At 72.0% G+C, this 53,373-nt stretch carries 61 protein-coding genes (2 of these 61 running past the window's edge); 25 read left to right on the top strand and 36 right to left on the bottom strand.

From position 1 onward, the window contains the following. Both ACZ7M7_RS18280 and ACZ7M7_RS18285 read right to left on the bottom strand, forming a co-directional pair. Positions 1-645, bottom strand: partial view of an LLM class F420-dependent oxidoreductase gene (locus ACZ7M7_RS18280; protein ID WP_472117819.1) — the 5' portion only. 237 nt of this gene lie to the left of the window's left edge; only the first 645 of its 882 coding nucleotides appear in the window; the start codon lies at positions 643-645; its stop codon lies off the left edge, out of view. Between the two features lie 92 nt (positions 646-737). Continuing rightward, positions 738-1,718: an ArsR/SmtB family transcription factor gene (locus tag ACZ7M7_RS18285; RefSeq protein WP_472117822.1), complete on the bottom strand. Its 981-nt coding sequence runs from the start codon at positions 1,716-1,718 to the stop codon at positions 738-740. A gap of 56 nt (positions 1,719-1,774) precedes the next feature. Here ACZ7M7_RS18285 and ACZ7M7_RS18290 point away from each other — a divergent pair, with 56 nt between their 5' ends. Further along, the gene (locus ACZ7M7_RS18290; protein ID WP_472117825.1) at positions 1,775-3,031 is read left to right on the top strand and encodes an MFS transporter; all 1,257 of its coding nucleotides are present in this window, start codon (positions 1,775-1,777) and stop codon (positions 3,029-3,031) included. Here the strand turns inward: ACZ7M7_RS18290 and ACZ7M7_RS18295 are convergent. Beyond that, the gene (locus ACZ7M7_RS18295) at positions 2,955-3,932 is read right to left on the bottom strand and encodes a TerC/Alx family metal homeostasis membrane protein (RefSeq protein ID WP_472117827.1); all 978 of its coding nucleotides are present in this window, start codon (positions 3,930-3,932) and stop codon (positions 2,955-2,957) included. The genes ACZ7M7_RS18290 and ACZ7M7_RS18295 overlap by 77 nt on opposite strands. Before the next feature lie 236 nt (positions 3,933-4,168). On the opposite strand from ACZ7M7_RS18295, the gene ACZ7M7_RS18300 reads away from it, so the two are divergent. Continuing rightward, positions 4,169-5,149, top strand: coding sequence for an alpha/beta hydrolase (locus ACZ7M7_RS18300; protein ID WP_472117830.1), 981 nt, complete (start codon positions 4,169-4,171; stop codon positions 5,147-5,149). 87 nt (positions 5,150-5,236) lie between these two features. Further along, on the top strand, positions 5,237-6,229 hold the full coding sequence (locus tag ACZ7M7_RS18305) for a helix-turn-helix domain-containing protein (protein WP_472117833.1): 993 nt from the start codon (positions 5,237-5,239) through the stop codon (positions 6,227-6,229). 54 nt (positions 6,230-6,283) lie between these two features. Here the strand turns inward: ACZ7M7_RS18305 and ACZ7M7_RS18310 are convergent, their stop codons facing one another. Then, entirely contained in the window at positions 6,284-6,637 is a 354-nt protein-coding gene (locus ACZ7M7_RS18310) for a hypothetical protein (RefSeq protein WP_383632574.1), read from the bottom strand. A gap of 157 nt (positions 6,638-6,794) precedes the next feature. Here ACZ7M7_RS18310 and ACZ7M7_RS18315 point away from each other — a divergent pair, with 157 nt between their 5' ends. Then, positions 6,795-7,253 (top strand): MarR family winged helix-turn-helix transcriptional regulator, encoded by a 459-nt coding sequence (locus ACZ7M7_RS18315; RefSeq protein WP_472117836.1) that lies wholly within the window; start codon positions 6,795-6,797, stop codon positions 7,251-7,253. 17 nt (positions 7,254-7,270) lie between these two features. Here the strand turns inward: ACZ7M7_RS18315 and ACZ7M7_RS18320 are convergent, their stop codons facing one another. Further along, positions 7,271-8,203, bottom strand: a complete 933-nt coding sequence (locus ACZ7M7_RS18320; RefSeq protein ID WP_472117840.1) for an NADP-dependent oxidoreductase — start codon at positions 8,201-8,203, stop codon at positions 7,271-7,273. Between the two features lie 111 nt (positions 8,204-8,314). Between ACZ7M7_RS18320 and ACZ7M7_RS18325 the strand changes: the two genes are divergently transcribed. Together ACZ7M7_RS18325 and ACZ7M7_RS18330 are read left to right on the top strand one after the other, a co-directional pair. Next, positions 8,315-9,508, top strand: coding sequence for a CaiB/BaiF CoA transferase family protein (locus ACZ7M7_RS18325; RefSeq protein ID WP_472117844.1), 1,194 nt, complete (start codon positions 8,315-8,317; stop codon positions 9,506-9,508). Positions 9,509-9,617: 109 nt separating this feature from the next. Then, positions 9,618-10,508: a hypothetical protein gene (locus tag ACZ7M7_RS18330; RefSeq protein WP_472117847.1), complete on the top strand. Its 891-nt coding sequence runs from the start codon at positions 9,618-9,620 to the stop codon at positions 10,506-10,508. Between the two features lie 39 nt (positions 10,509-10,547). Here ACZ7M7_RS18330 and ACZ7M7_RS18335 read toward each other — a convergent pair whose 3' ends face one another. The 4 genes from ACZ7M7_RS18335 to ACZ7M7_RS18350 form a co-directional block, all read right to left on the bottom strand. Beyond that, the gene (locus ACZ7M7_RS18335) at positions 10,548-11,414 is read right to left on the bottom strand and encodes a fructosamine kinase family protein (RefSeq protein ID WP_472117850.1); all 867 of its coding nucleotides are present in this window, start codon (positions 11,412-11,414) and stop codon (positions 10,548-10,550) included. A gap of 49 nt (positions 11,415-11,463) precedes the next feature. Next, positions 11,464-11,919 (bottom strand): (2Fe-2S)-binding protein, encoded by a 456-nt coding sequence (locus ACZ7M7_RS18340; protein ID WP_383612753.1) that lies wholly within the window; start codon positions 11,917-11,919, stop codon positions 11,464-11,466. Between the two features lie 19 nt (positions 11,920-11,938). Then, the gene (locus tag ACZ7M7_RS18345; RefSeq protein ID WP_472118046.1) at positions 11,939-14,050 is read right to left on the bottom strand and encodes a xanthine dehydrogenase family protein molybdopterin-binding subunit; all 2,112 of its coding nucleotides are present in this window, start codon (positions 14,048-14,050) and stop codon (positions 11,939-11,941) included. A gap of 119 nt (positions 14,051-14,169) precedes the next feature. Then, positions 14,170-15,336, bottom strand: a complete 1,167-nt coding sequence (locus tag ACZ7M7_RS18350) for an FAD-dependent oxidoreductase (protein WP_472117853.1) — start codon at positions 15,334-15,336, stop codon at positions 14,170-14,172. A gap of 52 nt (positions 15,337-15,388) precedes the next feature. Here ACZ7M7_RS18350 and ACZ7M7_RS18355 point away from each other — a divergent pair, with 52 nt between their 5' ends. Both ACZ7M7_RS18355 and ACZ7M7_RS18360 read left to right on the top strand, forming a co-directional pair. After that, positions 15,389-15,550, top strand: a complete 162-nt coding sequence (locus tag ACZ7M7_RS18355) for a hypothetical protein (protein ID WP_451168765.1) — start codon at positions 15,389-15,391, stop codon at positions 15,548-15,550. 54 nt (positions 15,551-15,604) lie between these two features. Then, positions 15,605-16,189, top strand: coding sequence for an AMIN-like domain-containing (lipo)protein (locus ACZ7M7_RS18360; RefSeq protein ID WP_451168766.1), 585 nt, complete (start codon positions 15,605-15,607; stop codon positions 16,187-16,189). A gap of 23 nt (positions 16,190-16,212) precedes the next feature. Here ACZ7M7_RS18360 and ACZ7M7_RS18365 read toward each other — a convergent pair whose 3' ends face one another. Next, on the bottom strand, positions 16,213-18,000 hold the full coding sequence (locus tag ACZ7M7_RS18365) for a helix-turn-helix domain-containing protein (protein WP_472117857.1): 1,788 nt from the start codon (positions 17,998-18,000) through the stop codon (positions 16,213-16,215). A 216-nt stretch (positions 18,001-18,216) separates the two neighbouring features. On the opposite strand from ACZ7M7_RS18365, the gene ACZ7M7_RS18370 reads away from it, so the two are divergent. The 5 genes from ACZ7M7_RS18370 to ACZ7M7_RS18390 all read left to right on the top strand — a co-directional run bounded on the left by ACZ7M7_RS18370 (position 18,217) and on the right by ACZ7M7_RS18390 (position 23,434). Continuing rightward, complete coding sequence (locus tag ACZ7M7_RS18370; RefSeq protein WP_472117859.1) at positions 18,217-19,956, top strand: FAD-dependent oxidoreductase; 1,740 nt, start codon at positions 18,217-18,219, stop codon at positions 19,954-19,956. 82 nt (positions 19,957-20,038) lie between these two features. Further along, the gene (locus ACZ7M7_RS18375) at positions 20,039-20,902 is read left to right on the top strand and encodes a dioxygenase family protein (protein ID WP_472117862.1); all 864 of its coding nucleotides are present in this window, start codon (positions 20,039-20,041) and stop codon (positions 20,900-20,902) included. Next, a complete protein-coding gene (locus tag ACZ7M7_RS18380) occupies positions 20,899-21,981 on the top strand; it encodes a maleylacetate reductase (RefSeq protein WP_472117865.1) in 1,083 nt (360 codons plus the stop codon). The genes ACZ7M7_RS18375 and ACZ7M7_RS18380 overlap by 4 nt, the downstream gene beginning before the upstream one ends. A 58-nt stretch (positions 21,982-22,039) precedes the next feature. Further along, positions 22,040-22,960 (top strand): YceI family protein, encoded by a 921-nt coding sequence (locus ACZ7M7_RS18385; protein WP_472117868.1) that lies wholly within the window; start codon positions 22,040-22,042, stop codon positions 22,958-22,960. Between the two features lie 87 nt (positions 22,961-23,047). Further along, entirely contained in the window at positions 23,048-23,434 is a 387-nt protein-coding gene (locus ACZ7M7_RS18390; protein WP_383612731.1) for a luciferase domain-containing protein, read from the top strand. A gap of 15 nt (positions 23,435-23,449) precedes the next feature. Here ACZ7M7_RS18390 and ppk2 read toward each other — a convergent pair whose 3' ends face one another. From ppk2 to ACZ7M7_RS18405, 3 genes are all read right to left on the bottom strand, one after another. Continuing rightward, positions 23,450-24,331: a polyphosphate kinase 2 gene (gene ppk2 / locus ACZ7M7_RS18395; protein ID WP_451168772.1), complete on the bottom strand. Its 882-nt coding sequence runs from the start codon at positions 24,329-24,331 to the stop codon at positions 23,450-23,452. A 74-nt stretch (positions 24,332-24,405) separates the two neighbouring features. After that, positions 24,406-24,870, bottom strand: a complete 465-nt coding sequence (locus tag ACZ7M7_RS18400) for an SRPBCC domain-containing protein (protein ID WP_383632606.1) — start codon at positions 24,868-24,870, stop codon at positions 24,406-24,408. Positions 24,871-24,874: 4 nt separating this feature from the next. Then, a complete protein-coding gene (locus tag ACZ7M7_RS18405; RefSeq protein WP_472117871.1) occupies positions 24,875-25,327 on the bottom strand; it encodes a MarR family winged helix-turn-helix transcriptional regulator in 453 nt (150 codons plus the stop codon). Positions 25,328-25,412: 85 nt separating this feature from the next. Between ACZ7M7_RS18405 and ACZ7M7_RS18410 the strand changes: the two genes are divergently transcribed. Then, positions 25,413-25,856, top strand: a complete 444-nt coding sequence (locus tag ACZ7M7_RS18410) for a PaaI family thioesterase (protein ID WP_472117874.1) — start codon at positions 25,413-25,415, stop codon at positions 25,854-25,856. 14 nt (positions 25,857-25,870) lie between these two features. On the opposite strand, the gene ACZ7M7_RS18415 is transcribed toward ACZ7M7_RS18410, so the two are convergent. From ACZ7M7_RS18415 to ACZ7M7_RS18425, 3 genes are all read right to left on the bottom strand, one after another. Then, on the bottom strand, positions 25,871-27,199 hold the full coding sequence (locus tag ACZ7M7_RS18415; protein WP_472117877.1) for an enolase C-terminal domain-like protein: 1,329 nt from the start codon (positions 27,197-27,199) through the stop codon (positions 25,871-25,873). Between the two features lie 34 nt (positions 27,200-27,233). Continuing rightward, positions 27,234-28,571, bottom strand: a complete 1,338-nt coding sequence (locus ACZ7M7_RS18420) for a gluconate:H+ symporter (protein WP_472117880.1) — start codon at positions 28,569-28,571, stop codon at positions 27,234-27,236. Between the two features lie 137 nt (positions 28,572-28,708). After that, the gene (locus ACZ7M7_RS18425) at positions 28,709-29,164 is read right to left on the bottom strand and encodes a TIGR03668 family PPOX class F420-dependent oxidoreductase (protein ID WP_472117883.1); all 456 of its coding nucleotides are present in this window, start codon (positions 29,162-29,164) and stop codon (positions 28,709-28,711) included. Positions 29,165-29,267: 103 nt separating this feature from the next. On the opposite strand from ACZ7M7_RS18425, the gene ACZ7M7_RS18430 reads away from it, so the two are divergent. Then, entirely contained in the window at positions 29,268-29,723 is a 456-nt protein-coding gene (locus ACZ7M7_RS18430; RefSeq protein WP_472117886.1) for an archease, read from the top strand. Between the two features lie 58 nt (positions 29,724-29,781). After that, positions 29,782-30,948 (top strand): CapA family protein, encoded by a 1,167-nt coding sequence (locus ACZ7M7_RS18435; RefSeq protein ID WP_472117889.1) that lies wholly within the window; start codon positions 29,782-29,784, stop codon positions 30,946-30,948. Here ACZ7M7_RS18435 and ACZ7M7_RS18440 read toward each other — a convergent pair. From ACZ7M7_RS18440 to ACZ7M7_RS18465, 6 genes are all read right to left on the bottom strand, one after another. After that, entirely contained in the window at positions 30,869-31,510 is a 642-nt protein-coding gene (locus tag ACZ7M7_RS18440; RefSeq protein ID WP_472117892.1) for a phosphoribosyltransferase, read from the bottom strand. The genes ACZ7M7_RS18435 and ACZ7M7_RS18440 overlap by 80 nt on opposite strands. 53 nt (positions 31,511-31,563) lie before the next feature. Next, complete coding sequence (locus tag ACZ7M7_RS18445; RefSeq protein WP_383612699.1) at positions 31,564-31,812, bottom strand: hypothetical protein; 249 nt, start codon at positions 31,810-31,812, stop codon at positions 31,564-31,566. A 43-nt stretch (positions 31,813-31,855) separates the two neighbouring features. Continuing rightward, positions 31,856-32,308, bottom strand: a complete 453-nt coding sequence (locus ACZ7M7_RS18450; RefSeq protein WP_383612696.1) for a YbhB/YbcL family Raf kinase inhibitor-like protein — start codon at positions 32,306-32,308, stop codon at positions 31,856-31,858. Between the two features lie 88 nt (positions 32,309-32,396). After that, on the bottom strand, positions 32,397-33,473 hold the full coding sequence (locus ACZ7M7_RS18455) for a glycosyltransferase family 2 protein (RefSeq protein WP_472117896.1): 1,077 nt from the start codon (positions 33,471-33,473) through the stop codon (positions 32,397-32,399). A gap of 39 nt (positions 33,474-33,512) precedes the next feature. Next, entirely contained in the window at positions 33,513-33,983 is a 471-nt protein-coding gene (locus tag ACZ7M7_RS18460) for a Rossmann-fold NAD(P)-binding domain-containing protein (protein ID WP_472117899.1), read from the bottom strand. Positions 33,984-34,063: 80 nt separating this feature from the next. Beyond that, positions 34,064-34,462, bottom strand: coding sequence for an SseB family protein (locus ACZ7M7_RS18465; RefSeq protein WP_383612687.1), 399 nt, complete (start codon positions 34,460-34,462; stop codon positions 34,064-34,066). A 226-nt stretch (positions 34,463-34,688) separates the two neighbouring features. On the opposite strand from ACZ7M7_RS18465, the gene ACZ7M7_RS18470 reads away from it, so the two are divergent. Continuing rightward, complete coding sequence (locus ACZ7M7_RS18470; RefSeq protein ID WP_472117902.1) at positions 34,689-35,342, top strand: phosphoribosyltransferase; 654 nt, start codon at positions 34,689-34,691, stop codon at positions 35,340-35,342. 95 nt (positions 35,343-35,437) lie between these two features. On the opposite strand, the gene ACZ7M7_RS18475 is transcribed toward ACZ7M7_RS18470, so the two are convergent. Beyond that, positions 35,438-35,794 carry a PPC domain-containing DNA-binding protein gene (locus tag ACZ7M7_RS18475; protein WP_472117905.1) on the bottom strand — a complete coding sequence of 119 codons (357 nt, stop codon included), beginning with the start codon at positions 35,792-35,794 and terminating at the stop codon, positions 35,438-35,440. A gap of 71 nt (positions 35,795-35,865) precedes the next feature. Here ACZ7M7_RS18475 and ACZ7M7_RS18480 point away from each other — a divergent pair, with 71 nt between their 5' ends. Beyond that, on the top strand, positions 35,866-36,438 hold the full coding sequence (locus tag ACZ7M7_RS18480) for a GNAT family N-acetyltransferase (RefSeq protein ID WP_472117907.1): 573 nt from the start codon (positions 35,866-35,868) through the stop codon (positions 36,436-36,438). An 18-nt stretch (positions 36,439-36,456) separates the two neighbouring features. Here ACZ7M7_RS18480 and ACZ7M7_RS18485 read toward each other — a convergent pair whose 3' ends face one another. Then, complete coding sequence (locus ACZ7M7_RS18485) at positions 36,457-37,236, bottom strand: SDR family NAD(P)-dependent oxidoreductase (protein ID WP_472117910.1); 780 nt, start codon at positions 37,234-37,236, stop codon at positions 36,457-36,459. A gap of 359 nt (positions 37,237-37,595) precedes the next feature. Here ACZ7M7_RS18485 and ACZ7M7_RS18490 point away from each other — a divergent pair, with 359 nt between their 5' ends. Next, positions 37,596-38,159, top strand: a complete 564-nt coding sequence (locus tag ACZ7M7_RS18490; protein WP_383612668.1) for a hemerythrin domain-containing protein — start codon at positions 37,596-37,598, stop codon at positions 38,157-38,159. Positions 38,160-38,261: 102 nt separating this feature from the next. On the opposite strand, the gene ACZ7M7_RS18495 is transcribed toward ACZ7M7_RS18490, so the two are convergent. The 7 genes from ACZ7M7_RS18495 to ACZ7M7_RS18525 all read right to left on the bottom strand — a co-directional run bounded on the left by ACZ7M7_RS18495 (position 38,262) and on the right by ACZ7M7_RS18525 (position 44,734). Beyond that, positions 38,262-38,789: a hypothetical protein gene (locus tag ACZ7M7_RS18495; RefSeq protein WP_472117913.1), complete on the bottom strand. Its 528-nt coding sequence runs from the start codon at positions 38,787-38,789 to the stop codon at positions 38,262-38,264. A gap of 145 nt (positions 38,790-38,934) precedes the next feature. Continuing rightward, the gene (locus tag ACZ7M7_RS18500; protein ID WP_383632645.1) at positions 38,935-39,699 is read right to left on the bottom strand and encodes a metallophosphoesterase family protein; all 765 of its coding nucleotides are present in this window, start codon (positions 39,697-39,699) and stop codon (positions 38,935-38,937) included. Next, on the bottom strand, positions 39,696-39,983 hold the full coding sequence (locus ACZ7M7_RS18505) for a hypothetical protein (protein WP_451168786.1): 288 nt from the start codon (positions 39,981-39,983) through the stop codon (positions 39,696-39,698). Before ACZ7M7_RS18505 ends, ACZ7M7_RS18500 begins: the two co-directional genes overlap by 4 nt. Continuing rightward, complete coding sequence (locus ACZ7M7_RS18510; protein ID WP_472117916.1) at positions 39,980-40,678, bottom strand: hypothetical protein; 699 nt, start codon at positions 40,676-40,678, stop codon at positions 39,980-39,982. Before ACZ7M7_RS18510 ends, ACZ7M7_RS18505 begins: the two co-directional genes overlap by 4 nt. A gap of 96 nt (positions 40,679-40,774) precedes the next feature. After that, positions 40,775-41,881: an NAD(P)/FAD-dependent oxidoreductase gene (locus ACZ7M7_RS18515; protein WP_383632651.1), complete on the bottom strand. Its 1,107-nt coding sequence runs from the start codon at positions 41,879-41,881 to the stop codon at positions 40,775-40,777. Between the two features lie 165 nt (positions 41,882-42,046). Further along, entirely contained in the window at positions 42,047-44,260 is a 2,214-nt protein-coding gene (katG, locus tag ACZ7M7_RS18520; RefSeq protein ID WP_472117919.1) for a catalase/peroxidase HPI, read from the bottom strand. 24 nt (positions 44,261-44,284) lie between these two features. Next, a complete protein-coding gene (locus tag ACZ7M7_RS18525) occupies positions 44,285-44,734 on the bottom strand; it encodes a Fur family transcriptional regulator (protein ID WP_472117922.1) in 450 nt (149 codons plus the stop codon). Between the two features lie 200 nt (positions 44,735-44,934). On the opposite strand from ACZ7M7_RS18525, the gene ACZ7M7_RS18530 reads away from it, so the two are divergent. Next, the gene (locus ACZ7M7_RS18530; protein ID WP_451168789.1) at positions 44,935-46,308 is read left to right on the top strand and encodes an alpha-lytic protease prodomain-containing protein; all 1,374 of its coding nucleotides are present in this window, start codon (positions 44,935-44,937) and stop codon (positions 46,306-46,308) included. A gap of 100 nt (positions 46,309-46,408) precedes the next feature. Here ACZ7M7_RS18530 and ACZ7M7_RS18535 read toward each other — a convergent pair whose 3' ends face one another. The 5 genes from ACZ7M7_RS18535 to ACZ7M7_RS18555 are packed head-to-tail and all read right to left on the bottom strand — an operon-like array spanning position 46,409 to position 50,312. Then, positions 46,409-47,488, bottom strand: coding sequence for a serine hydrolase domain-containing protein (locus tag ACZ7M7_RS18535; RefSeq protein WP_472117924.1), 1,080 nt, complete (start codon positions 47,486-47,488; stop codon positions 46,409-46,411). Next, positions 47,485-48,405: a DUF6895 family protein gene (locus tag ACZ7M7_RS18540; protein WP_383612641.1), complete on the bottom strand. Its 921-nt coding sequence runs from the start codon at positions 48,403-48,405 to the stop codon at positions 47,485-47,487. The genes ACZ7M7_RS18535 and ACZ7M7_RS18540 overlap by 4 nt, the downstream gene beginning before the upstream one ends. After that, positions 48,402-49,397, bottom strand: a complete 996-nt coding sequence (locus ACZ7M7_RS18545; RefSeq protein WP_472117927.1) for a DUF6895 family protein — start codon at positions 49,395-49,397, stop codon at positions 48,402-48,404. Before ACZ7M7_RS18545 ends, ACZ7M7_RS18540 begins: the two co-directional genes overlap by 4 nt. Then, entirely contained in the window at positions 49,394-50,104 is a 711-nt protein-coding gene (locus ACZ7M7_RS18550) for a hypothetical protein (protein ID WP_383612635.1), read from the bottom strand. Before ACZ7M7_RS18550 ends, ACZ7M7_RS18545 begins: the two co-directional genes overlap by 4 nt. A gap of 22 nt (positions 50,105-50,126) precedes the next feature. Further along, a complete protein-coding gene (locus tag ACZ7M7_RS18555; RefSeq protein WP_328877672.1) occupies positions 50,127-50,312 on the bottom strand; it encodes a hypothetical protein in 186 nt (61 codons plus the stop codon). A gap of 34 nt (positions 50,313-50,346) precedes the next feature. Here ACZ7M7_RS18555 and ACZ7M7_RS18560 point away from each other — a divergent pair, with 34 nt between their 5' ends. From ACZ7M7_RS18560 to ACZ7M7_RS18580, 5 genes are all read left to right on the top strand, one after another. Continuing rightward, positions 50,347-50,475 (top strand): hypothetical protein, encoded by a 129-nt coding sequence (locus ACZ7M7_RS18560; protein ID WP_472117930.1) that lies wholly within the window; start codon positions 50,347-50,349, stop codon positions 50,473-50,475. 102 nt (positions 50,476-50,577) lie between these two features. Further along, a complete protein-coding gene (locus ACZ7M7_RS18565) occupies positions 50,578-51,051 on the top strand; it encodes a carboxymuconolactone decarboxylase family protein (RefSeq protein ID WP_383632674.1) in 474 nt (157 codons plus the stop codon). A gap of 116 nt (positions 51,052-51,167) precedes the next feature. Beyond that, a complete protein-coding gene (locus tag ACZ7M7_RS18570; protein WP_383612629.1) occupies positions 51,168-52,391 on the top strand; it encodes a macrolide family glycosyltransferase in 1,224 nt (407 codons plus the stop codon). A gap of 3 nt (positions 52,392-52,394) precedes the next feature. Next, positions 52,395-52,880, top strand: a complete 486-nt coding sequence (locus ACZ7M7_RS18575) for a hypothetical protein (RefSeq protein ID WP_472117933.1) — start codon at positions 52,395-52,397, stop codon at positions 52,878-52,880. Continuing rightward, positions 52,877-53,373, top strand: the 5' portion of a protein-coding gene (locus ACZ7M7_RS18580) for a hypothetical protein (RefSeq protein WP_472117936.1). Its footprint extends 442 nt past the window's final position; the window shows 497 of its 939 coding nt (coding positions 1-497); the start codon lies at positions 52,877-52,879; its stop codon lies beyond the right edge, outside the window. Before ACZ7M7_RS18575 ends, ACZ7M7_RS18580 begins: the two co-directional genes overlap by 4 nt.

A 53,373-nucleotide genomic window follows, 5' to 3' on the forward strand; every position in this document is an offset into this window, starting at 1 on the left:
GTCGAGCTTGTGCCGGACCTCCTCCGGCGAGGAGGCGAACAGGTTGCACGCGTCGCCGTACCGGGCGACCAGCCGGAGCGTCTTCTTCTCGCCGCCCCCGCCGATCATGATCTCGGGGTGCGGGGAGCTGAGGGGCGCCGGGACGCAGAGGGTCTCGGCGAGCCGGTAGTGCTTGCCCTCGAACGGGCCGTTGGCCTGCGGGTCCCACATCTGGAGGCAGATCCGAAGGGTCTCCTCCAGCCGCTCGAAGCGCTCGGCGACCGGCGGGAACGGCACGCCGAGGCCCTCGTGCTCGCGGCCGTACCAGGCGGCGCCGATCCCGAGGGTGGCCCGGCCGCCGGAGAGCACGTCGAGCGAGGTGGCGATCTTGGCGAGCAGGCCGGGGGGACGGTAGGTCACGCCGGTCACCAGGGCGCCGAGGCGGGCCGTGGAGGTGTGGGCGGCGAGGTAGCCGAGGGTCGTGTAGGCCTCCAGCATGGGATCCTCGGCGCGGTCGTTGATCTCCATCTGGAAGTAGTGGTCCATCACCGACAGCCAGCTCAGGCCCGCCGCCTCGGCCGCGGCGCCCGCGGCGGCGAGTTCGGCTCCGAGCGCGGGCCCTGCGCCGGGATGGTCGAACCGGTTGATGTGCACACCGACGCGCATGACCTGTCTCTCCGTTCACCCGGATGTCCAGCGACCCTGACGACGCTAGATCTTCGAGTGCGCTCGAAGTCAAGCGCGCCGTGTGACCGCCGTCAGGCCGCGCCGGCGAGTTGGTCGCCGAGTGCGGTACGCCGGTACAGCACACGCCGTCCGTCACGGGCCCGGGTGACGAGTCCCGTCGCGTGCAGCACCTTCAGGTGCTGGGAGATGGCGCTGGGCGTCACGCCGAGGCGCCGGGCGAGCTCGACCGTGGGGAGCGGTTCGGCGAGCAGCCGCAGGACCGTGGTGCGGGGTGCGCCGAGCAGTGCGGTGAGGGCGGAGGCGTCGGGCTCGGGCCGCGGTTCCCACAAGGTCGCGGCGCCCCTGCTGGGATACGCCAGCATCGGCGCTTCGTCGGCGCTGAGCGGCGGGGCGGGTTTGTGTGAGAACAGCGACGGGACCAGGCGCAGTCCCCGCCCGGAGCCGTCCACCTCGTGCCGGCCGATCATCCGGTCGACGCGCAGGACACCGTCGCGCCAGCGGACGTTGCGGTGCAGGTCGGAGAAGAGGAGGTGGGCTCCGCCCGTGGCCAGCTGCCGGGCGCGGTGCGTGATGTCGGCCTCCAGGACGAGCCGCATCCGTGGCCAGTCGGGAAGTATCGCCAACTCCCAGTACCGCTGCAGGAGTTCGCACAGCTCCTCCAGCAGCTGAGTCACAGGCGCGGCGCCGGGCGCGGTGATCTGCCGCAGCGCGTCCGGGAGGGGGTGCGGGGCATGGGTCGCGAGCAGGTCGCGCCGTACGAGATCCGGAGGCGTCGCCCCTACGACGGTGAGCTGGTCGGCCAGCGTGGGCGCGAAGGTCGTCGGTCGCGGGGTAAGGAAGTCGGGCAGGGTCAGGGTCCGGCCGACCAGGGCCCGCAGCAGCCCGGCATCGGCGGGGCCGAGGCGTTCGAGGACCGAGCGGCGCCACGGGGTGTGCAGGGGGTAGAGGCCCGGGGCGCGCAGGGCCCGCAGGCTGCCCATGACCTCCCGCAACGGCGAGATCGCGAACCGGGTGTCCGCGAGGTCGTCGACGTCGAGCAGGAAGCTGATCATTAAGCCTCCGGCTACATCCTTTGGCAACCGTCCGCCGCTGCCGTGGACTTCGGCGTATGACGGATCACAACTCCCGGCAGGCTACCCCGGCGATCGCGCTGCTCGCCTTCGCCTGCGGAGTCGCGGTGGGCAATGTCTACTTCCCGCAGGCGATCGGCCCGTTGGTGGCCTCGGGCCTCGGCGTCTCCCCCGACGCGGCCGCCACGGTGGTGACCGCGACCCAGTTCGGCTACGCGGCCGGTATCTACCTGCTCGTGCCGCTCGGCGACCGGCTGCGCCCCCGCCGGCTGCTCGTCACCCTGCTCGCACTGACCGGCCTCGGTCTGCTCGCCGCGAGTTCGGCCCGGGCGCTGCTGCCCCTGGTCGTCGCGAGCGCGCTCGTCGGTGCGGTGACGGTGATCGCGCCGCTCGCCGGTGTGCTGGCGGCCGGCCTGGTGCCGGCCGAACGGCGCGGAGTGGTGAGCGGCACCCTGCTGAGCGGCTCCCTGGCCGGCATGCTGCTGTCCCGTGCCGTCGGCGGCGCCCTCGGCGACTGGCTGGGCTGGCGGGCGCCGTACGTCCTCGCCGCCGCGCTCTCCTTCACGGTCGCCGCCCTGCTGGCCCGCATGCTGCCGACGCTGCCCCCGTCGGCCCGGGACCCCTACCCGGCGCTGCTCGCCGCGCCGCTGCGTCTGCTGCGCACCGAGCCCGAGCTGCGCCGCTCCTGTCTGTACCAGGCCACGGTGTTCGCCGGGTTCTCCGCGGTGTGGACGGGCGTGGCACTGCTGCTCACGGGGCCGGTGTACGGCATGAGCGCGAAGGCCGCCGGGCTGCTGGCGCTCGTCAACGCGGCGACGATGCTGTGCACGCCGGTCGCCGGGCGGCTGGTGGACCGCCGGGGTCCGGACCGGGTCAACCTCGTGTGCTTCCTCGTGGTCGGTACCTCGGCGGTGGTGCTGGCGTTCGGCGGCCTGGGCGGCGTGCCCGGGCTGACCGCGCTGGTCGTCGGCACGCTGCTGCTCGACGTCGGTATGCAGTCCGGGATGGTCGCCAACACGGTGCGGATCTACGGCCTCGGCGCGGACGTCCGCGGCCGCCTCAACACCGCGTACATGACCTGCGTGTACCTGGGTGGCACGGCCGGCTCGTGGCTGGGTGTCCGGGCCTACGGCCGCTTCGGCTGGACCGGCGTGTGCGCACTCGTCGCGACGCTGACCGCGGTGGCGGTCGCCCGCCATGCGAATCGTCGCAACGCCGTCACTGTGCCATGCGCTCCGACTCCGCCGGCTCCTGCTCCTGCTTCTTCGAAGCCCGCAGGCTGGTCACCGTCGTGATGGCCAGGACGAGCACGATGAAGCCGAGCGAGAAGGGGATGCTGATCTCCGGTACGTGGACGCCGGACTCGTGCAGCGCGTGCAGGAAGAGCTTGACGCCGATGAAGCCGAGGATGATCGACAGGCCGTAGCTGAGGTGGACCAGCTTCTTCAGCAGGCCGCCGATGAGAAAGTACAGCTGCCTGAGGCCCATCAGCGCGAAGGCGTTGGCGGTGAAGACGATGTACGGGTCCTGGGTCAGCCCGTAGATCGCGGGGATGGAGTCCAGGGCGAACAGGACGTCGGTGGAGCCGATCGCCAGCATCACGACCAGCATCGGGGTCATGACCCGCTTGCCGTTCTCGGTGATGAACAGCTTGGTGCCGTGGTACCGGTCGGCCACGCCGAAGCGCTTCTCGACGGCCTTGAGCAGCTTGCTCTCCTGATACTCCTCCTCGTGCTCCTCCTTGCGGGCATCCTGGATCAGCTTCCAGGCGGTCCAGATCAGGAAGGCGCCGAAGAGGTAGAACACCCAGGAGAACGCGGAGATGATCGCCGCGCCGGCCGCGATGAAGCCGGCGCGCAGCACGAGGGCCATGATCACGCCGACCATCAGGACGCGCTGCTGGTACTGCGAGGGCACCGCGAACTTGCCCATGATCAGGACGAAGACGAAGAGGTTGTCGACGCTGAGCGACTTCTCCGTGATGTACCCGGCGAAGAACTCGCCCGTGGGACCACCACCGCCGTAGAAGAACAGGCCCAGGCCGAACAGACAGGCCAGGACGACCCAGACGATCGTCCACGTGCCCGCTTCACGGATGGACACGTCGTGGGGTTTGCGACCGATGAAGAAGTCCACGGCGACGAGCGCGCACAGGGCGACGACGGTCAGCAACCAGCCGGAGAGGGAGACGTTCACGGGGTGTACTCCTGGTGCAGGTGGGGCCTTGACAGCGTTGTCGCCGCCCGGCTTCCCTGCCACCTACGACAGGTGAACAACGGGTCATGTCCTGGCAAGCTCCGGGGTCACGCGGGTGCCACCCGCCGGACGGCGGGGAGGTCCCGCCGAACGGCGGCCCTCTGAGCGGGGACCGGTGCGCAGATCATGGCCGCAGAGCCGTCCGGCACCCGCGTACCGCCGTGTGAGGAGACCCCATGACCCAGGCCCCGCCCCCGCCACCGTTCGACCCCGAGCTCGCCGCCGCCCTGGAGCTCATCAAGGACATGATCTCGCCCGGCCTCACGATGGACGAGATAGCCGACGTCCGCCGGGGTCCGGGGATCGAGATGCTGGCCCAACTGGACCTGACCGTGGACGGCTTCTTCGAGGTCGAGGACCGGGTGGTGCCGGGTCCCGAGGGCGCGCCCGAGATCTCCCTGCTGATCTGCCGGCCGGCCGCTCCGGTCGGCGCGGGACCGCGGCCCGTGATCTATCACGTCCACGGCGGCGGCCTGATCATCGGCAACAACCGCGTCGGCGTCGACGTTCCCCTGACCTGGGCGAAGGAACTGGACGCGATCGTGGTGTCCGTGGAGTACCGGCTCGCGCCCGAACACTCGTATCCGGCCCAGATCGAGGACGTGTACGCCGGTCTGGAGTGGACGGCGAAGCATGCGGTCGAGCTGGGAGGCGACCCGCAGCGGATCGTGGTCGCCGGTGCCAGTGCGGGTGGCGGACTGTCCGCGGCGCTTGCCCTGCTCACCCGGGATCGGCGGGGGCCCGAGCTGATCGGACAGATGCTGATGTGCCCGATGCTGGACGACCGCAACGACAGCCCGTCCGCCCACCAGATGGCCGGGCTCGGTGTCTGGGACCGTACGGCGAACGAGACCGGCTGGACGGCGCTGCTCGGCGAGCGGCGGGGCGGTCCCGACGTCTCCGCGTACGCTGCGCCGGCCCGTGCGGAGGTGCTGGCCGGGCTGCCGCCGGCCTTTGTGGACGTCGGTTCCGCGGAGACGTTCCGCGACGAGGTCGTCGCCTATGCGTCCCGGATCTGGCAGGCCGGAGGGGTGGCCGAGCTGCACGTGTGGCCCGGCGGTTTCCACGGGTTCGACGGCTTCGCACCGCAGGCGGCGGTTTCGCAGGCGTGTCGGGGGGCTCAGCTGGCGTGGCTGAAGAGGTTGTTGAGCGGGTGAGTTCCCCGCGCCCCTGGGGTGGGTCGCCGTCCCCGGGGTTCTGTGCGAGGGGGTCCGGACCTTGACCCCGTACCGCACCATGGGCCTATGAAAGAGCTGGCCGGACGTCTGACCGCGTTGGATCCGGATGCCGGGGCGGCCGTGCGAGTCATCGCCTACTTCGATCGGCTCGCCGAGTCGCGGGCCGGGCTGGAGGCGTTGGTGCGTGGTGCCGCCGTGCTGGCCGGGGTGCCGGCTCGGCTGGTCGACGTGGACCGGCGGGTTCAGGTCCGGGTCGAGGTCGACGGGACGCGGCGGGACAGCGACGTACCGCCGGATCCCGCGTGGCCGTCCGCCGCGCTGACGCCGGGCGGCGTTCCGGCGCTGTGGCTGGAGCGGGCCCAGGAGGCGGAGCCGAGTGTCGTAGACGCGGTGATCCTGGAGCGGGCCGCCGGGGCCGTACGGCTCGTGCTCGACCGGACCCGGGGGCGGGCGCCGGCCGACGACCCGGCGCTGGTCGAGACCGTCCTGGACGCCACGGCACCGGAGGCGGCGCGGCTGCACGCGGCCCGCCGCCTGGGGCTCGACCCCGCCGCGGCGGCACGCGTCCTGGCGCCGCTCGACGGCCAACCCCGCATCGTCTCCGCGCACTTGGACGCAGAACCGCCCGTCGGCCGCGTGGGCGTGGGGCCCGCCGTCCCGGTGCTCGACCTGCCGCGCTCCTGGTCGCAGGCCCGCATCGCGCTACGGTTCACGGCCGAGGGCAGCGCCCACGACCCCGGTCCCTGCGTCGTCCACGCCGACGAGCTGGGCGGCATCGCCCTGCTCGCCGACCTCGTACTGCCGGGTGCCGAGCCGCCGCCCGACGTACAGGCACTGGAGGCGGCCGCGGCGGCCGCGCCCTGGCTGCTCGCCACACTGCACGCGGTCGCCTCGACGGTGAGCCTGCGGGCGGCGGCGGCCGAGATCAACGTCCACCACTCCACACTCCAGGAGCGCCTGGCCCACGCCGAGCACCTCCTGGGCTGGCCCCTGCGCACCCCGCAGGGCAGGTTCCGGCTGGGCCTGGCACTGGCCATGCGGCACCTGGTGCGGAACTAGGGGATTTTCCGGATCACGCCGGCGAAGCGCACCCCCTGGCGGCCGTGCCCACCGTCACCGGAATTCGTGGACGACCTCGATCGTGCCGACGATGTGGGCGTTGAACTCGTCCAATTCCTCGGCCGGCACCCACAGTTCGAGGATCGTCTCGCCGCCCGCCTGCTGGACCGGGTAGCGGCTCAGGAACTCCGACTCGACCTCGAACCGGGTCACGAAGCCGGCGCCGTCGTGCTTGACGTTCCAGTCCCGGGCGATCTTCACGGCGTAGTCCTCGTTGAGCACCGGGTAGAAGATCGGCTGCTCGGGCAGCCTTGGTGGCCAGGCTCGCCAGTTCAGCTCGCGGACGAGGTCCAGCTCCTTGGGGCCGGTGGGACGCCACAGTGTGGTGGTCGGGGTCGGGCTGCTCATGGGCGGTGACGATATCCACGCCCCGAGCTCAGCGGCCACGGAGTTCCGGGCGCCGGCATCCCACTGCTTGCATGCGCGCTATACGCGCACTCGCCGGAAATTTCACGGATGGCCTATCCTGGAGGTCATCCATCTCGGGACGGAGGACTCCGGCGCCATGACTGCCACGGACCCCGCGCTCACCGCGCTCGCCCAGGGCTGGTGCGCTCTCTCCCTGCTGCACGGGAGGATCGAGGCGCACATCGAGCGCGCCCTGCAGACCGGGCACGACCTGAGCGTGCGGGAGTACTCCCTGCTCGACGTGCTCAGCCGCCAGCACAGCGGCGAAGGCGGCCACCTGCAGATGAAGCAGGTCGCCGACGCCGTCGTCCTCAGCCAGAGCGCCACCACCCGGCTCGTCACCCGGCTCGAGGACCGCGGCCTGCTCTCCCGCTACCTCTGCCCCACCGACCGCCGCGGCATCTACACCGACGTCACCGAAACAGGCCTGGCGCTCCTGGACGAGGCACGGCCCACCAACGACAAGGCCCTGCGCCAGGCCCTCGACAAGGCCGCGACCAATCCCGAGCTGGCCCCCTTGGTCCGGGCCGTCGAGACGCTTCGCGTCCCCGTCTGAGCCCGCCCCGCTTCGCGCTACCCCTGGTCCCCGACCGACAGCACCAGCTTTCCGCGCACCCGCCCCGCACTGCTGATCCGCCAGGCCTCCGCGGCCTCGGCGAGCGGCAGCACACGGTCGATGTGGACGGCGAGTCGGCCCGCGTCGGCCAGTTCACCGAGGGCCGTCAGATCGGCCGGGTCGGGGCGCACCCACAGGACGTGGCCGCCCTTCGCCAGGACGTCGGGGTCGGCGATGGACACCACCCGGTCACGGCGCTTGAGGACCTGCTGGGACACGTCCACGGCGTCGCCCCCGACGAAGTCCAGCGCCGCGTCGACGCCCTCCGGGGCCAGCTCGCGCAGCCGGTCGGCCAGGCCGTCGCCGTAGGTCACGGGCTCGGCGCCGAGCTCCCGGACGAAGTCGTGGTTGCGCTCGCTCGCGGTGCCGATGACCCGGGCGCCGAGCGCGACGGCGATCTGCACGCCGAACATGCCGACCCCGCCGGCCGCGGCATGCACCAGGACCGTCTCACCGGCACTCACCCCCACGCGCTTGATCGCCTGGTAGGCGGTCAGTCCCGCCAGCGGCACGCCCGCCGCCTGCTCCCAGCTGAGCGAGGCCGGCTTGCGCGCCACCAGACGCACGTTCGCGGCCACCAGCTCGGCATAGGTGCCGAGCTGCACGGAGTCCTTGCGGACATAGCCGTACACCTCGTCACCGGGCGCGAACTCCTCGACGTCCAGGCCGACCTGTTCGACGACTCCGGAGACGTCCCAGCCGGGAATCACGGGGAAGTGGGTCTCCATGAGCGGGTCGAGGTACCCCGCCCCGACCTTCCAGTCCACCGGGTTGACCCCGGCGGCCTTCACGCGGATGAGGACCTCGCCCGGAGCCACCTTGGGGTCGGGGTGCTCCACCAGCTTCAGATCCTCGGGCTGACCGTAGTGCTGCAGTGTGATGGCCTTCATGGCTCCCATGTAACCACACGACTGTTACCAGCATGTGCAATATATGCATCCACATTCAGCGTGGCGGCCTCGCATTGACGCGATCTCCGATGTGGCCGTAGACATGGCCCCATGAGCGCGCCACACCTTCCCCTGTCCGGCATCACCGTGGTCAGCCTGGAGCAGGCCGTGGCTGCCCCGTACGCCACCCGGCAGCTCGCCGATCTCGGCGCGCGTGTGATCAAGGTCGAGCGGCCCGGGGAGGGGGACTTCGCCCGCCGGTACGACACCGCGGTGCACGGTCACTCCAGCTATTTCGTGTGGCTCAACCGGTCCAAGGAGTCCCTGACGCTGGATCTCAAGGATCCGCGCGGCCGCGAGATCCTGCACCGGCTCCTCGACGACGCCGACGTGTTCGTGCAGAACCTGGCGCCGGGCGCCGCCGACCGCCTCGGCCTTGGTGTCGAGGCGCTGGGCGAGCGGTGGCCGCGGCTGATCCCGTGCACGATCTCCGGGTACGGCACGTCCGGGCCGTGGGCCGACCGGAAGTCGTACGACCTGCTGGTGCAGTGCCAGACCGGGTTGGTGTCGCTGACCGGAACCCCCGACGAGACCGCGCGCGTCGGCATCTCCGTCGCCGACATCGCGGCCGGGATGTACGCGTACAGCGGCGTCCTCACCGCCCTCTTCACACGCGCCACCACGGGCACGGCCCACCCGGTGGAGGTCTCCCTGTTCGAGGCGCTGGCCGAATGGATGGGCCAGCCCGCCAACTACACCCGGTACGGCGGCACCCAGCCCCCACGGCTGGGCACCCAGCACCCCACCCTCGCTCCCTACGGCGCCTACCCGGCCGCCGACGGCAGGGAGGTGCTGTTCTCCATCCAGAACGAGCGCGAGTGGGCCGTCCTGTGCGATCGGTTCCTGGGCCGGCCCGAGCTGACCGACGACCCCCGCTTCGCCACGAGCTCCGCGCGGGTGGCACACCGGGACGAGGTCAACGCCGTCGTCGCCGAGCGCTGCGCCCGCTCCGACGCCGAGGAGATCCTCAAGGAGCTGGAGTCCATCGGCATCGCCTGCGCCGGAGTCAACGACGTCACCGCGTTCCTGGACCACCCGGTCCTCGCCGCCCGCGAGCGCTGGCGCGACGTGCCGGTGCCCGGCGGCGCGACGGTGCAGGCCCTGCTCCCGCCGGCCGACCTCGCCGGACTGCCCGCACGCATGGACCCGGTGCCGGCGGTGGGCGAGCACACGGAGGCGATCCTCACCGAACTCGGCCGTACCGGCGAGGAGATCGAGGCCCTGCGCGCTGACGCCGTGATCTGACAACCGGCCCCCTGTGTGACCGAACGCGGCCCACCCTCCGTGCGTCACAGTGTCGGGCGGCTGCGGCACCGCCCCTCCTGTGCCTGCCGCTGTCCGTTCAGGGGGATCCATGCGTACGACCGCTTCACGCACCGCCTCGCTGCTCACCGCCCTCGGCGTGCTCGCCGCCGGCTGCGGCACCGTCACGGCCGGGTCCGACGACGCGGACCCGGCCCCGGAGACAAAGGCCCGCGCCCACGAGGTCGCCGAGGCCTGGGACGGTTCACCGGCCGCCGACGCCTGGCGCAAGGGCTACTACCCGATGGCGGACGCGGTGCAGCCGCCCGAGGACGCGTTCCACGACGAGGACGACAAGAAGGCCTACGGCCGCCGGAACTTCGAGCTGCGCGGCGACCTCCCCGACTCCGAGCAGAGGGAAGGGAAGGTGACGTGGCGCAACGGCGGTTCCCTCACGCTGCCGCTCATGGGCGCGCGGGAGGCGTACAAGACGGTGGACCGCACGGACGCGCCCGCGCCGCGTCTCGTCGTGACCGGGGCGAAGCTGGGCGAGACGACGCTGGTCACGAGCCGCGGCCCGGCCACCGTCCCGGCCTGGCTGTTCACCGTCGAGGGCTACGACACCCCGCTCAAGCGGGTCGCCGTGAAGCCCTCGAAGCTGCCCGCGCCGCCCATCGGACCGGCTCGGGACACCACCGAGGGCCTGTGGGAGCTCAACCGGCTGGTGGAGACGGCCGCGGACGGCCGCTCCGTCACGGTGCTGGCCCACCACGGCTCCTGCGACGACGGACCCGCCGTGGACGTGCTGGAGACGGACGGCAGCGTCGTCCTGTCCGGCTACGTCGTCGGCATGAAGGACGGCCCGTGCACCGCCGACCTGCGCGCGAAGAAGGTGACCGTCGAGCTGGACCGCCCACTCGCCGACCGGCTCCTGCTGGACGCGTTCACGGGCCGCCCGGTGCCGCAGGGGAACCCCGACGGACCCTCCGGCAGCTGGAGCTGACTGACCGTTACAGATCTCTGGTGGTCGGTCCGTGCGCCATCAACTGCGCAAGGCACCCTCGGCCGCCGCCACGGCCTGCTCGGCATAGCCGCGGCCGAAGAGGACGGCGTGCACCAGGAGCGGGAAGAGCTGGTGGAGGGCGATCCGGTCGGACCAGCCGGCGGCGAGGGGCGCCGCGTCCCGGTAGCCGTCCAGGATCCGGTCCAGGTGGGGGCAGCCGAAGAGGTGGAGCATGGCCAGGTCCGTCTCGCGGTGGCCGCCGTGTGCGGCAGGGTCGATCAGCCGGGCGTGCCCGTCGGCGCCCCACAGGACGTTGCCGTTCCACAGGTCGCCGTGCAGCCGGGCGGGCGGCTCGGCGGGGCCCGCCAGCTCGGGGAGCCGCTCGCAGACCCGCTCGATCACGGACGCCTCAGCGCCGCGGACCGTGCCTTGATCGACAGCGCTGCGCAGATACGGCAGCACCCGGTGCTCGGCGTACCAGCGCGGCCAGTCCGGGCCGGTGACGTTGCGCATCGGGGCGAGCCCGATGTACGCGTCCTCGGGGCCGCCGGGCGGTGCGGCGCCGAACGCCGGTGCGCCGGTGGCGTGCAGTGCGGCCAGGTCTCGGCCGAACCGCTCGGCTGCCTCGGCCGTGGGAGGGCCGGTCGCCACCCGCTCCGTGACCAGCCACTGCCCGTCCTGGCCGTGCACGGCGGGGACACGGACCGTGCCGGCGCCGGCCAGCCAGCGCAGCCCGGCCGCCTCGGCCTGTGCGGCGCCGTCGCCTTCGCCGCGTTTGACCATCACGACCTGCCCGCCGGCGAGGGTGACTTCGGCGAGCGATCCGGAGAGCCGGCGTTCACCGGTGACCGGGAGCCCGGTGAAGTGCGCGGCCGGGGCGCCGGGACCGTCGAAGGAGTCGTACACGGGCCACAGGGTACGGCGGCCCCCCGCCCCACCGAAGGCACCTACTCGGTCAGCTGCCGGCGGCGGCCTTCTTGATCGCCTCACGGATCCTGGCGTACGTGCCGCACCGGCAGACGTTCTCGATCCGGTCGATGTCCGCGTCCGTCGGCCGGGGTGTCTTCTTCAGCAGCGCGGCCGTGGCCATGATCTGGCCCGGCTGGCAGAAGCCGCACTGGGCGACGTCGCAGTCGAGCCAGGCCTGTTGGACGGGGTGGAGCCGGTCGCCGTCGGCCAGGCCCTCGATGGTGGTGACCGCACGGCCGGCGCAGTCGGCGACCGGGACGACGCAGGGCTGGATCTCGTCGCCGTCGAGATGGCTGGTGCAGGCACGGCAGGCGCCCACGCCACAGCCGTACTTGGGGCCGGTGACGTTCAGCAGGTCGCGCAGCACCCACAGCAGGGGCATGTCGGCGGGCGCCTCGACGGTGACCCGCTTGCCGTTGAGGGTGAAGGAGTAGGACGGCATCGGTACCTTCTCGGGTGGCTCAGAAGTTGAGGGGGAAACGGCGCGGCTTGGTGCCGGTCGCCCGTGCGTAGGCGTTGGCGACGGCGCCGGACGCGGCCGGGACGCCGAGTTCACCGGCGCCGCCCGGAGCGCGGCGGGAGGGCATGATGTGCGCCTCGAAGTGCTGCGGCGCGTGCTGCTGGCGGGCGTAGTGGAAGTCGGCGAAGCTGCTCTCCCGGACGGCGCCCCGGTCGATGTGCAGGCCGGCTCGCAGGATGGTGGAGATGCCGTCGACGGCCGTGCCCATGAGCTGGGCCTCCAGGCCACGCGGGTTGACTGCCGTACCTACGTCGGCCGCCATTACCACCTTGGTCACCCGTGGGTGCTTCGGGTCGACGGCGTCGATCTCGACCAGACAGGCCACACAGGAGTCGTACTCCTCGTGGACCGCGACACCCTGGGCGTGCCCCCTCGGCATGGTCCGGCCCCACTTCCCGGCGGTCGCGACCTTGTCCAGTACGGCCCTGACAGTCTTGCTCCGCAGTGTCGTACGGCGGAAGGCGACGGGGTCCTGACCGAGGCTGCGGGCGACCTCGTCGACGACGATCTCCTCGGCGGTGCGCACCGTGCCGGAGTCCACCGAGCGCCAGGCGCCGAGGGGCATGACCAGGTCGACCGAGCCCGACTTCCCGGAGAGACGGCCGAAGTTGTAGAGGCCGCTGTCGCTGGGGAGCGGTGCGGCGCGTACGGCCGAGTTCGCGCCGACTTGAGCGGGGCCCACGCCGCCCTGCGTGGACAGCCCCCGTTCCTCGAAGGACTCGCTGACCGAGGCCGTCGCGTGGGCGAAGGCGACCACCCTGCCGCGCGCATGGCTGGCCCGGATCCGGTGATGGGAGGCCGGGCGCATCCTGCCGTGCCGGATGTCGTCGGCCCGGCTCCACATGAGCTTGACCGGCCGGCCTGCCTGCTTGGAGATCAAGGCCGCCTCGACAGCGGCGTCATGGTTCAGCCGCCGCCCGAACGAGCCGCCGCCGCGCAGTACGTGGACCTGCACCTTCGACACCGGCAGGTCGAGCCGCGACGCAATGTCCTCCCGCGCGGATGTCGGGGTCTGGGCGGAGAACCAGATCTCGGCCCGCCCGGTGCGTACGTCCGCCACGGCAGTGAGGACCTCCATCGGCGCATGGCTGACGAAGGCGAACTCGAACTCGGCCTCGGTCTGCGCCGATCCGCGCGGCGGAGTCTCCAGCTTCGGGACCGCGGCTCGCAGCCGGGAGCGGATGCCGGAGTCGGAGAGGTTCGCCAGCGGGCCGGGCGCCCACTTGATCCGGAGCGCGTCCCTGGCCTGGAAGGCGTGGTGGAAGGTCTCCGCGACCACGGCCACACCGCCGTCGATCTGGACGACCGCATGGACACCGGGCATGGCGCGGGCCGCCCCGGAGTCGACCGAGAGGACCTTCCCGCCGATCGTCGGCGGCCGGGCCACGACTGTCGGCCTGGCTCCGGCCACCGTGAGGTCTCCGGTGTACTTCGCCTTGCCGGTGATGAGGTCGCGGGCGTCGATCCGGGTCGTCGGCCGCCCGATCAACCGGTGTTTCGACGCCGGCTTGGGATCGGTCGGCACGGCAGGCCGTGTGATCCGGGCAGCGCTCCTCGTCAGTGAGCCGAACGTGGCCGAGCGCCCGTCCGGTGCGAAGACTCTCGTGCCGCGGGTGCGCAGGGTCCGTGCGGGGACGTGCCAGCGGCGGGCGGCCGCGGTCACCAGCTTGGCACGTGCGGTGGCGGCCAAGTGCCGCGCCGGACCGTACAGCGAACTGACCGAACTGGATCCGCCGGTGAACTGGTTGCCCTCGTTGCGGGCATCCGCGAGCGGGATGTCGACGTCGGCGAGCCGGGCGTCCAGTTCCTCGGCGATCATCATCGCGACGGCGGTGGTGACCCCTTGGCCGACCTCGACGCGGGGCAGCCGTACGACGACCTTGTTGGCCGGAGTGACCTCCAGGACCAGCATCTCCGCGTCGGTACCGGTGACCAGGACGTCGGAGGGCCGGCGGTCGCCGTCCACGGTTCGCTCGGCGCCCTCCGCGGTCGCGGAGTCGCAGCCGAGCGGTGCCGCGACGGTCAGGGTGGTCGCCACGAGCGAATGGACCACGAACTGTCGACGGGACAACTGACGGGCCAACAGGCGCTCCTCTCCGCGAACCGGACTGGTTCGACCTGTATGAGGGGTCGGTGCACCGCGGGGTTGCGCCGGTTGGTCATTCCTTCGGACTACGGCGCGAGTTGTGAGAGGTCGGTGCTCCACTCGAGGTGCCGGATGAGCTCGTCGTCGCCCGGCCGGTCCGCACTCGCGCCCCGGGGGCCGGGGCCCGACGGGGTGGGGGCGCCGCGGGAGATGTTGCCGCTGACGGTGATGTTGTGTTCCACGCGGCGGCGGCGGAGTGTCTCGTACAGGGAGAGCGCGGCGTCGGTGTCCGGCGCGTCCCGCAGGGACTTGGCGAGGACGACGGCGTCCTCGAGTGCCATCGAGGCGCCCTGCCCGGTGGCGGGGGACGCCGCGTGCGCCGCATCGCCGATGATCAGGGTCCGGCCCGAACGCCAGGGTGTTCCGGTGGGCAGTTCGGTGGCGTTGGTGACCATGAGGTGGTCGGGGGTGGCCGCCACCAGGTCAGCGGCCGGGGTGGAGTCCTTGCGCAGCAGCGGCAGGAGCAGGTCGCGCCATTGGTCGGGGGTGCCCTGCGCGATGGTGTCGGCGGCCAAGGGCTCGTCGGTGACGCGGGCGAACCAGTACGTCTCCCCCTCCGGCGACACCGCGCACCCGAAGGCGACGGAGCTGCCGCGCACCATGGTGATGGTCTCGGGCCGGGCGGGTCCGGGTGCGACGCCGGTGTAGCCGTAGAAGACGTACTGCCCGGCGTAAGCCGGCCGCGCGTCCGGGGAGATGAGCCGGCGCACGGTGGAGTTGAGGCCGTCGGCCCCGATGAGCAGATCGCCGGCCGCCGTGGTGCCGTCGGCGAAGTGGGCGGTGACGCCCCCCGGACCCTCGACCACCGACATCAGGCGCGCGCCGTGCCGGATGTCGATGCCTCTGCGCTTGACCTCGGCCTGCAAGGCGGAGTTGAGATCGCCACGCCGCAGACAGCGGTACTGCAGGTGCGGGGTGCCGGCCTCGCCGAGCGGCACTTGGGCCAGCTCGGTGCCCGTGTCGTCCAGGACCCGCATCGAGGTCAGCGGGAAGCCGATCTCGGTCACCGCGGCCGAGGCGTCCACCTGGGCCAGGGCGCGCATGCCGTTGCTCGCGAGCGTGAGGAACGCGCCGATGTCCTCGGCGGAGTCGGGGTGCGCCTCGTACACGACGACGTCGAATCCGGCCTTGTCCAGTGCCAGAGCCGCGCCCGCGCCCGCGATTCCGCCCCCGATGACCAGCACCTGTGTCACGCCGCTCCCCCCACTCGTCCACACACGACCCCGTGAGTCGCCCGGGTACTTCATGGAACGTCCGGGCCCCGAGGTCGGTTCCCGCACCTCGGTGGTGGTCGGCGCCGCACCCACGGTGGCGGCATTCCCCATCCTGCTGTGGGCGCTGGTCATCGACGCTCTCGCCGTATTCCGGATGATTCCCGCCATCTCTCGCGAGGAGTGCAACCATTGACGCGAGCCGGGTGTCTCACCAGATATCAGACAGTTAGCCTCCCCGGGGGACGCAATGGTACAAAAACGAACGGCATGGGCGACAGCCGCGCTCATGGGCATCACCTTGGGAGTGGCGGCGGTTCCTGCCGACGCAGCCCCCGCCCGCACCACCCAGGCCACCACGGCCTGCCCCACCGGCTGGGGCAGCCAGGCCGAGACCCGCTCCGCCGCCACGACGGAGTCGGTGACGAACGTCCGGACGGGCCGGCACGCCTGCTTCGACCGCATGGTCGTCGACGTTCCCGGCGCGCGCAGCGGCGACCTCGGCTATTCCGTCAGGTACGTCAGCCGCCTCTACCAGGACGGTTCGGGCAACCACATCGCCGTCGGCGGCGGAGCCGTCCTCGAGGTGCGCGTGGCCGCACCGGCCTACGACCCCGAAACCGGCAAGCCCACCTATCCCGTGCGGGCCGGTCAGCGTCTGAAGGGCGTGGACCTCACGGGGTACCGCACCTTCAGGGACGGCCGCTTCGTCGGCAGCTTCGAAGGGGACACGCAGATCGGGCTCGGAGTCCGGGCGCGGCTGCCGTTCCGGGTGTGGGTGGCCGACAACCGGATCGTGGTCGACGTGGCGCACAACTGGACCGGGGCACGCTGAAGGCGGTCAGGGGCGGGGAGCGGTCAGAGCGCCCCGCCCCGGATGGCGGCGTCCCGCCCCTGATACTCCCGCAGCTTCCGGTAGAGGGTCGCCCGGGCGATGCCCAACGCCGCCGCGGCGCGCGCCTTGTTGCCGCCGTGGCGGCGCAGTGCCTCCAGGATCGCGGCGCGTTCGGCGAGCTCCATCGGACTGAGGTTCCGTCCCGCGGGTCCTTCCCGGACGGGATCGGGCAGTTCGCTCCGCCGCACCGGTCCGCCGATGCGCCGTTGCCGCGCCAACGCCCGCACGAGGTGGGCGAGTTCGGTGACGTTGCCGGGCCAGGGATGCCGTTCCAGCGCCCGCAGCGCGTCCAGCGACCAGGTCAGCGGCGGGCTGCCGGGGGCGGGCCCGGGAGCGAGGGCGGGCAGCAACTCCCGGATGTCCTCGGGGCGTTCCCGTAGCGCCGGCAGGGTCACCGAGCGGGCCGCGAGGGTGTCGAGGAGGCGCTGGAGGCAGGGGCCCGGTGAGGTTCCCGGCGTGTAGGTGACGACCAGGCGGGCGTCGGGACGCTCGTCCAGGAGCGAGTTGAGGGCGGCGACGTCGGACTGGGCGAGCCGTTCGGCGTGCCGCAGCAGCAGGGGCCCGTCACCGGCTCTCCCCCAGCTCCCCCAGCCGTCGGCCGGGGCGACCCCCATCTCGCCCCGCTCGTCATCCTTGAGGCCCGGTTCGGGTGATTCCGCGGCATCCACGACCAACGGGGCCGTGCCGTCGAGCAGTTCGAGGGCCAGCGTGGTCTTGCCGGCTCCCCGTTCGCCCACGACGAGCAGAGGTCCCGCGGTCCGGGCCAGGGCCGCCGCCTGCGCGACAGCGTGCCGCCACGGCACCGAGTTCCCGACCAACTCGCTCTCCGGGCGCGGCACAGACGCCGGCACCGGCTCCACGGAACGGGGCGCCAGCACGGCGATCAGGCCGGCAGCGCGCCCTTCATGCCGTACCGGAGTGATCTCGGCGCTGCACCCGGCGTCCTCGGGAAGCGAGACCTCGTACGGCTCCCCGGTCCCCCTCCCCCATGCCCGCGCGCCCCGCTCCAGCGCCTCCAGCACCTGCGGCGAGGCAAGGCGTGCCGCCGCCTCGCTGATCAGGCGGTTTCGGCCGTCCAGCGCGACGACGGCCCGTTCGCGACTCCGCGCGGCCCGCTCGTATGCGTCGAGCAGCGCCCGTTCCGCGGTACGCGCGCGTGCCCGCAGTTCGGCCTCCATCGCAGCGGCGGCCGCCTCGGCGAGGGCGGCGCCGGGGTGCGGTCGGCAGCCCGCGCACAGACCGGAGGCGACCGTGACCGTGCCGAGCACCTGATCCGAATCCGGGGACAGCAGTGGCACGCTGACCGCGGAGACGTCCTGCCACACGTCGAGGAAGTGCTCGGGGCCGTGCACCTCGGCCCGGCTCCGGGTGCGCAGGGCGAGGGCGGCGCTGTTGTGGCCGACCTCGCGTTCGGACAGGTCGCTGCACGTGTCGTCGCCGGGGGCGCTGCCGGTCGACCACAGCACCCTCAGCCGTTCGTCGGTGAGCACGAGGGCCGAGCGTCCGGCGTCGAGGGCCGGGGCGATCCGGGCGAGCACAGGGCGCGCCGCCTCCAGCAGGGGCGAGTCGACGGGGTGGGCCGACTCCCGTACCGGGCCGTCGAGATCGGGCCGTACGCCGAAGAACCGGGCGCGCCGCCAGGCGGCGACGACGTCGTCCGGCACGCCCGCCGGGAGCGGGCGCCCCGTCAGGAACCGTTCGCGGGCATGGCGCAGCGGGGCGAGGGCAGGAGGATGTTCCGCGGTGGTCATGGCGCTTCTCACCGTATCGGGGGCCATGCGCACGCGGCGACGGCGGGCTGTGCGGGCGGAGGTTGTCTCGTATTGAGACACCCATGAACGACCGCAGCGCTCCATGATCTTGAAAGGCATGGGTCCGTTCTCGTTCCCCGGCTCCTGCCCGGATCCGGGCTCGTGCCCTGGCTCATCTGCTTGCTCACCCCTGACTCGCCTCTGGAGCGTTCTGTCGTGCACACCGTTGTCGAGACCGACGTACTGATCGTGGGCAGCGGCCCGGCGGGCGCGTCGGCCGCGCTCGCGCTGAGCACCTACGGCGTGCGCAACATGGTCGTCACCCGGTACGCGAGCCTCGCCGACACGCCCCGGGCGCATATCACCAACCAGCGGACCATGGAGGTGCTGCGCGATCTGGGCGTCGAGCAGGAGGTCATGGCCAAGGCGACGCCCCAGCACCTGATGGGCAACACGACGTTCTGCACCAGCCTGGCCGGCCAGGAGCTCGGCCGGGTGCGCTCCTGGGGCAACGACCCGCTCGTGCAGGCGGCGCACGAGCTGGCCGGCCCGACGCGCATGTGCGACGTGCCGCAGCACCTGATGGAGCCGGTACTGGTGAACGCGGCGATCGCGCGCGGCACCGACCTCCGGTTCAGCACGGTCTACAAGTCCTTCGTCCAGGACGAGGCAGGCGTCACGGTCACCGTCGAGGACCGGCTGCGCGGCGACGAGTACACGATTCGCGCCCAGTACCTGATCGGCGCCGACGGCGGCCGGTCCAAGGTCGCCGAGGACGCCGGGCTGCCGATGGGCGGTCAGATGGGCGTCGCGGGCAGCATCAACATCGTCTTCGACGCGGACCTGAGCAAGTACACCGCGCACCGCCCCTCCACCCTGTACTGGGTCCTCGCGCCCGGCGCCACGGTCGGCGGCATCGGCGCGGGCCTGGTGCGCTGTGTACGGCCCTGGAACGAGTGGCTGATCGTGTGGGGCTACGACGTGACCGCCGGCGCCCCGGACCTCACCGAGGAATACGCCCTGTCCGTCGTACGCCAGCTGGTCGGCGACGACGAGATCCCGGTGACCATCAAGTCGTCCTCGGCCTGGACGGTCAACGAGATGTACGCGGAGACGTACGCCAACGGCCGGGTCTTCTGCGCCGGTGACGCCGTGCACCGCCACCCGCCGTCCAACGGGCTCGGCTCCAACACGTCCATCCAGGACTCCTACAACCTGGCCTGGAAGCTGAAGCTCGTCCTCGACGGCGTCGCCTCGCCACGGCTCCTCGACAGCTACGACGCCGAGCGCGCTCCGGTCGGCAGGCAGATCGTGACCCGCGCCAACAAGTCCATCGCCGAGACCGCCCCGATCTTCGAGGCGCTCGACGGGCTGTCGCCGCAGACGCCGGAGCAGTTGTGGGCCAACATCGCCGCCCGTCGGGACGCCACCGAGGCGGCGGCCGGGCAGCGGGCCGCGCTGCGCGAGGCGATCGCCTTCAAGGTGTACGAGTTCAACGCGCACGGCGTCGACCTCAACCAGCGCTACGCCTCCGACGCGGTCGTCCCCGACGGCACGCCCGACCCCGGCTTCACCCGGGATCCAGAACTGCACCACCAGCCCACCTCCCGCCCCGGCGCCAAGCTTCCGCACGCCTGGATCACCTCCGGCACCCGGACCGTGTCCACCCTCGACACCGTCGGCCAGGGCCGCTTCACCCTGCTCACCGGAATCGGCGGCGAGGCGTGGCTGCGGGCGGCCGAGGCGCAGCCCCTCGACATCGCCACGGTCGTCATCGGACCGGGCCGGGAGTTCGAGGACCCCTACGGCGACTGGGCCGGCCTGAACGAGATCTCGGACGCGGGTGCTCTCCTCGTACGTCCCGACGGGTATGTGGCCTTCCGGCACGCCGACGCGGCCGTGGACGCCGAGCGGTTGCTCACGGACGCGCTGCGGCGGATTCTCGGGCACGGTTGAGAGGGACGCCCGGGAAGCCGATGAAGGACAGGAAGCCGCAGGACGGAAAGCCACGGCACAAGAAGCCCGGGAAGGAGCCGACATGACCGGGGACACGCCGGACACGGTCACCGACGAGGTCGTCGCGAGTCTGCAGGGCACGGACGATCCGCGTCTGCGGGAGCTGCTGACCGGTCTGATCCGGCATCTGCACGCCTTCGCGCGGGAGTCGCGGCTGACGCAGGAGGAGTGGGAGCGGGCGGTCGGGTTCCTGACGGCGACCGGGCAGGCATGTACGCAGACCCGGCAGGAGTTCATCATGCTGTCGGACGTGCTCGGCCTGTCGATGCTCATCGAGACGATCAACGACCGGCACGGTCCCGGCGCCACCGAGTCGACGGTCCTCGGCCCGTTCCACATGACCGAGTCGCCGGTGCGCGCGCTCGGCGCGAACATCGACCTGGTCGGCGGCGGCGAGCCGTGCGTGGTCAGCGGCCGCGTGCTGTCCCGGGACGGCGGCCCCCTGCCCGGCGCGGTCGTCGACGTGTGGCAGGCCGACGGCAACGGCTTCTACGACGTGCAGCAGCCGGACGTACAGCCTCCGGGCAACGGCCGCGGCCTGTTCACCGCGGACGGCGAGGGATGGTTCCGGTTCCGTACGTGCGTGCCGAGCCCGTACCCGATCCCGACGGACGGACCGGTCGGCGCGCTGCTGCGGGCCACCGGACGGCACCCCTACCGGCCCGCGCACATCCACTTCATCGCCGCGGCCGACGGACACACCCCGGTGACCACGCACATCTTCGTGGCGGGCAGCGCCTACCTGGACTCGGACGCGGTGTTCGCCGTCAAGCCGGGCCTCGTCAACGACTTCGCCCCGGTCGACGACCCGTCCGCGGCACGGGAGTTCGGCATGCCGAACCCGTTCCGGCACGCCCGCGTCGACCTCGTACTGGAGCGGTCGTGAACGACGCCCTCGACTTCTCCTACGACGTCCTGCCCGTCCGGGTCGTCTTCCGGCCCGGCGCCGCCGTGTCCGCGACGCCGGGCGAGGCCGAGCGGCTGGGGCTGCGGCGGGTGCTGGTGGTGTGCGGGACGCGGGGCGCGGACACCGCGCGGGCGGTCGCCGACGCGCTCGGCCCGGCCTGCGTCGGTGTGCACGACCGGGCGCGGATGCACGTCCCCGTCGAGGTTGCCGACGTGGCCGTCCAGGCGGCTCGCGCGGCCGGCGCCGACGGGTGCGTCGCGGTGGGCGGCGGCTCGTCGATCGGGCTGGGCAAGGCGATCGCCCTGCGCACCGGACTGCCGCTGATCGCGGTGCCCTCGACGTACTCGGGCTCGGAGATGACCCCGGTCTGGGGCCTGACCGAGCACGGCGCCAAACGGACCGGCCGCGATCCGAAGGTGCTGCCCCGCAGTGTGGTCTACGACCCCGAGCTCACCCTCTCGCTGCCCGTACCCCTCTCCGTGACCAGCGGCATCAACGCGCTCGCGCACGCCGTCGAGGCCCTGTACGCCCCGGACACCTCGCCCCTCGTCGCGCTGATGGCCGAGGAGGGCGTACGGGCGATGGCGCGGGCACTCCCGGCGGTGGCCGAGGAGCCGACGTCGCCGGCCGCCCGCGGTCGCGCGCTGTACGGGGCCTGGCTGTGCGGGTCCTGTCTGGGCGCCACCACCATGGGCCTGCACCACAAGCTGTGCCATGTCCTGGGCGGCAGCTTCGGCCTCCCGCACGCCGAGACGCACACGGTCGTGCTGCCGTACGTCCTGGCCCACAACGCGCCCGCCGCCCCGGACGCGGCCGCAGCCGTGGCCCGCGCCCTGGGCGCGGCCGACGCACCGACGGCCCTGTGGGAACTGGCGGGACGTCTCGGCGCACCCCGCTCGCTCGCCGAACTGGGCCTCGCCGAAACCGACTTGGCGCAGGCCGCCGCGCAGACGGCCGGCTCGGCGTACGCCAACCCCCGCCCGGTCACCGCAGACGGTGTACTCGCCGTGCTGCGGGCGGCGTACGAGGGCGCGGCACCGGCCCCGGACGCCCCCTGACCCACCCCCCTCCCCCCACGCTCAAAGATCCCCCCACGACGGAAGAAAGGTGATCAGCATGCCCCTCGGTCTACTCAGGAGCCGAAACTCCCGAGGGAGTCGACGCCCACGAGGAGCACCGGGCGTCCCGATGCCCGTGCCGGCCGGTGCGGGGGTCGTGGGCCGTGAGGTCGTGGATCCGGTCGGGCTGCCGATGCGCGGCGCCGACGTGACCGTGACCGCGATGGACTCGCACGAGGTCGTGGCATCCGGTACGACGGACCCGTACGGCCTCTTCTTCGCCGCGCTCCCGCCGGGCCGCTACAGCCTCATGATCACAGCCGAGGGCCTGACACCGCACCGCGAGTCGCTGGACGTCGCCGCCGGTGTGCCGGAGCCCGCCGCGCGGGTCCGGCTGACGTCGGGCCGGCAGCTGGAACTGCCGACTGCGGGCACCTGGCTGTTCGACCCGCCGCACACCGCGATCCGGTTTATCGCCAAGCATGTCGGGATGGCCCATGTCCACGGCCGCTTCGAGCGGTTCACGGGCGGCATCCGGGTGGCGCCCGACATGGCCGATTCCCAGGTGTCGGTGCGCATCGAGGCGGCCAGCATCACCACGGGCAACAACACCCGGGACAACCATCTGCGTTCGGCCGACTTCCTGAACGTCGAGCGCTACCCGTACATCGATTTCAGGAGCACGCGATTCGCCTTCCGCGGCGGCACCAAGTGGACGCTGCAGGGGTCGCTCACCATGCACGGTGTGAGCCGCTCGGTGGAGCTGGACACCACCTACCTGGGGTCGGTCAACGGCGGCTACGGCGAGGAGCTGCGGTGTGCGGCGCTGGCCAGGGCGGAGCTGCACCGGGAGGACTTCACCCTGAACTGGCGCAGCATGCTGGCCCGCGGGATCGCGGTGGTCGGGCCGACGGTCCAACTGGAGCTGGACGTCCAGGCGATGTACCGCACGCACGACACGCCGACCCCTCCCGACTAGGCCAGGATGGCTGAGAGGTACCTCACGCCACGGTTACGAATTGCTCAACCTCTGGTTGCGACGCGGTGATCGGGTGACTATGGGGGCATGACACTGGCCCAGCGCGCCATGAAGCAACTGGAAGTCTGGCCCGATCTGAGCTCGGGCCCGGCCAGTTGCGGTGCAGGGCGGGCACTGCGCTCCGTCCACAGCGAGATCGTGCACTTCCACTCCGACCATGACGTGGACCTGCACCTGACGGTGTCGGCCATCCGACGTTTCCACGACGACCTCCAGGAGTCCACCGCGATCAGGCTGGTCCCCGGCTCGGGCTGGGTGACCGTACATCTCGACTGCGACACGGACGTCGATCTGCTGATGAGCCTGGTCAGCGCCGCGCTCAAGGCCCACCAGAACGTGCCGTCCCCTGCCGGGAAGCGTCCGGCAGGGGACGAGTGCAACTTCCGCCGAGTCACGGTGCTGCCCCGCCGCTAGTGCGGGCCCCAGCGCCTAGGAGTCGTCCTCCCCCGCCTCCAGCAGGCCCGCGGCCGCGCCGACGATCCGGGGGTCGGCGGTACCGACGACTTCCTCGTCCTTGTCGTGGTAGTCGAAGCGGGCCAGCACGCTGCGCATGGCCTCGACGCGCGCACGCTTCTTGTCGTTGCTCTTCACCACGGTCCAGGGCGTGTGCTCGGTGTCCGTCTCACGGAACATGGCGACCTTGGCGGCGGTGTAGTCGTCCCAGCGGTCCAGCGACGCCAGGTCCATCGGGCTGAGCTTCCACTGCCGTACGGGATCGACCTGGCGGATGGTGAACCGGGTGCGCTGCTCGCCCTGGGACACCGAGAACCAGAACTTGATCAGGTCGACGCCGTCGTCGACGAGCATGCGCTCGAAGGCCGGAGCCTGCCGCATGAAGCGCCGGTACTCGTCATCCGTGCAGAAGCCCATCACCCGTTCCACGCCGGCCCGGTTGTACCAGGACCGGTCGAACAGCACGATCTCGCCCGCGGTGGGCAGATGCTCGACGTACCGCTGGAAGTACCACTGCCCGCGCTCGCGCTCGGTCGGCTTCTCCAGCGCCACGACCCGGGCGCCGCGCGGGTTGAGGTGCTCCGTGAACCGCTTGATCGTGCCGCCCTTGCCGGCCGCGTCGCGCCCCTCGAAGACGATGACGAGCCGACGGCCGGTCTCCTTGATCCAGCTCTGCAGCTTCAGCAGTTCTATCTGCTGCAGCCGCTTGTGCCACTCGTACTCCGGGCGCTCCATGCGCTTGTCGTACGGGTAGTTCTCGCGCCACGTGTCCACCGGACTGCCGTCCGGCCGGATCAGCACGGGGTCGTCCTGGTCGGTGTAGTCGACGCGCAACCCTGACAGCAGTTCGGTGTCCATACACACCCATGAAAGCGAGCGCTTTCATACGGGCGGCGAACCCCAGGCAAAGACCGCGTAACTCCCGGGACGGATCACCGTGAGCCGGACTCGACCAGCCGGGCGAGGTTGGCCAGCGCCATCCGCGTGCCGGTCTCGTTGTCCGCGGCGGGCACCACGTCGGGGATCCCCTCGTGCACGACGAGGACGTCCGTGCCGCCGTCGGCGTCCGTGAGGGTGGTGGTCATCGTCATCGTGCCGCGCAGGGCGGGGTCGTCGGTCTCGAACTCGACCTCCTCGACGACCTGCTCGTCGGGCACGAGCCGCACGAAGTGGCCGTGGTAGGTGTCGGTGTGCGCGTCCGACTTCCCGGCGCCGGTCGGCAGGTCATAGGTGAGCGAGACCCGGAACGCCCCGCCTTCGCGTCCTTCGAACTCGTGCACATGCCCGCTCATGCCGTCCGGAACCCGCCACTTCCCGACGGCGTCCGCGTCCAGCAGCGCCCGATAGACGGCCGCGCGCGAGGCGTTCACATGCCGGGAGACCCGCGTCGAGTACATGGCCTCACGATAGCGGCGGGCATTCGGGTCGGAGGGACTCCCCATAGGCCAGTGCGCGCATCGCCGCCGCCGTCCGCGTGAACCCGTCCTCGCCCAGCAACGCCCGCGCCTCGGCGTTGAACCGGTCGACCTCCGGCTGCGCGGCGTCGAGTGCGGCGGCCCCGTCGTCGGTCAGCTCCAGTACCACGGCGCGGTGTTCCCGCGGATGCGCCCGCTTGACGACCAGACCGGCCGCGGTGAGCCGGCCGACCAGCCCGGTGATCGCGGACTCGCGAAGCCCGAGGGTGCGGGCCAGCGCCTGCTGGGTGACGCCAGGCTCGTCACGGACCGCGAACAGTGCGCCGAGCTGGGCCGTGGTGATACCTGCGGTGGCCAGCAGGCGCCGGTCGCTGGCGGTGCGCAGCTGATGCGCCGCCCGCTGGAGCAGGAAGAACAGACGCTGATCGGGCTCGGGCATGGACCGATGTTGACAGACGGGACGGGACGACGCCATCCTCACTTCACTAATGAAGTGACCTACGACGACGGTGGACGGTGGTCTCGTGGACAACACCCTCGATCTGCCCCTGGCCCGCAAGGTGCTGGCTGCCCAGCCCTTCAGCGTGCTGCTGGGTGCCAGACTGACGGCCTTCGGCGACGGCGAGGCGACACTCGAACTGGACATCCGTGAGGATCTGCTGCAGCAGCACGGCTTCGCCCACGGCGGTCTGCTCGGCTACGCGGCGGACAACGCGCTGTCGTTCGCTGCGGGCGCCGCGGTCGGCTTCGGTGTGATGACCGCCGGTTTCACCATCGACTTCCTGCGCCCCGCCAAGGGCGAGACCCTGCGCGCCCATGCCCGGGTGATCCGGGCCGGCCGTACGCGTGCGGTGTGCCGCTGCGAGCTGACGACGGTCGCCGCCGACGGCACCACGACCCTGTGCGCGGTGGCCCAGGGCAGCATCGCGGTCACCGAACCGACCCGGGACAGCGAGCGCGACGCCTGACGGCACCCCGGGGTTCAGCGCACGAGACAGGGCCGCTTCGCGTCGAAGGTCCAGCCGTCGATCAGGTACCGCATGCCGACGGCGTCGTCCCGGCCCGACAGCGCCTTCTCCTCGTGGAGCTCGTGTGCTGCCAGGAGTCGGTCCATGTCCAGGCGGATGCCGAGTCCGGGCGTGTCCGGCACGGCGACCTCGCCGCCGGCGATCCTCGGCGGCTCCACGGTGAGACGCTCCAGCCCCTCCTGCCAGATCCAGTGCGTGTCCAGGGCGTTGTACTCGCCGGGTGCGGCCGCTCCGCAGTGGGCCATCATCGCAAGCGAGATGTCGAAGTGGTTGTTGGAGTGGCAGCCCCAGGTCAGCCCCATCGCGTTGCACAACTGGGCGACGCGCACCGATCCCCGCATGGTCCAGAAGTGCGGGTCGGCGAGCGGGATGGACACCGACTGCAGGGCCAGGGCGTGGGTGAGCTGCCGCCAGTCCGTGGCGATCATGTTGGTCGCCGTGGGCAGCCCGGTGGCCCGGCGGAACTCCGCGAGGATCTCGCGCCCCGAGTAGCCGCCCTCGGCCCCGCAGGGGTCCTCGGCATAGGCGAGGGTGCCGAGGAGGGGACGGCACAGTTCGACCGCCTCGCGCAGTGACCAGGCGCCGTTGGGGTCGAGGGTGATCCGTGCCTCGGGGAAGCGGTGCTTGAGCGCGGTGACGGCCTTGACCTCCTCCGCGCCGGGCAGGACACCGCCCTTGAGCTTGAAGTCGCGGAACCCGTAGTGGTCGTAGGTGGCCTCGGCCTGCCGGACGATCGCCTCGGGGGTCAGCGCCTCCTCGTGCCGGATGCGGTACCAGTCGACGGCGGCGTCGGGTGCGCGGACGTGGTCCAGGTCGGTCCGGTCCGGGTCGCCGACGTAGAAGAGATAGCCGAGTACCCGTACGGAGTCGCGCTGTTGCCCGTCGCCGAGGAGGGCGGCGACCGGGACTTCGAGGTGCTGGCCGAGCAGGTCGAGGAGGGCCGACTCGACGGCGGTGACCGCGTGGACGGTGGTGCGCAGGTCGTAGGTCTGGGCGCCGCGGCCTCCCGTGTCGCGGTCGGCGAAGGTGGACCCGATGGCGCTCAGGACGCGCTTGTAGTCGCCCACGCGCGCTCCGACGACGAGGGGTTCGGCGTCGCGCAGGGTCCGGGTGATCTTCTCGCCGCCGGGCACCTCCCCGAGGCCCGTACGCCCTTCGGAGTCCTCGATGACGACGACGTTGCGGGTGAAGTACGGGGCGTGCGCGCCGGAGAGGTTGAGGAGCATCGAGTCGTGGCCGGCGACCGGATAGACGGAGAAGCTGGTGACGACGGGCTGGGTCATGACTGGCGGACGCCGTTCTCGTGAGGGTGGTGGGTCAGATGCCGAGGGCGTCGAGGACCTGTTCCAGGACCAGTACGCCACCCAGGCCGAGGAGTGCGAGCACCGTCGTGTACGTGGTGCGCGCCTTGATCGCGTCGAGGACGGACAGGTTGAAGTACTCCTTGAACATCCAGAATCCCGGGTCGTTGACGTGGGAGAAGGCGATCGACCCGCAGGAGACGGCGAGCACCATCACCTCGGGGTGGACACCGCTGCCCGCGAGCAGGGGCAGGGCCACACCGGAGGCGGTGACGACGGCGACGGTCGCGGAGCCGAGGGCGATGCGGAGGATGGCCGCGATCAGCCAGGCCAGGAGGATCGGGGAGATCGACCAGCCGTCGGTGGCGTCCTTGATGTAGTCGGATATGCCGCCCTCGACGAGGACGTTCTTGAAGGCGCCGCCCGCGCCGATGACGAGCAGGATCATCGCCATCGCCTGGGCGGCCTCCTTGCACGAGGCGCTGACCTCGCCCAGGCTGCGGCCGATGCGGGGGCCGAACGCCCAGATCGCCACGAGCAGGGTGAGCAGCAGGGCGATCGGCGCGGACCCGATGAAGGCGATGAAGTGCAGCAGGCCGTCGTCGCCGGAGGAGGCGAGGTCCGTGACGGCGGCACCGGCGATCAGGACCACGGGCAGCAGGGCGACGGACAGCGACCAGCCCATGCCGGGCATCTCGTCGTCCTCGAAGACCCGGTCGCTGACCAGGCCCTTGGGGATGGCGGGGTTCATCGCCCGGACGAAGGGGAGGCGCGGCCACAGCAGGGCGATGAACGCGCCGACCGGGACGGCGATGAACAGGCCGTAGAACAGGGTGAGTCCGACGGACGCGTGGAAGGTGGCGGCCACCGCGGTGGGGCCCGGGTGCGGCGGCAGGAAGCTGTGCATGGTGGACAGGGCGATCGACATGGGCAGCCCCACCCACAGCAGGTTGGCCCGAGTGACCCGGACGAGGGTGAAGGCGATCGGCACGATGATGACGAAGGCCACCTCGTAGAACATCGTGACGCCGATGAGCATGGCCGTCAGCACCATGGCCACCTGCACCCAGCGCGGCCCGCACACGTCGAGGAGCCGGCCGGCTATGCGCTGGGCGGCACCGGAGTCGCCCATCACCCGGCCGACCATGGCACCGAGCCCGATGGTGAGCATGGTGTCGCCGATCTGGTCGCCGATGCCCTCGGCGAGGACGTCCGGGATCTTCTCCAGCCCGATCCCCTGGACCAGGCCGACGCCCACCGCCACCAGGAGCAGGGCGGCGAAGCCGTTGAGCCTGAGTTTGGTCATCAGGACGAGCAGGACCAGGACGCTGATCCCGACCACCACGAGCGGCATATGTCAGTTCTCCTTTGAACGCCGGCCGCCTACGTTCACCCCGCTGAACGGGGTCCCCACATGAAGACGTCGTCTACATATGAAGACGGAGATTATGTTCATGGATGGTCAAGGTCAATGGGTCTGCGCCTGTTGATTCACTCGGGGGCCGGTGCGACCCGCCAGCCGCTCCAGCGCAGGACGGTGATCACCATCACCGGCCCCTCCGGCGGCCGCTCCCGGTAGTGGCGCGGGTACTTCTGCCGCAGCGACTCGACGGCGGCGGCGTACTCCTCACGCGCTGACCGGTCGGTGGCGTCGGGCGGCACGATCCGCGCCTCGCCGTCCGCCCGGACCCACCACAGGCGCTCCCAGTCGTCGTCGTACACGTCCGCCAGCAGGCAGACCGCCGGGTGCGCGGCAATGTTGTGCAGCCGCCTGAGCCGCTGCGACCGCTTCGGTTTGTGGTCGACGGCGGTGACGATCTCGTCGCCGCGCAGCGCGAACACGACCGGCACCAGATGCGGCCGGCCTTCCGGGTCGACCGTCGCCAGCCGTGCCACGGGCGCCCCCGCGAACCGGCTGCGCGCCTCGTCCCGCTCCATGTCCGGCATGTCGGCTCCCTCCGCCCCGGCGGTACACCGCACCCTGTGGCGGGTACCCCTATCCGTGTGGCCCTGAGCAGCCCGGACGGCATGAGCGGATCAGGTGGTGCCGATGGTCGGCGACACGGACGACGACATCCAGACCCGGCGGCGCGGCGGAAGCGGGCATCGGGCGGTGCCGCACCCGGGCGACGTACGGATCGAGGCCTGGGGAGTGAGCCGTGAGCGCTGCCTGGTGGAGGCGGCGCTCGGCCTGGTGGAGTGCTTCGCCGATGTGACGGCGGTACGCCCCACCTCGATGGAGCGGGTACGGCTCGACGAGGAGGACGACGAAGAGCTGCTGGCCGCCCTGCTCGACGAGGTCGTCCTCCGGCTCGACGTGGACGGCAGGGTCCCCGTCGACCTGGAGGCCGACACCGCGGACGGCGACCTCGACGTACGGCTCGCGCTCGCCGAGTTGGCGGACGTGCAGGCAACTGGCGCCTCCCCGAAGGACGCCTCCTGGCACGGGCTGCACATCGGGCCCGATCCGTACGGATGGTCGTGCGCGGTGACCGTGGACGTATGAGAGGCGCTCCCAGGAAGTGCGGGTCCCACGGCATCGCACCCCCCCGTACGGTTGAGGCATGAGCGGCGGCACGGTGACGCTGTTCGTCTGTGGTGACGTGATGCTCGGACGCGGCGTCGACCAGATCCTGGCCCGGCCCGGCGACCCGGCGCTGCGGGAGGGGTACGTCACGGACGCCCGCTCCTACGTGCGTATGGCGGAGACGGTGAACGGCCCGATCCCGGTGCCCGTCGATCCGTCGTGGCCGTGGGGCGAGGCGCTGCGGCTGCTGGAGTCGGGCGGTCCGGACGTGCGGATCGTCAATCTGGAGACGTCGGTCACGCGCAGCGACGCGTTCGAGCCCGGCAAGGCGGTCCACTACCGCATGCATCCCGCCAACCTGCCCGCCCTCACCGTCGCCCGGCCCGACGTGTGCGTCCTGGCCAACAACCATGTGCTGGACTTCGGCCGCGCGGGCTTGGAGGAGACCCTCGACGTGCTCCACGGAGCGGGGCTGCGCACGGCGGGCGCGGGACGGAGCGCCGACGAGGCGTACGCGCCCGTGGCGCTCCCGCTCCCCCACGGCGGCCGCGTGCTCGTCTTCGCCCTCGGCGTCAGCACCAGCGGCGTCCCCGCGGCCTGGGCGGCGACGGCGGACCGGCCCGGCGTTGCTCATGTGCCCGACCTGTCGGAGGCCGCGTCCGCCGAAGCGGTACGGCGCATCCGGCAGGTGAAGCGGGCCGGCGACATCGTGGTCGTCTCCGTGCACTGGGGATCCAACTGGGGCTACTCCGTCCCCCGCGACCAGCGTCGTTTCGCGCACGCCCTGGTGGACGGCGGCGCCGACGTCGTCCACGGCCACTCCTCGCACCACCCCCGCCCCGTCGAGGTCCACCGCGACCGGCTGATCCTGCACGGCTGCGGCGACTTCATCGACGACTACGAAGGCATCCCCGGCTACGAGCAGTACCGCGACGACCTGCGCCTCGCCTGCTTCGTCACGCTGGCGGCGGACACGGGCGAACTCACCGGCCTGCGCATGGTGCCCCTGCTCGCCCGCCGTATGCGTCTGGAGCCCGCCCCGCCCGAGGACCGCACCTGGCTGCACGCCACCCTCGACCGCATCAGTCACGGCGTCCGCCTCGCCCTCGATGCGGACGGCGCGCTCACTCTCCCCGCAGCGCCTCCAGCACATCGGCGTCGGTCAGCTGGCCGAAATCCTCGTACCACTCGCCGACCGAGCTGAACAGCTTCGGCTGGTGCAGACAGACGAAGTCGTCGACCAATCGGCGCAGTTCCTCGGCGGCCTCGGGTGGGCAGACCGGTACGGCGAGCACCAGATGCCCGGGATGCCGGTGGCGCAGGGCGCGCAGGGCGACGCGTGCGGTCGAGCCGGTCGCGACGCCGTCGTCGACGACCACAGCCGTACGGCCGCGCAGCTCGGGGGCCGGCCGGCCCTGCCGATAGCGCTCCTCGCGCCGCCGCAGCTCGTTCTGCTCCCGCTCCACCACCGGCGCCAGGTCGGCCTCGTTCAGCCCGAGCCGGAACAGCGTCTGCTCGTCGAAGAGCGGAGGCCCGTCGCCCGCGAGCGCGCCGACCCCGAACTCCTCGTGGAACGGGGCCCCGATCTTGCGTACGACGAGCACGTCCAGCGGGGCCCGCAGCACCCGGGAGATCTCGCGGGCGACCGCGACACCGCCTCGCGGCAGTGCGAGGACCACGGGATGCGGAAGGGTGCCCTTGTCCTGCCGGACACGCAGCTGCTCGGCCAGCTCACGCCCGGCCTCCGCGCGGTCACGGAACTGCATGGGCTTCCCCTTCCGCCGACCTCAGGCCTCCGAGGGCGGGGCCGGCCCGGCGTTCACCCGTTTGCCGTGTCGGACGTGTCGGACGTGTCGGTGCCGTTCCAGTCGTACGGCCCGCCGCCGCGCCACTCGATCAGGTCGGGGTCGTCGACAGCCCGGTCCTCGCCGGGCAGGCCGGCGCGGTGCACCAGGTCCATGACGTCGAACAGGCTGTATGCCGTGCCCGTCGGCTCGCCGCGGATCGTCACCTGACGCCCGCCGTCCGACGCCGGCGGCTGCACCACCACAAGGGGACGCGTGCTCATGCCACCACCATGCGCTCTGCGCGCCGGAAACGCAGCCCGGCCGTCACCGTTTGTAGAGCCCGATGAGTGTTCCGCTGGCCAGCTGCTGCTCGTCGAACACCCGGTGGGCCTCCACGGCCGAGGCCGCCTCCGGTACGGAAACGGGGCCCGGGAGGGCGTACAGGCGGAAGAAGTACCGGTGCGCGTCGTCGCCGACCGGGGGCAGGGGCCCGCCCCACCCCGATTCGCCGTAGCCGTTCGTGTGCGGGTGACTGCCGGGGGTCGTCCCGCCCGCCGGCAGCCCGTCCGCGTGCGGATCGATGCCGGTGACCAGCCAGTGGACGAAGGTCCCCGACGGCGCGTCCGGGTCCTCGCACAGCAGGGCCAGCTCCACCGCCTCGTCGGGCACTCCGGACCAGGCCAGTGGCGGGGAGAGGTTCTCCCCTTCCAGCGCGTGCCGCCGCGGGATCATCGCGTGGTCGTCGAACGCGGAGCTCTTGAGTTCGATGTCGGTCATGTGCGCCGCAGTACCCGTCGGCACGCGGACCACACGCGGCGCATCCGTTCGGGTGTGCCGGGCGGACGCCTGCCGGGTATCGCGCCGGTCAGGTCGTGGGGACGGCGGGCTCGGAACTCCCCGTCACCTCGCGCCAGGGGCGGGCCGCGCGATGGCGCCACAGTCCGCCGAGACGGTGGCAGACGGCGGCGGGCGGGATGAGGACGCTCGTCACTAGCATCGTGTCGACCTCGTACCGGGTGCGGGGTCCGGGAGCGATCCGCTTCCAGGCGAAACGGGCGGTACCAACGGTCCAGACACCTGCCGCGAGGCCCGCGGCCGCGGGCCTTCGGACCGCGAGGAGGGCGCAGGCGGCGACGCCCGCCGAGGTGACCGCCGCATGGGCGCGGATACGGCCGCGCGGCGACGCCGTCTTGTACCACCAGTCGGGGCCGTGCAGCCGGACCATGAGCGCGTCGTCGGCGTTGCCGCGCTCGTCGTGCAGGGAGTCCCACCGATCGGCGGGGCGCACGGGGTGGCGGGTGGCGCGCCGGCCTCGCCGGATGCCCCAGCCGGCGTCCAGGACGCGCAGTGCGAGGTCGGTGTCCTCGTGCTGGGCATGCCGGAACCGTTCGTCGAAGCCGCCGACCTCGCGGAGGACGTCGGTGCGATAGGCCATGTCGGAGGTGATCCACCGGGCCGTGGCGAGGCCCACGGTGCGGCGCTCGCAGTCCGTGGGGCGGCGCCCGCCGGGCAACGGCACCGTGATCACGCCCTGGACGCCCGCCGTGGTCGGCGGCGCCTCGGCCAGGTCCCGCACCGCCTGCTCGCACCAGTGCGGTCCCACCTGCACGTCGTCGTCCAGGAAGACGACCCAGTCGGCGCTGCGCACGCCCCGCAGACCGGCGTTGCGCGCGACCGCGGGACCGTGGCCGCGGCTGCGCACCACCTTGGTGCGGGACCGCAGGTCGCCGAGCACGTCGAGCGGATGGCCCAGGTCTCCGTGGTCCGGGACGGGACGGTCGTCGACGAGCACGATCTCGTCCGGCGGCGGTCCGGTCGCGGCGGCGAGCGCGCCCAGGCAGTCCGCGAGGGTGTCGCGCAACAGCGTCGGCACGACCACGGCGTAGGAGAGCGGTGGCGCTGCGGTGTCCCTGCCGTCCACCACCCGGCTCGGCCTCGTCATACGAGGGTCCTCCTCTGTCGGCATCGGCCACGTCCCCGGCTACGGCAGTGGTGTTCCGCCCGTCGCGTCGAGGATCTCGGCGGTGCCGAAGCCGGCCTCCTGGGAGGCGAGACAGACGTACGCCGGGGCCAGTTCGGCGGGTTGTGCCGGGCGGCCCGGCGGGCCCTGCTTTCCGAACTCGACCGTGTCGGGCATCGTCGCGGGGATCAGCGGCGTCCACACCGGTCCCGGCGCGATCGCCTTGCGGCCGGCGTGCTCGACGAGCCCGGACGTCTCGCGTGCCTCGTCCGCGAAGGCCGGCGCCACCGCCCGCCCGATGCCGGAGTCGCCGCCGGTGACGACGGCCTTGCGGTCGTCCAGCCGGCCGCTGCCGCGGTAGCTGTCCTCACCGCGATCGGGCGGCGGGTCCATCGGCCCGGTCCACCCGGGGTGGGGCTGGTCCTGTGCGGGAAGTCCGGGCTGCGGGTGCTGGGTGGCCGGGTGCTGCCGGCTGTGCTGCGGATCGGTCACGACGGCCTCCTGGCCGCTGGCGGGCTCGGACGACTGACCGGGTTCCCGCCGCGCAGCCGCCGAAAAGCGAGGTCAGCCGGTCAGCCCTCGTCCCGGTCCAGCAGTGCCTTGACGCCGTGGGCCGTCAGCGCGAGCTGCTCGGGGGTGCCGGCGTCGATGACGAGGGACAGGTTGTCGGAGGGCCAGCCGTGGGCGAGGGCACCGAGTTGCACGCTGCGGTGCCGGTGCATCCGGGGCAGGGCCTGCTCCATGCGTTCCTGGGTGGTGAAGACCGGCACCAGTTCGGTCCCGTCCTCCTGCTCGAACACCGGAAGCGTCAGCGCCTTGGGGGCCGGCCCCTCCGCGTCCGCAGCCGCCGGTACGAGTACTTCGCTGTGGGCCAGTGTGCTCAGCGCCGCCTCGTCCGCGCCGTTCTCGACGACCGTGCGCAGAGCCTGCTGTGCCGCGAAGGCGCCGCTCTCGAAGTGGGGGTCAGTCATGGTCCATCCCCTTGCCGTGTCGTGCCCGTCCGTCCGGTACGCGCCGCATGATGCGGGTACCCGCTCCACCATCCCTCATGTGTTCGCACGCCTCAGGTGCGCACCTCGTCCCTGCACGCCCCGCCCTCACCGCACTCCCCGGACGCTCACGTCGCGGACCGTGCGTCGTTTCACGGCCGGGTCGCCGGGAACCCGGCGACCGCGCCGAGCGCGAGGGAGGTGCGCCGTGCCGTTCCGCGACCGTACCCACGCCGGACAGGCACTCGCCCTGCGACTGGTCGAGTGGGCCGACTCCGGTGATCTGATCAATCTGCTCGTGCTGGCCCTGCCGGGCGGCGGTGTGCCCGTTGCCGCCGAAGTGGCCCGTGCCCTGCACGCCCCGCTGGACGTGCTGGTCACCCGTGAGATCAGCACGCCCATCCAGCCGGAGACGCCGATCGGGGCGGTCGTCGCCGACGATCCGCCGCTGTACGACCGGCAGAGCCTGGCCATGATGCATCTGTCCGAGGACCGGCTCGGCGATGTCGTCGCCCGCGAACGCAACGAGCTGCACCGCCTCGAACACGTCTACCGCGGCCGGCGCCCGCTCCCGTCCGTCGACGGCCGCACGATCATCCTCGTCGACGACGGCCTGGCCACCGGCCTCACCGCCACGGCGGCACTGCGCTTCCTGCGCCGCCACGGCCCGGCGCGCCTGATCATGGCGGTCCCCGTCGGCAATCCACGCACCCTGACCGCCCTGCGCGCCCGGTGCGACGACCTCGTGTGCCTGGAACAGCCGGCGTCCCTCCACGCGGTCGGCGAGTGGTACGAGGACTTCGGACAGCTCCCGGAGACAGAGATCGCGGACCTGGTGCACAGGTTCCGCGCCACGGCCTGACGCGCCCTGGCCCGACGTCATTCCGGGTCGATCAGCGCAAGACCCCGGTTCGGGCCGGTGGATCTTCGCCAGGGCCGCCGGGCTGTCGCGGACGATCACCTCCAGGGTCGGCCACACCCGGCCCTCCAGCAGATGGCCGCCCCGCGTCGTGCCGTCGACAGGCCCAGCACGGCGTGCAGGTGCGCGGTGGGTCCGTCCTCTCCGACCGCGATGTCTCCGAGGAGGGACAGGACCTCGCACTGCTCCTCGACGCCGATGCGGCGGTAGTCCTTGGCCGCGCGGTCGAACCACCCCACGACGGCCCGTGAGAAGGCCCCCACGGCCGTCACCTGCGATGCCCCGAGCCCCTGCTCCCGCGCGAAGCCGGTGATCTCGGCGAGGGCGCCCTCGCCGGGAGCCGGCACGAGGACGTAGACCGACGCCGGGGAGGCCTCCACCTGTTGCCACTTCATGCGCGTCGGGTACCCGCATTGCACGGTGCCGCCACGCGACGCACGCGCGCGCTCCGTGAAAGGGTGATGCCATGACCATGGACGTCCGCCCGGCTTCGGACTTCGAGGCCGTCCGCGCGGTGCTGGGCCCGAAGTCACCCGCGTCAAACGTGTGTTGGTGCCTGAGCTACCGGATCCCGTCCAAGCTGAACAACGAGCTGCGGGGGCCGGCCCGCGGTGAGTACGTCGCCGAGTTGTGCCGCGCCGATCCTCCTCCCGGAGTGCTCGCCTACGACGGTGACGAGCCGGTCGGCTGGGCCGCGGTGGCACCGCGCTCGGCCACGTCCTTCGCACGCAACCGCAAGATCCCGCACGTCGACGACCTGCCGGTCTGGTCGCTGTGGTGCATGCGTGTCCGTCCCGGCCACCGCAAGCAGGGGATCACGCACGCCCTGATCGCCGGCGCGGTCGAGTTCGCCCGCGACCGGGGCGCCCCGGTGATCGAGGCGTACCCCCTCGACAACGGTGACGCCAGGGTCGACCTGACGATGGCGTACGCCGGGATCCGGAAGAACTTCGAGCGCGCCGGCTTCGTCCACGCCGCCGACACGACCTCCGTCCTGGCCGGTCACCCCCGCATCCTGATGCGGCTCGACCTGCGCTGACGCGACCGCCCCGCGGGCTCAGTGCACGGAGAACCCGCCGTCGACGAAGATCGCCTGCCCGGTGACGTAGGCGGAGGCGCTGCTCGCGAGGAACACCGCCGCACCGGCGAAGTCCTCCGCCAGGCCGTTGCGTCCGACCATCGTGCGCGCGGCGAGCGCCGCCACCTTCTCCGGGTCGGACGACAGGCGTGCGTTGAGCGGCGTCATCACGAACCCCGGCACGAGCGTGTTGCAGGTGACGCCGTACGGCGACCAGGCCTCGGCCTGGGACCGGGCCAGCGACTCCAGCGCCCCCTTGGACACGCCGTAGGCGCCGCTCTGGACGAACGCCCGATGGGCCTGCTGGGAGGTGATGTGGATGATCCGGCCGAAGCCCCGCTCGGCCATGCCGGGCCCGAAGCGCTGCCCCAGCAGATGGGGCGCCTCCAGGTTCACGGCCATCGTGGTGTCCCAGACGTCCTCGCCCAGCTCGCCCATCGGCGGCCGCAGATTGATCCCGGCACTGTTCACGAGGATGTCCGGCTCACCGAATGCCCTGACCGCCTCCTCGGCCGCCGCCCGCACGCCGTCGCGCGTCCCGAGGTCGGCGCCGACCCAGGCCGCCCGGCAGCCGTGGGCCTCCAACTCGCCGACCGTCGCGGCCAGTTCCGCCTCCCTGCGGGCCACGACCACGACACTTGCGCCCGCGCGGGCGAGGGCCTCGGTGATGGCCCGGCCGATGCCGGAGCTGCCACCGGTCACCACGGCGACCCGGCCTTCCAGGGAGAACAGTTCGGAGAGGTATGCCTGCGACGTCATGTCCGCACCCTAGGCGGCTCGTTCGGGGGGACAGCGCGCGGGGGCGTCGTCATCGGGGCGCCTGCGGCACGGGTGTTCGCCGGGACTGCGGCCGTCCCGGACGGACAGTGCGGCGCTGACACCGGCGGCCCGGCCGGTCGCCGTCGCGACAGGCATGACGAGGCGGGACGACCGGGCCCGGGCGAGCCGCGTCCGCCGACGAACGGGCGCCCGGTGTGGGCAACGGCAGCGCGGCGGGATGTCCCGGAAGCGGCCGCCCGTCCTTGCCGCCGGCCTCCGTGTGAGCCCGCCGGGGGCGGGCACTCGGAGTCCGCGGCGCGTCCGACCGGAGCGCCGCCCGACTCTGGAGGTGGAGAGCAATGGGTCATGGTGGGAACGTCATCGACGAGCTGGTGACCGATCACCGCGAGGTCGAGGAGTTCTTCGGCCGGATCGAGGCGCTTCCGTCCGGTGACAAGGACCGCAAGCTGTACGCCGACCAGGCCACGATGGAACTGGTGCGGCACTCGGTGGCCGAGGAGGCCTATCTGTACCCGGCCGTGCGCGAGCATGTGGCGGGCGGGAACGTCATCGCCGACCGGGAGATCGACGACCACTCCCGGGCCGAGCGGCTCATGAAGGACCTGGAGGGGTGCGACGCCGACGACCCCGACTTCGACCGGCTCATCGGGATGCTGATGACCGAGGTCCGCTCGCATCTGGCCGACGAGGAGCAGAACCTCTTCCCGAGGCTGCGCGCGGCGTGTCCCCCGGAGACGCTGGACGAGCTGGGCGACAAGGTGCGTCAGGCGAAGAAGCTGGCGCCGACCCGCCCGCACCCGTCCGTCCCGGACACCCCGCCGGCGAACAAGCTGCTGGCTCCGGGAGCCGGGCTGGTCGACCGGCTGCGCGACGCGCTGTCGGGACGCGGCAAGAAGGACTGACCCGGCGTACTTCCCACGGGCGGCGCCCGGCGGAGGCTCGGCGACCCCCGGTGAGAAGAGTCAGGCGAGAGCGCGCTCAGGCGAGTGCGCTCAGCCGCCTGTTCAGGCGATGAGCGCCCGGCCCGGGTCGAGGCGCGCGTGCAGGGCGCTGCGGTGCAGGGCCGCCACCGGGTCGAGGAGGTCAGGGTGGCGCAGCAGTGCCGCTGCCTGACGGTCCTGCGTGTCGGGGGCCACCAGGCGGCGGAACTCGACCGGCAGGCCCGTCGCGTGGCTGCCCTCGGTGATCTCGGTGACCGCCAGCCGGGCCAGGTCGGTGTCGGTGAGCAGGCAGGCCGCCCAGCTCGCCACGACCTCGTCCACCCAGGTGCGCCAGGCGAAGTCGTCCGCGTGGTCGGGCACGGCGGTGTCCGCGCCGGTGATCCAGTCCAGGCCGGCCGACCCGCCCGGCCCGGCCATCGCGACGAGCGCGGCGTCGGTCGGCGTCGGGTAGCGCAGCCAGGCCGCCACGGTGACGGCCTGGCGGGCCTGCACCTCGCCGAGCGCCGCGGCCAGCGCGCCACCGCAGGCGGGGTAGGAACACGTCAGCCATTGGGTGGTCGCCGCGATGAGCGGGGAGAGGTCTGCGAGCACTGCAGGGCCGTCCGAGGTACTGGCGGGAACGGGGATCCCTCACACGGTAGCCCGGCGATCCGGGCGTCCGACATGCCCTTCACCTCGCGACCGACGTGGCCTCGCCCACACCGGAACGGTGCGCCGAGGCACCGAAACGGCGCGCTCAGCCCGCCCGGCCGCCCGCCCCGTCGGCCGCCGTCCGGTCTGGCCGCGCGAGGTGGTAGACGTGGAACGCCCGGCCGATGACCGGCTGGGCGACGTTGCGCACCTTCACGCCTCCGCTGGTCATGCCGTGCTCGGTGCCGAGGTGGGCGTGCCCGTGCACGGCGAGGTCGGCGCCCGCCGTGTCGATGGCCTCGGCCAGCAGATAGCTGCCGAGGAACGGATAGATCTCGGGAGGCTCCCCGGCCAGCGTGTCCGGCACCGGCGAGAAGTGGGTCAGGGCGATGCGTACGTCGCAGTCCTGGCTCTGAAGCTCCTGCAGACAGGCCCGCAGGCTGTCGGCGCGGCGACGCGAGTAGCGGACGAACTCCTTCATGATCGGCTCCCCGAACTCGCCCGCGCAGCGGCCCACGAACCCGCCGCCGAACCCCTTGGTACCGGCCACGCCGATGCGGGTGGAGCCGTTCTCCACCACGGTGGCCTGGCCCTCCAGGACCCGCGCGCCCGCGTCCTGGAGCACGGCGGTGACCTCCTCCGGGCAGTCGGCATGGTGGTCGTGGTTGCCCAGGACCGCGACCACGGGAACCGCCAGGTCCTTGATCTCCCGTGCGACGACCTGGGCCTCCTCAAGGGTGCCGTGCCTGGTCAGGTCCCCGGCGAGCAGCAGGACGTCGGCGCTCTCGTGCAGGGTCTCGAACGAGGGCCGCAGCACGCCCTGGCTCTCGGGGCCCATGTGGATGTCCCCGACGGCCGCGATCCGGATCATTCGACCTCCTCGGCGTGGTCGGGCGCGGCGCTGTCCGCGACCACGAGGTCGCAGTGCACCGGGTGTCCCACCAGTTCCGCGCGGGCGGTGCGCAGGACGTCGTCGCGGTACCGGGCGGATGGCACGGTGCCGGTCAGCAGGATCGCCTCGCCACGGATCTCGATGCGCACCCCCAGCTCACCGAGGGGCCCGGCGGCCAGGTGGTCCGTCAGATGGGCCACGAGGTAGTCCAGGCTCTGCGCGCCGCCCGGTCCCTGGGCCGGCTCAGCGCCGGGGCGGCTCATCGGGGCTGCTCCCTGGGGGCGATCACGTTGAGCCGCTCCAGGAGGAAGAAGAACGCGGCGGGCATCGGCTCGTCCCCGCAGGATCCGCGTACGTCCTCCCAGTCGACCTTCTCGCGCAGGGCACGGGCGGCGGCGAGCACCGGCCCGAAGTCGCAGTAGTGCTCCGAGAAGGCCTCGATCAGCCCGCGCATGAGATCGGTCGGCGCGAGGACGGGCATGTGCACCGAGTCGACCGGGATGTCCTGCGCGCGGGCCAGCACGTCCGTGCCGACCGGACGGTGGGCCATCTCGAAGAGGAAGTCGACCTCCTGTCCGAGGCACGTCGTCTTCATCAGCCAGTCCTCGGGCGGCGTACGGACCGTGAGGCCCGCCTCGGCGAGTGTCCGAGCCACCGCGTCGGCGTCCGAGCGCAGCACGCAGAAGTCGGCGTCGTGCTGCAGGTGACCGCTCCCGCCGTGGGCGTACACCGCCACGCTGCCGGCCAGGGCGAACCTGTGCCCGTTGCGCTTCAGCACCGCGCCCACCTGCTTCGCCGCCTCCAGGATCGCCTGGCTGCGGTCATGGGGCAGTGCCTGGCTGTTCAGTGAGCGCGATCCGCCCGGCGACGGCTCGACCGGTCCGTCCCCGACCGGGTGCAGCTCGGTCGGTCCGGGTCGCCGAGCCGGTGTTGTCGCACTCTGCTGGTTCTGCGTCATGCCCGCTCCGTTCGCCGCACGGAGGTCCGGTACGAGCCCGCGGCGGGCTCGGTAAGGGCACCGAGTACCCGGCGCGGGGGTTTCGATACGGCAGGGTCACGCCGCGGTGTAGCCGAGCTGGCGTCTCATGTAGGGCGTCATGAGGGTCTTGGACTTGGCCAGCGTGGTGGTGCGGCCGCCGAGGACCGCCGTCTCGCCGCCCGGCACGGGCAGCATCGTCACTCCGTCGGCCGGGCCGAACGGGACGATGAGCGGGGTGCGGTGGACCGCCCGGTAGAAGCGGGGCTCCTTGCGGTGCTTGCCGGCGCTGTTCAGATAGGCACGGATGTTGTGTGCGGCCAGGTCGGCCTGGGCGAGCGCGGCCGGGGTGATCTTGACCTCGGTGGCGTCGTTCACGTCGCCGACCGCGAACACGTCCAGCCACCCCTGCACCCGGAGCGCCTGGTCGACCTTCACATGGCCCGTGCCCGTCAGCCAGTTCCCGAGCCCGGCGAGCCGCAGCCAGAGCGTGTTGGGCGTGGTGCCGGTCGCCCAGAAGGAGCGGTCGGCCTCGATGACGTTGCCGCGGGCGTCGCGGTAGGTGTCGAAGTCGGTGCCGGGGGACATGAAGGAGTCCAGCCACACGTCCACGCCATGGGCCTCCAGCCAGGCCCGCGCCTTGCGTCCGGCCCGCGCGCTGCCCGTCGCGTGCAGCAGCTCCGGCCCGGAGTGGGCGAGCGTGACGCGGGCGTCCGGCCGGGCGAGGCGGATCTCGGCGCTGAGCTCGACCCCGGAGGGTCCGCCGCCGACGACCAGGACGTGCTCGGCCGCGGCGATGTGCTGCTGATGGGCGACGAGGGACTTCACCGCCTCCTCGGTGGTGGTGCCGGTGAAGCGGGCCGGCTCGGGGTAGTCGGCGCCGGTGGCGATCACCAGCACGTCGTACGGGAGCCGCTCTCCCGTCGCGAGCGTCACCTGCCGCTCGGTGGTGTCGATGCGGACCGCCTTGCCCACGGCCACCCGGCCGTTGCGCAGCAGCCGGTCGTAGGGGATGAAGGGGCTGTGCGACCAGTCCGGTCGCACCCCGGCGCGCAGGGCGGCGATGCGATGGAAGAAGACTTCCTTGCGGTCCACCAGCGTGACCCGCGCCGTCGCGTCCAGTCGCTTGGCCAGACGGACTCCGGCATAGCCGCCGCCGATCACCACTACGTCGCCATCAAACACGCCCGGTCTCCTTCGTCTGGCGGCGAGCCTAGCGATTGAAACTTAAATAATTGATGGGGGCGGGTGCGCGTTCTGTGAAGGGTGCGGCCGGTGCTGCAGCAGTACGCAACGACGGCGTCCAGGCCGGCCCGCAGGGGCCGGCCTGGACGCCGTTTTCGGTACGGATCAGACGAGGTCGAACCGGTCCAGGTCCATGACCTTGGCCCACGCCGCGACGAAGTCGTTCACGAACTTCTGCTTCGCGTCGTCGCTCGCGTAGACCTCCGCGAGTGCACGCAGCTCGGAGTTCGAGCCGAAGACCAGGTCGGCACGGGTGCCGGTCCACTTGACGGCGCCCGAGGCGTCACGGCCCTCGAAGGTCGTCTGGTCGCCGGAGGTCGACTTCCACGTCGTGCCCAGGTCGAGCAGGTTGACGAAGAAGTCGTTGGTCAGCACGCCCGGGGTGTCCGTGAACACACCGTGCGAGGACTGCCCCTGGTTGGCACCCAGGACGCGCAGACCACCGACGAGGGCGGTCAGCTGGGGCGCGCTCAGGGTGAGCAGGTTGGCCCGGTCGAGCAGCAGGTACTCGGCCGGCAGGCGGTTGCCCTTGCCGAGGTAGTTGCGGAAGCCGTCCGAGGTCGGCTCCAGCGCGGCGAAGGACTCCGCGTCGGTGTGCTCCTCGGTCGCGTCCACGCGGCCCGGCGTGAAGGGGACCTCCACCTCGAAGCCGGCGTCCTTGGCGGCCTTCTCGACCGCGGCGGCACCGCCGAGGACGATCAGGTCGGCCAGGGAGACCTTCTTGGCACCGGAGTTGAACGCCGACTGGACGCCCTCCAGGACGCGCAGGACCTGCGCGAGCTGGTCGGGGTCGTTGACCTCCCAGCCGTTCTGCGGCTGCAGACGGATACGGGCGCCGTTGGCACCGCCGCGCTTGTCGCTGCCGCGGAACGTCGAGGCCGACGCCCACGCGGTGGAGACCAGCTGCGAGACGGTCAGGCCCGACTCCAGGAGCTTGGCCTTGAGCGCCGCGGCGTCCGCGGCGTCGATGGCCGCACCCTCGGCCTGCGGCAGCGGGTCCTGCCACAGCATCGTCTCCGCCGGCACCTCGGGGCCGAGGTACAGGGACTTCGGGCCCAGGTCACGGTGGGTCAGCTTGTACCAGGCGCGGGCGAAGGCGTCCGCGAACTCGGCCGGGTTCTCGTGGAAGCGCTTCGAGATCGGACCGTAGATCGGGTCGAAGCGCAGCGAGAGGTCGGTGGTGAGCATCGTCGGCAGCTTCTTGGAGTCGCTGTGGGCGTCGGGGATGATCGCCTCGGCATCCTTGGCCACCCACTGGTTGGCGCCGGCGGGGCTCTGGGTCAGCTCCCACTCGTAGCCGAAGAGGATGTCGAAGAAGTCGTTGCTCCACTGGGTGGGCTTGGTGGTCCAGGTGACCTCGAGACCGGAGGTGATGGAGTCGCCGCCCTTACCGGTGCCGTGGGTGGACTTCCAGCCCAGGCCCTGCTCCTCCATGGAGCCGGCCTCGGGGTCGTTGCCGACCGCGTCGGCCGGGCCGGCGCCGTGGGTCTTGCCGAAGGTGTGACCACCGGCGATGAGGGCGACGGTCTCCTCGTCGTTCATCGCCATGCGGCGGAACGTCTCACGGATGTCGCGGGCCGCGGCGATCGGGTCCGGGTTGCCGTTCGGGCCCTCCGGGTTGACGTAGATGAGGCCCATCTGGACGGCGCCGAGCGGGTTCTCCAGCTCACGGTCGCCGGTGTAGCGCCGGTCGTCGAGCCAGGTGGTCTCGGGGCCCCAGTACACGTCCTCGTCGGCCTCCCAGACGTCGGCGCGGCCGCCGGCGAAGCCGAAGGTCTCGAAGCCCATCGTCTCCAGCGCGACGTTACCCGTGAGGATCATGAGGTCGGCCCAGGAGATGGACTGGCCGTACTTCTTCTTGACCGGCCACAGCAGACGGCGGGCCTTGTCCAGGTTGCCGTTGTCCGGCCAGCTGTTCAGCGGGGCGAAGCGCTGCTGGCCGCGGCCGCCACCGCCGCGGCCGTCGCTGATGCGGTAGGTGCCGGCGCTGTGCCAGGCCATGCGGATCATCAGCGGGCCGTAGTTGCCGAAGTCGGCGGGCCACCAGTCCTGCGAGGTGGTGAGCACCTCGGCGATGTCACGTTTGACGGCCGTCAGATCGAGGGCCTGGAACGCCTCGGCGTAGTCGAACTCCGCACCGAGCGGGTTGGCGACGACCGGGTCCTTGGCAAGGATCTTCAGGTTGAGCCGCTCCGGCCACCACTGGCGGTTTCCACCGCCCTGGGTGGGGTGCGCGGCGCGATCATGCGCGACGGGGCAGCCGCCGCCGGCGCCCTCCGTCTTCGCGTCGGTGACGATCGCATCGGGGTTCTCAGCCATGTGAAACCTTCCGGACTAGGTGGATCACAGTGCTCGGGGTGCACTGCGGGCGGTGGAGCAGTCGGGGCACAGGCCCCAGTAGATGACCTCGGCCTCGTCGATCGTGAAGCCGTGGTCGTCTGACGCGGTCAGACAGGGCGCCTCGCCGACCTCGCAGTCGACGTCGGCGACGACACCGCATGATCGGCACACGATGTGGTGGTGGTTGTCGCCGACACGCCCCTCGAACCGGGCCGGGCTGCCGGCCGGCTCGATACGGCGTATGAGTCCCGCCGCGGTGAGGGCGTGGAGGCCCTCGTACACGGCTTGCAGGGAGACATGACCTACGCGATCACGCACCCCTGAGGCGGTGGCCTCGACACCGAGGTGGTCACCGGCCCGGACGGCGTCCAGCAGCGCGACGCGCGCCGCCGTCACCCGCAGGCCGGCACCGCGGAGCTCCTCGGCAGGGGTCGGAGTCTGGGATGCGGTCATGGGCTCCAACCTACCGCGCTAAACACGAATCATTCAAGAAAACGAATGATGAAACTCTGGCGCGCCGAGCGAGGCAACCCATACACCGCCCACACACCGCCCAAAGCGCGAAAAATCATCTTTTCTGACATTGAGTCATGCCTTTTTGTCAAGGCCTTCATTGGTCGTAACCCCACCTGTACTCGATGGAGGTACAACGCATGCTCGGCAGACATACCGCGGCGGGTCGCCGCGTCGCCCTCACCGCTCTCGGTGCCCTCGCGCTCACCGGCGCCACCTCGGCCGCGGCGGCCGAGCCGCCCCCCGCGGTGCCCGCGTCCACCGCGGCGCAGACGCTCGGTGCAGACCGGCCGCCGGCCGCGCTGCTGCGGGCCCTGGAGCGTGACCTGAAGTTGAAGCCTGGGCAGGCGGCCGAGCGGCTGGTCAACGAGGCGGAGGCGGGCGTCCGCGCAGGTCGCCTCCGCAACTCCCTGGGCGAGCGCTTCGCGGGGGCCTGGCTGCGGGGGGCGACCGCGGCCGAGCTCACCGTCGCCACCACACACGCCGGCGACGTGTCCGCCATTCAGGCGCAGGGCGCGAAGGCCGCGGTCGTCAAGCGGCCGCTGAGCGAGCTGCGAGCCGTCAAGCAGAAGCTGGACGCCGCCTCCGCCCGGGTCAAGACGCGCGACACCCCGGTCTGGTACGTCGACGTGCCGACCAACCGGGTCGTGGTGCAGGCGACCAAGCGGTCGGCCGCCACCTCCTTCATCAAGTCCGCCGGTGTCCGGGGCAAGGGCGTCGCCGTACGCCTGTCGGAGCAGCGGCCGCGGCTCTTCGCGGACCTCGTCGGCGGCGAGGCCTACTACATCAACGGCTCGGCCCGCTGTTCCGTCGGGTTCTCCGTCACCAAGGGCACCCAGCAGGGCTTCGCCTCGGCGGGCCACTGCGGCAGCGCGGAGGACGAGACCACCGGCTCCAACATGGCCGAACAGGGCACGTTCCAGGCCTCCACGTTCCCCGGCAAGGACATGTCCTGGGTCGCCGTGAACAGCGACTGGACGGCCACGGCCGACGTGAAGGGCGAGGGCGGCCAGCGTACGCAGGTCACCGGCTCGGTCCAGGCGCTCGTCGGGGCGTCGATCTGCCGCTCCGGCTCCACCACGGGATGGCACTGCGGCACCATCGAGCAGCACGACACGAGCGTCAGCTACTCCGAGGGCACCGTCGACGGCGTGACCGAGACGACCGTGTGCGCGGAGCCGGGCGACTCCGGCGGCCCGTACATCTCGGGCTCCCAGGCGCAGGGCGTGACCTCGGGCGGCTCGGGTGACTGCACGTCCGGCGGGACGACCTTCTACCAGCCGATCAACCCGATCCTCAGCGACTTCGGCCTCGTGCTGAAGACCGCGTCCGCCCAGAAGGGCGTGCCCGCTCCGCAGGACAACGGGGCGGCCGACGCCTGGGCCGCGGGCCGCGTCTACGAGGCCGGCTCCACGGTGACCCACGCGGGCGTGCGCTACCAGTGCCTGCAGACCCACCAGGCCCAGGGCAGGTGGTCGCCGGTGGCCACTCCGGCCCTGTGGCAGAAGATGTAGGCGGTCCGAGGAGTCGTACGGCTTCGGTGCGGGGCACTGTCCCCGCACCGTCCGCTCCCCCGTCGTCCGCCGCCCCGGCCACTCCCCCGCTGCTCCTCCGCTACTCCTCCGCCAGGAACCCGTACGCGGTGGCGACGAAGGGGTCGTTGGCGCGGAAGCGGCGGGTGCACACCGCGGCGAGGGCCGTTCCCGTGTCGGGCCGGAAGCCCAGGAAGGCCTGCTGGCCGAGGGTGGCCCCGCTGTGGAAGTACATCGGCCCGCCGTCCGTGGGGTGCCGGAACCACGCCACCGTGTGCACGTGCCGGTGCCCCAGGCCGCGCCGCAGCACGGGGGTGCGCACCGCCCGCAGCGCGTCGGCCGACGGGAAACCGGCCGGGGCGAGGTGCGCCTCGAGGAACGTGAGCAGGTCGTGCGGGGTGGCCCGGACGGCGCCTGCCGCCTCGAAGCCGCCGGCGTCGAAGGCGAGGGTGGGAGTGCGGCCGTCCTTGCCGTGCCCGACGGCGTCGGCCTTCGGGTCCTCCGCCCGCAGGGCCGTGCCGCTCAGACCGAGGGGACGCAGTACGTGCGTGGCGAGCAGTTCCTCCCACGCCGTACCGGACACCGCCGCGAGGGCGTGGCCGAGCACGGCGACGCCGAAGTTGGAGTAGTGCCACCGGGTGCCGGGCCGGTGCCGTGGGCGGTACCGCAGGAAGGCGTCCGTGACCCGCTCGGCCGGATAGCGGCCGTAGGGATTGGTACGCCAGGCGGGCAGCGCCCGACCGTAGAAGTCGCGCGGCAGGGCGGGCAGCCCGGCGGTGTGCGTGATGAGGTGGGCCAGCGTCACCGGGTCCGCGCCCGTCCGCCGGCCGGGGTCCAGGCAGGCGGCGGCCGGTTCACCCCCGGTCAGCAGGCCGCGCCGGACGAGTTGGGCCAGCAGCAGGCCGGTGAACGTCTTCGAGGCCGAACCGATCTCGTAGCGCAGGTCCTGCCGGGCGACCGGCGGGGCCGGGGCCGTCCCGGCGCAGTGCAGCGTGCGACGGCCGTGCCGGGACACAGCGAAGACGACGTCGGGTGCGTCGACGGCATCTGCGGCGCTCGCCAGGCGCTCGCGCAGGGCGTCGTCGTCGCCGGGACCACCGTCCGCTCGGGGCTGGTCCACGTCGTCGGCGATGCCCGGCCAGGGCGTGGACCGGCCGGTCATGAGGTGGCGTGCGTCAGCTCGGACAGGGCGCGGGAGGTGGCCAGCACGGAGGCGAAGGCGGCGACCAGCGTCGGGTGGTAGATCATGTCGAACAGATCGTCCGGCTCGCCCTCCGGCATGTCCCGTACGGCGGGCATGGCGCCGTCGGCCTGCTGGGCGGCGGCGAAGCCCTCCCAGCCCCGTTCGTCCAGGGTGGGGCGCGGCAGGCAGGCGTCGACGACGAGGAGTTCGCCGAGCAGGTCCCAGCGCTCGAGGTCCAGCCAGTCGTCGATCCAGACCGGCAGCCACATGGCGAGGTAGTCGGCGATGTCCGGCGGCAGGCCGTCGGGGTGCTCTCCCCAGTCGGTGAGGTGGAACACCGTGTGGGTGAGGTCGTAGGCGATGTGCCCGCTGACCGTCCAGGGCTCGGGAGTGCGGCCCAGCCACGTGGAGCCGACGATGTCCGCCTCGGGCGTCCGGGGCGTGAGGCCGAAGCGGCGCTGGAACGCGGACAGTCCGAGGCGTCGGGTCGGGTCCAGTTCGAGCGCCGACCAGCTGTTGAGCCGCTGGTAGAGCACGGTCGCCCGCTCCACCTCGGGCTCGCTGTACCCGAGTTCCTTGTACGGCAGGTACACCTCGAACGGGATCGGCGAGAGCGGCTCGATGCGCTGGCCGCGTACCAGCATGCGACCGCCGTCCAGGGTGTGCCGCCAGGTGTGGTCGAGGAGCTTGCGCGCCAGTTCGGCCTGGCGCGAGCCGGCCACGCCTTCGCGGAACAGCACCCGGCAGATCAGGGCCAGTTCACCGACCGGCTTGAAGCGCTCCAGGAAGCCCACTTCGGGATCGACGTCGGGCTCCAGGCGGAAGCCGTCGCGATGGGCCCACAGCCACTCCAGGGCGCGTACGCCGACGGTGTGCATCAGACGGGTGTCGGTCATCCGGGCACTCCTTGTCCCCCGTACCGGTTCCGCACACCTTCCGCGTGCGGGGCATCGCCGCTCAGGCACTTGACGGTCTGTGCCGCCGCGAACGCGGCCATCAGCGTGGAGTGGTAGCAGTGCAGGAAGTCCGGCTCCGGATCCGCTCCCCCTTCACCCTGAGGGGCGTGCTGCGGCAGCGCACCCGAGTCGTACTGCGCCCGTGCGATCCGGGCCCAGGCGTGCTCGAGCGTCGCCGGGTCGGGCGGGCACGGCAGGCTCGCGGCGACCACCAGCAACTCGCAGCTCAGGTCCCACATCCCGGCGTCCAGGCAGGTGTCGATCCAGGGCGGCAGCCAGTGCGCCAGGTAGGCGGCCAGGTCGGCGGGGACACCCGCGGGGAGGCGGCCCCAGTCGGTGAGGTGAAAGACGACGTGGGTGAGCGCGTACCCCGAGGAGCGCTCGAACGTCCATGGCTCCGCCAGCCCGCCCAGCCAGGTGCTCCGCAGCACCGGCTCGGCCTGCTCCGGCCGGTCGATGCCGCTGCGCCGTTCGGCCTTCAGGACGCCGAGCCGGCGCGTCGGCTCCTGCTCGGTGAGCCGCCAGCCACGGGTGCGGGCCGTCGTCGCGGCGGCTGCCTCGTACCCGGCATGGCGCAGCCCGGCCGCGGCGAAGACGGAGTAGACCTCCAGCGGGTAGGTCGCGAAGGGCTCCCACCGCTGGAGGCGGAGGAACAGTTCACCGCGGCCGGTCTGCTGCCAGGCGAACCGCAACAGGTCCGCGGCGTACGCGTGCAACGGGTCCCACGCCGGGGTGTGCGAGCGCACGCTCGAACAGGTCTGGGCGAGTTCCCCGAGCGGTTTCCAGGTGGCGTCGACCTGACCGTCGGCGGTGAGCGCGTCCTCGCCCAGCGCGAAGTCCTCGCGGTGGGCGGACAGCCAGGCGAACGCGGCGGCTCCGACGTCCCGGATCGCACCTACGTCCATGGCGGTCACGGCGGTCGTATCGGTCATACGAGTGCTCCGGCCGCCCGCATGACGCGCGCCGCCTGGACCTGGAGGGCAACCCGGGGGTCGGCGCCGCCCATCAGTTCCACGAAGTCCAGGCCCGCTTCCAGGCCGAGCGTCTCCGGCACCCCGTCGACCAGGGTCAGCCAGCGTCCCGCACCGGCGGCCTGCTGCCAGTCCCTGCGCCGCACGGCACGTACGAAGCCGCGGGCCAGGTCGACCGGGCGACCCCGCGCCGCGCGGACCACGGCATTGTCCTCGCCGGGCACCGCGAGAGGGGCCAGGACTGCGAGTTGGTGCGTCAGCACCTGCCAGGTCGCCGCGTCGAGCCATGCGACGTCGGGTTCTGTGTCCCCGTCCCCGGCGGCTGCGCCGGTCGGAGGCGTGTCGAGGCGCAGCAGGGTACGGCGCATCGCCCAGTGACTCCATCGGACGGTGGGTGCCGCGTCGGCGCGGGGCGGGAAGGCCTCCACTGTCTGCCGGAACACGGTAAGTAGGTCCGGGGCGGGCGGAGTCGGGAAGAGTACGTGCGGCAGCAGCAGGTCTGCTCCCACCACGCGTACGGCCGCGAGGGCGAACTGCCCCTCGGGGTCGTCGACCGCCCCTGTGCCGGACATGCGCACGTGGTCTCCGCCCCGGAGGGCGGAGACCACGTCGGACGCGATGTCCTGCACAGCGCCCTTCAAGAGGGCCGAAGTGCCTGACTGGTCCATTCAGCTACTCCCGTTCGTCCGCTCAGCCCTTCTTGGGGCGAGGGGTCGGCGGGGACAGCAGCAGCTTGGTGTCTGCGGAGAGCAGCGCCAGGGCGGCGCACTCACGGCTGTCGCGGAAGACGCCGTCGGACTCGGCAGGGTCAAGTGCCGCCTCCAGGTCGGTCCGGACACCCGTGATCTCTTCGATCGCCTTGTCAATGGAAGGCATATCACCATCTCCTCTGGGGTCAGCCATAGCCTCCATGACCCAGAGCACCACACAGTCACAGAGCGCGCATCTTTTCCCAGAAGGCAACATAGGCACCTTCTTCAACATTTCCACCATGCGCACCGACCGCGCCCAGAACTCCCCTGCCGCGAAGGACAGTTGAGTTCTACGGAGGGTGAGACGCAGCTCACATACCTCGTCCTGTCACAGGTTCCGCGTTACTCCGGTCAGTAGGGCGTACCCCACTTCAAGACAAGGAGATCCCGTGGAATCGCGTCTCAACTACTTCGGCAACGCCCTGGCGGGCAAGGTCCTCAAGCACATCAACTCGGCCGGCAAGGTGGTGTCGGACTCGACCCTGCCTGCCGCCATCCAGGAGCTGGTGAAGATCCGCGCGAGCCAGATCAACGGCTGCGGCTTCTGCACGGACATGCATATCAAGGATGCGGCCCACGCCGGCGAGACCGCGCAGCGCCTCCACCTGGTCGCGGTCTGGCGGGAGGCGACGGTCTTCACGGAGGCAGAGCGCGCCGCCCTGGAAGTGGCGGAGCAGGGCACCCGCATCGCCGATGCCGCGGGCGGTGTCTCCGACGAGGCGTGGACCAACGCCGCCAAGCACTTCGACGAGGACCAGCTGGTGGCCCTGATCTCCCTCCTCGGGGTCATCAACGCCTACAACCGCATCAACGTGATCAACCAGCAGCCCGCCGGGGACTACCAGCCCGGCCAGTTCGGCTGACCGGTCATGACGGGGGCTGGACTGCCGTCCCGGATCGAGGAGTTGGCGGCCCCGTGCACCACGGTGGCCGCCGGTCCGGCCGGGACATCGACTTCTTCCCTGGTGGAGGCCGGCCTGTGAGCACCATCGCGTTCCTCAACATCGGCATGCACGGGCACATCAACCCGACCCTGCCGGTCGTGGCCGAGCTCGTCCGGCGCGGCCACACCGTCACCTACCACACCTCGCCCGCGTTCCGTGCGGAGATCGAGGCCACCGGCGCGACCGTGCGCCCCTACCCCGGAGGCGAACTGCCGCTTCCCGATCCGCCGACGCCGGTCACGCTGCTGGAGTCCCTCGCGGGCACCGCCGTCCGGCTGCTGCCCGCCGTGCTCGACGACCTGCGCCGCGACCGGCCCGACCTGATCGTCCACGACAGTTCCTGTCTGTGGGGCGCGGTGGCCGCTCGTGAACTCGACGTACCGGCGGCTTCGTCGTTCACCACGTTCGCCTTCAACCGGCAGGTCCCCAGCCCCACCCGCGGGTCGTGGCAGCTGTTGGCGGCGGCACGGAGGCAACCCCGCAGTGTGCGGGGCTACCTGCGCTCCCGCCGGGAGCTGCATCGCCGCTTCGACACGCGCGGGGTGCCGCCGCTCGACCTGCTGAACATCCGTCAGCCGCTCAACCTGGTCTATACCTCACCGGCGTTCCAGCCCGCCGTCGAGCACTTCGACCAGTCCTACCGGTTCGTCGGCCCGAGCATCGGCGCCCGCCCGGTCGACCCGTCGTTCAAGGCCGACCGGCTCCAGGATCCGGTGCTGTACGCCTCCCTCGGCACGGTGTTCAACGCCGACCCGAAGCTGCTGCGCACGTTCGCCACCGCACTCGCCCCGCTGGGCGGCACCGTGATCGTCTCCACCGGGCAGACCGATCCCGACGCCCTGGGCCCGTTGCCGGCCAACGTGCTCCCCCGGCGTTTCGTGCCTCAGCCGGAGGTACTGGCCCGGGCGGCGCTGTTCATCACCCATGGCGGCATGAACAGCGTCAACGAGGCCATGTACGCCGGGGTTCCGATGCTGGTGGTTCCGCAGGGCGCCGACCAGCCGATGATCGCCCGTCGTGTCGCGGGGCTCGGCGCGGGCCTGTCGCTCCGTACCCAGGACGTCGCCAAGGGCCCGGTGCGCGCCCTCGCCCGACGTCTGCTGCACGAGCCCGCGTTCCGGGCGGCCGCGACGACCCTCAGGGCCGCCCAGCACGACGCCGGTGGATTTCGGCGGGCCGCCGACGAACTGGAGCGGTACGTGCATACGGCCGGCTCGGTCCGCCGGCCGGTCCCCGCCGACCCGTCGCGGCGAGGTTGAGCGATGTCCGCTGTCGCCGTCCTGCTGCTGATCGCCGGGCTGTCCGAGGCCGCCGGGCGCATCCTGCCGCTGCTGGCCCGTCGGCCGGGCATGCCGCGGCTGCTCGTGGCCGGGCTGCTGCCGGCTGCCGGCCTTGTCGAGACCGCCGTGTTCGCGCTGTGGCCGCTCACCGCCTGGACCCTGGCCGAGCTGGTGGTGTCCTCGCCACCGCCCGGCGACGGGATGGGCTGGACACCGGGCCTGGTCGCGCCGCTGATGCTCTCGGCCGTACTCGCCTTCCCCCTGCTCGGGCCGCTGCTGCACCTGCTGCTCTTCGTGGGGGTCGGCGCCGGGCTTGCCGACCCGCTGGCGACGGCGACCGGGCTCGGCTGGTGGGGCGCCGCCGGCTGCGTGGCCGTCGCCGGGGCCGGACTCGGTGTCGCCGTGGAGGCCGTTCGGCGCCTCGTTGTACGGATCAGTGCGCCCCGGACACCGGAGCCGGTCGCATGAACGACTTCCTGTTCTGGGCCTGCGTACTCGGGCCCGTCCTGCTCGCCGAAGGACTGCTGGCCCGCTACGAGGTGCTGGCCTACGGCGCCGGCTTCCGGGCCCCCACCAGCGAGCTCCCCGAGGGCGTGCCCTATGCCCGGGGTGCTGCCGCCGACCGGCCCCCGGAGGCCTACCTCGTCTACCTGGACGGCATCGGGAAGCGCCGCGTGCGCGACACCCGGGACGGCGGTCAGCTGGTCAAGGCCGTGCTCGCCGCAGCGCCGGAGCTGCGCGTGCTGGGGCAGGTGCAGCCCTACTCGCCGCTGGCCGACCCGCTCGCCGACCGGCCGGTGTGGGCGTGGCTGCGCCGCCGCGTCGGGCTGCTGCTGTTCCTGCACAACGTCATGCAGATCTTCGTCGCCGCCGACCACCGCTACCGCCCCCTCTACAACCGGGCCGTCGGCTCCCAGATCGCCACCCAGCTGCGGCTCGCCGGCTACGAGCCCGACAGCGG

This window comes from Streptomyces sp. NPDC111606, from assembly GCF_055656945.1.

Coding starts and splice junctions, on each gene's coding strand:
- ACZ7M7_RS18545 (WP_472117927.1), bottom strand. CDS start 49,397: ATGACCGATACGACCGCCGTGACCGCCATGGACGTAGGTGCGATCCGG.
- ACZ7M7_RS18550 (WP_383612635.1), bottom strand. CDS start 50,104: ATGGACCAGTCAGGCACTTCGGCCCTCTTGAAGGGCGCTGTGCAGGAC.
- ACZ7M7_RS18405 (WP_472117871.1), bottom strand. CDS start 25,327: ATGCCCGAGCCCGATCAGCGTCTGTTCTTCCTGCTCCAGCGGGCGGCG.
- ACZ7M7_RS18560 (WP_472117930.1), top strand. CDS start 50,347: ATGACCCAGAGCACCACACAGTCACAGAGCGCGCATCTTTTCCCAGAA.
- ACZ7M7_RS18500 (WP_383632645.1), bottom strand. CDS start 39,699: ATGATCCGGATCGCGGCCGTCGGGGACATCCACATGGGCCCCGAGAGC.
- ACZ7M7_RS18375 (WP_472117862.1), top strand. CDS start 20,039: ATGACCGGGGACACGCCGGACACGGTCACCGACGAGGTCGTCGCGAGT.
- ACZ7M7_RS18440 (WP_472117892.1), bottom strand. CDS start 31,510: ATGCAGTTCCGTGACCGCGCGGAGGCCGGGCGTGAGCTGGCCGAGCAG.
- ACZ7M7_RS18505 (WP_451168786.1), bottom strand. CDS start 39,983: ATGAGCCGCCCCGGCGCTGAGCCGGCCCAGGGACCGGGCGGCGCGCAG.
- ppk2 (WP_451168772.1), bottom strand. CDS start 24,331: ATGGACACCGAACTGCTGTCAGGGTTGCGCGTCGACTACACCGACCAG.
- ACZ7M7_RS18420 (WP_472117880.1), bottom strand. CDS start 28,571: ATGCCGCTCGTGGTGGTCGGGATCAGCGTCCTGGTCCTGCTCGTCCTG.
- ACZ7M7_RS18285 (WP_472117822.1), bottom strand. CDS start 1,718: ATGATCAGCTTCCTGCTCGACGTCGACGACCTCGCGGACACCCGGTTC.
- ACZ7M7_RS18430 (WP_472117886.1), top strand. CDS start 29,268: ATGGTCGGCGACACGGACGACGACATCCAGACCCGGCGGCGCGGCGGA.
- ACZ7M7_RS18480 (WP_472117907.1), top strand. CDS start 35,866: ATGACCATGGACGTCCGCCCGGCTTCGGACTTCGAGGCCGTCCGCGCG.
- ACZ7M7_RS18535 (WP_472117924.1), bottom strand. CDS start 47,488: ATGACCGGCCGGTCCACGCCCTGGCCGGGCATCGCCGACGACGTGGAC.
- ACZ7M7_RS18400 (WP_383632606.1), bottom strand. CDS start 24,870: ATGTACTCGACGCGGGTCTCCCGGCATGTGAACGCCTCGCGCGCGGCC.
- ACZ7M7_RS18450 (WP_383612696.1), bottom strand. CDS start 32,308: ATGACCGACATCGAACTCAAGAGCTCCGCGTTCGACGACCACGCGATG.
- ACZ7M7_RS18290 (WP_472117825.1), top strand. CDS start 1,775: ATGACGGATCACAACTCCCGGCAGGCTACCCCGGCGATCGCGCTGCTC.
- ACZ7M7_RS18455 (WP_472117896.1), bottom strand. CDS start 33,473: ATGACGAGGCCGAGCCGGGTGGTGGACGGCAGGGACACCGCAGCGCCA.
- ACZ7M7_RS18540 (WP_383612641.1), bottom strand. CDS start 48,405: ATGACCGACACCCGTCTGATGCACACCGTCGGCGTACGCGCCCTGGAG.
- ACZ7M7_RS18355 (WP_451168765.1), top strand. CDS start 15,389: ATGGAACGTCCGGGCCCCGAGGTCGGTTCCCGCACCTCGGTGGTGGTC.
- ACZ7M7_RS18365 (WP_472117857.1), bottom strand. CDS start 18,000: ATGACCACCGCGGAACATCCTCCTGCCCTCGCCCCGCTGCGCCATGCC.
- ACZ7M7_RS18490 (WP_383612668.1), top strand. CDS start 37,596: ATGGGTCATGGTGGGAACGTCATCGACGAGCTGGTGACCGATCACCGC.
- ACZ7M7_RS18385 (WP_472117868.1), top strand. CDS start 22,040: ATGCCCCTCGGTCTACTCAGGAGCCGAAACTCCCGAGGGAGTCGACGC.
- ACZ7M7_RS18415 (WP_472117877.1), bottom strand. CDS start 27,199: ATGACCCAGCCCGTCGTCACCAGCTTCTCCGTCTATCCGGTCGCCGGC.
- ACZ7M7_RS18310 (WP_383632574.1), bottom strand. CDS start 6,637: ATGAGCAGCCCGACCCCGACCACCACACTGTGGCGTCCCACCGGCCCC.
- ACZ7M7_RS18510 (WP_472117916.1), bottom strand. CDS start 40,678: ATGACGCAGAACCAGCAGAGTGCGACAACACCGGCTCGGCGACCCGGA.
- ACZ7M7_RS18435 (WP_472117889.1), top strand. CDS start 29,782: ATGAGCGGCGGCACGGTGACGCTGTTCGTCTGTGGTGACGTGATGCTC.
- ACZ7M7_RS18390 (WP_383612731.1), top strand. CDS start 23,048: ATGACACTGGCCCAGCGCGCCATGAAGCAACTGGAAGTCTGGCCCGAT.
- ACZ7M7_RS18305 (WP_472117833.1), top strand. CDS start 5,237: ATGAAAGAGCTGGCCGGACGTCTGACCGCGTTGGATCCGGATGCCGGG.
- ACZ7M7_RS18320 (WP_472117840.1), bottom strand. CDS start 8,203: ATGAAGGCCATCACACTGCAGCACTACGGTCAGCCCGAGGATCTGAAG.
- ACZ7M7_RS18315 (WP_472117836.1), top strand. CDS start 6,795: ATGACTGCCACGGACCCCGCGCTCACCGCGCTCGCCCAGGGCTGGTGC.
- ACZ7M7_RS18300 (WP_472117830.1), top strand. CDS start 4,169: ATGACCCAGGCCCCGCCCCCGCCACCGTTCGACCCCGAGCTCGCCGCC.
- ACZ7M7_RS18425 (WP_472117883.1), bottom strand. CDS start 29,164: ATGCCGGACATGGAGCGGGACGAGGCGCGCAGCCGGTTCGCGGGGGCG.
- ACZ7M7_RS18530 (WP_451168789.1), top strand. CDS start 44,935: ATGCTCGGCAGACATACCGCGGCGGGTCGCCGCGTCGCCCTCACCGCT.
- ACZ7M7_RS18330 (WP_472117847.1), top strand. CDS start 9,618: ATGCGTACGACCGCTTCACGCACCGCCTCGCTGCTCACCGCCCTCGGC.
- ACZ7M7_RS18525 (WP_472117922.1), bottom strand. CDS start 44,734: ATGACCGCATCCCAGACTCCGACCCCTGCCGAGGAGCTCCGCGGTGCC.
- katG (WP_472117919.1), bottom strand. CDS start 44,260: ATGGCTGAGAACCCCGATGCGATCGTCACCGACGCGAAGACGGAGGGC.
- ACZ7M7_RS18465 (WP_383612687.1), bottom strand. CDS start 34,462: ATGACTGACCCCCACTTCGAGAGCGGCGCCTTCGCGGCACAGCAGGCT.
- ACZ7M7_RS18475 (WP_472117905.1), bottom strand. CDS start 35,794: ATGAAGTGGCAACAGGTGGAGGCCTCCCCGGCGTCGGTCTACGTCCTC.
- ACZ7M7_RS18360 (WP_451168766.1), top strand. CDS start 15,605: ATGGTACAAAAACGAACGGCATGGGCGACAGCCGCGCTCATGGGCATC.
- ACZ7M7_RS18485 (WP_472117910.1), bottom strand. CDS start 37,236: ATGACGTCGCAGGCATACCTCTCCGAACTGTTCTCCCTGGAAGGCCGG.
- ACZ7M7_RS18555 (WP_328877672.1), bottom strand. CDS start 50,312: ATGCCTTCCATTGACAAGGCGATCGAAGAGATCACGGGTGTCCGGACC.
- ACZ7M7_RS18575 (WP_472117933.1), top strand. CDS start 52,395: ATGTCCGCTGTCGCCGTCCTGCTGCTGATCGCCGGGCTGTCCGAGGCC.
- ACZ7M7_RS18445 (WP_383612699.1), bottom strand. CDS start 31,812: ATGAGCACGCGTCCCCTTGTGGTGGTGCAGCCGCCGGCGTCGGACGGC.
- ACZ7M7_RS18340 (WP_383612753.1), bottom strand. CDS start 11,919: ATGCCGTCCTACTCCTTCACCCTCAACGGCAAGCGGGTCACCGTCGAG.
- ACZ7M7_RS18325 (WP_472117844.1), top strand. CDS start 8,315: ATGAGCGCGCCACACCTTCCCCTGTCCGGCATCACCGTGGTCAGCCTG.